The sequence below is a fragment of the candidate division WOR-3 bacterium genome (assembly GCA_016926475.1).
GTDB lineage: Bacteria > SDB-A > SDB-A > SDB-A > SDB-A > JAFGIG01.
The window spans coordinates 1-43,880 of record JAFGON010000082.1 but is presented as its reverse complement, the minus strand read 5'-3'; the positions used below and the strand labels follow the sequence as shown (position 1 = coordinate 43,880).

The following is a 43,880-nucleotide window of genomic DNA, read 5'->3' as shown; positions in this document are numbered from 1 at the left end:
GTCAGGATGAGAACAGCCAACCACAAGCGAAATTCCTTTTTCTGTTTTTACTGCCAGAGACTGTTCTATTCCTCCCAATTCACCTGTCGAAAAGAAATTTTCACTCAACACCATTGGATCTTTTATATGAACTACTTTTTTTGCCCTTCTGACCCCTCTGAAAGAAAAAGGAACCCATACATCTACATTATTGTTTTCATTGAGAAATCCCGACAGACCTCCTATGTGGTCGAAGTGAGGATGTGAAATAAAAACCTCATCTACTGAGAGAGGGTCGACACCCAATATTTTCATGTTTGAAAGCAAAATGGTACCGTCGGCTCCAGTGTCAAAAAGAATAGTTTTCCCGTGAGCCCTTAGAAGGCAAGAAAAACCGTGATCTGATATTAGATCATCCCTGATTGTATAGTTGTCGTAAAGAATTTTAATTTCCATTTTTATATTGACAAATTTGTTAGATTATTATAACATATTTTTTAAAAAAATTAAACATTTTTGGATTTTTTTGCAAGGAATTAATTCGTTGTCTGAATCTTTATCATCGATAGCAGTTCACAATATTAAAAATACAACGCGCAACTTGTATTTTTTCAAAAAACTTTATTCTCAAAACATTAAAGATTTTAAACAATTCTTTATTGCAAAGGTGAAAAAACACATTATCGAAATTGGAGGATAAATGCCATGGGTTGATGAAAAGAGATGTATTGGGTGTGCTATCTGCGTAAATCTTTGTCCGACTAACGCGATGAAAATGAAAAACGCTTACGCAGTTATTGACATGCAGAATTGCATCAGATGCGGTAAATGCCACGAATTTTGTCCCCAAGACGCAGTAAGACACGACAGTGAGAAAATACCTATGGAGATTCAAGAAAACATTCAAAAAACGAAAGATATGATGAAATATTTTAAAACTCTTGAAGAAAAAAGGGCTTTTCTCGAAAGAACTATCAAGCATTTTAACAAAGAAAAGACAGTCGCTGAAAAAACAATGGATGAAATAAAAAAAATCGAGGTGTAAATGGTCAGAATCATTGCAGAAAGATGTATTGGATGCGCTATCTGCGCCAATATTTGCCCAGCAGGCATAGAGATGGAAAACAATGTGGCAAAAATAAAAAATGTCACCGCCACTTGTCTAAAGGAAGCAGCCCTTTCCTGTCCGAAAAAAGCGATAGAAATTGAAGATGAAAACACCAAAATCGGAGAAAATGCGAACAAATCTTATAATACTCCTCTAGATGGATACGGAGCATTACAATCTTTTGGCTTATTAACGGGCAGAGGAATGGGAAAAGGTCAAGGAATGGGGATGGGAAAAGGTATGGGAATGGGGCCCAGAGACGGCAGAGGCAGAGGAAGAGGCAAAGGAAGGGGAAGGTTTTAAGGGATTGCTTTCAAAGCCACCGAATCCTGTTTGACAGCTCAGAAAGTATCATAAATTCAAAGTCAAAAAAATTAGGATTGATAACTTAAAGATTACAGAAATTGTCCAGAGCGAACCTGTATGCCTTGGGGGTGTCTATATCGATCCAGGTTTCTTTGTTTTCCATGAAGACAGCTTCCATCAACTTTTTTTCTATGAGCTTTTTTACACCTAAACTTATTGATTCCTCCCCCACTTTAATTTGCTCATTCATAGCTCTCATGAAACTGGATTTAAGCTTGAAAATTCCACAGTCTATACAGTTGAATTTCGTTATGCTCTTCCCGATATCTACAATTTTTCTTTCAACTGCCAGTACCTTAGTCGCGTCGTCGATATCAAAATTTTCATCAACTCTTCTGTCGACCAGAAGATAATTCTTTTCTCCTTGTTTTTCGACAACTCTCCTTATCGCCGACGGGCTGACAATGTGATCAGACATGCTGAGTATGAAATCATCATCCCCCACCAGGTCATAGGCCTTTAAAACCGAAGTTCCATTGCCTCTTTTAAAATCACTGTTCAGAACTGTACTTATTTTAAAATCAAGCAAATCGTTCTTTCTCAGATACTCAATTATCATCTGGGATTTAAAACCCAAAACAATTATGAAATCATCTACACCAGCGTTTGAAAGATTTTTAATCACACACGAAAGAATTGTGTCTTGCTTAAACGGCAAAAGGGATTTTGGAGTTCTGTTCGTCTCGGGCCACAGGCGGCTTCCGTCTCCAGCGGCAATAATCACGCCTTTCAATTTACGAGAGCCTCATTCGGATTGTTTTCGTGACCGCCCTCTTTTAAAAGTTCTTCCATTTTCTGAACGAACCTTTTTGAAGCGTTCCCGTCGAGCTTATAAAAGAGGGTTTGCCTGTATTCATCAGCTTTCCGAACCATATCCGGTGTCGGATTAAGAGCTCTTTCAACAGCAATGCTTAAATCTTTTCCGCTTTTTACGTGGACAAAAGCACCTTTTAAAAATTCTCGGTTGTCAATCTCGAGAAGTGGCTCTCCGTCGGAATGGTTCAGCTTATCGCAGGGTAAATCGTAGACGATTCCGAATTTGCCGAGAGCGAGAAAGTCGAAAACCGTGCTCGAAGCTTCGCCAATCAATGTATCCGCTACTGAGTAATAGGGCACTATGCTGTATGATTCGAAAGGCAACAGTACCGCGTGAGAATATTTTTTCATTTTTCTTTCATATATTCTGTGTTGATTGTGAGGAGCGTATTTCCCCATCCAGCTGTAGGGATGGAGTTTGATTATCAGGTTATAGTCCTTCGTCTGTTCAAATATGTCGTCTTTTAGGTCGTATAATGATGTTGGCTTATACGTCGGCGCGTAGACCACGGTTTTCTTTGACGGATCAAGACCGAGATCGCTTAAAATCCCTGTTCTATCGCTGAACATTCCCTGGAAATAATAATCTAGTTTAGGGAGCCCCACGATGTGAACTTCATTTTTCCCCAGCCTACCGGATTTTTGAAGAGATTCAACCCTGTGAGGTCCCTCGACAAAAATCTGATACCTATGATCGGGAACTTTTGCCAGCTCCCTGTAGAGTATATTCTTTATGCCTGTTCCGTGATTTAAAAAGCACAGCATTGTCTTTCCGTAATCAGCGGCGTTTTTAAGAGTGTCCCCCGTTATGACTACATCAAAACCTCTGGTGTTCTTCGTAAACCTGTAACCCTTTTTTTCCCATTCATCGATTATCGGCTGTTGATATGGCACGTCGAATAGAAAAAACTTTCTGATTCTTTCCATGTCGAGGGTGAAAAAGACATCATATTTGTCGTCATCCACCATGAGGTCTATGACAGGATCAAAAGCCGCTTTGTGATAGGCGTAGCCAATCTTGAAAAGAATTTTTGTCATTTTTCAGTTAATATTCCGTTAAAACTTTATGAACTATTATTATCAAAAATTATTCGAAAATGCTAAAAATATTTTCATACTGAAAATTTTTTATCATAAATTTTCTTTCCGCAAAAATATTTTCTGCTTTTCTGACACAAAAAACCGACGTACTGGGATCTTTAAAGTTTTTTTTGACAAATCCTTTAGAGGCTTTTCAAAGAACTTCAGACGAGCCGATGTTCTCGAAAGACCATTTTCCTGGAAAATAACTTTTCACTATGAAGGGAGGTGAATTCAAGCGTAAAATAAATGTTACGGGGTTGATCTATGTTTTTATATTATCCGGATTCAAAGGTTGAAATCGAAGGTTTTACAGCTCGACACTACGACCTGCTTTTAAACTTGTCTTCCCTGGGATTCTATTTCTACATGATACGCAAAGCGATAAGCCTGATGAAAATTAAACCCGCGGACAGAATTCTCGACCTGGGCGCCGGAACCGGCAGAAATGCGCATCTGATATCCAAACGTTTATCCCCTAAAGGACATTTCACGGGACTTGATATTTCCGAAGATATGATAAGTCAATTCCAGAGGAAGTTCGTAGATTCTAAAAACATAGAAATCTTCAACCGGAGAATTGACATACCTCAGGGATTTTCAGACGAATTCGACAAAGTTTTAATATCCTTTGTATTGCACGGTTTCCCGCAAGATGCGCGTATTCGAATCATACAAAACGCATACAATTCTCTGAAAACCGGTGGCGAATTTTTCATTCTCGACTTCAACGAATTCAACCTCAAAGACATGCCTTTTTTTCTAAAAATACCTTTCATGAAAATTGAATGTCCATACGCTTTCGATTTTATAGAAAAAAACTGGAAATCCATTTTGTATCAAAATGGATTTGGAAGTTTTGAATCTCATTATTTTTTCGCAGGTTATATCAGGTTGTTAAAAGGGAGTAAAATCTGAAAAAACTGCTTCTGTAAACAGGACAGGGGAATATATTTTCAACTTTGGGGGTATATGATAAAGATGAAAATCAACAACAATTTACGCTGCGGTTTCCCATGCAAGGATTTCTTTCCAAAGTTGATTTTCCCCAAAATTTCTTTGGATTCTGGGAAAATTCAAGCGGTCTCATAGGGTGGAATTCATTTTAAAAGAAAGGGAATATAGAATGAAATTTTTATGGCTCAACTTTTTTTTCTTTCTTGCCACCGCAAATTGCTTTTCAGGCGGTGTTTTTACTTATCCAGTTCTTGAAAGCTGCGGGGGGTGCGTTGAAGATCTCGTTCCTGATGGATGGGTCGTTCTCGATTCAACTCAAGGCGAACTTAACGGTGATACCCTTGCCGACATCGCAGTGGTCTTTGAGTTCGAAGACAGCGTCCAGTCCATATCAAACGACGAATACCACCCCGACACTTTTTTTTACAGACCGAGAATTCTGGCGATTTATTTCATGGACAGCACAGACAAAAGCTACTCTTTTGCCGAGAGAAGCAATTCATTTATAATCAGCAGCACACACAAAAATATGCTCGAACCATACGAAGGTATGGAAATCGAAAATGGAGCTTTGACACTTGATTTTATATCCATGTGGTCAATGGGGTCCTGGTGGATGTCAAGAGCCGAATACACTTTCAAGTATCAAGACGGCCATTTCCTTTTCTTAGCGTGCGAATACGTGAATATCCACAGGGCATCCCTTGAATCAACTCTCTACAGCATTGATTTCATCAAGGAAGAATACAGCATCACCAGGGTCACGCCTACCGAGGACGATTTCATTGAAACAATTGAATGGAAAAATATAACTTATCCAGAAATACGGCCTCTTCGTGATTTAAACAGACCGTTTGAATGGGAATTCGTGGAGGGGATAATAATATGAAAGTTTTATTTTCGCTGGCGACAGCAGCTATTTCAGCTCTTTCTTTGAATTCTTCAATGATTGAATTCAAATCCATTGAAATAGATTTTACCGACAGCACCGACGTTCTTGAAAAAGCCCAGTGGTACCCCCAGGGCACCCTGAACATAACAGAAGAAGGGCTCGGATGGGACGGCGAAAGCGCCTCTTCGAGGGACTGTAGGATAATTACAGAACCTCTCGCCCTCGGTCTTTCATGGCGTCCGCCTTCTTCCATATCAGTAAAAGTCACCATTCAACCTGAACCCGAGTCTTTTGTCCTAAACAGCGGAGACACTTCAACACCATACTATGGCGATGTCTATGTCCGGTATTCTCCTGACCTTTTGAACTGGTCTTCCTGGCAGGTTCTTCAGGTTTCAGAGAGGGAGAATCCGGGCAGATTTTTCTGCGGGATTGTCAGGGTCCCAAACTTGGAAAGAGAGACCTATTCGGCTCTGATAAGCGAATACGGGAAATTCGATGTCGCGTGGCGATGCGACGAGGATGCGGCAGTGCGCTGGCTTTTGAGCATTGACGAGCACTTCTTTGAAAGATACATCCCCTTTATCGGTTATGTGGAATTTCTGTTCGAAAGTTCTGTTTTCGGCGGACAGAGGATTTCGTCGTTTGAGGCCGAAATAATTTATTCGATAAGCGGTCTTCATACGCTCCCCAAGGACATGAGTTCATACGAAGAGAGAAATTCTACCCCATGGTCTTTCAGGGCTGAACAAAGTTTACGGTGAAAGATACATGAAAGAGGATGAACTTATTGTTGAAGCCCAAAAATCTTTGGGTGAATTCAGGCTGTCGGAGGATTTTCTCTCCGCTGGATCGGTTGCCGCAGATTTGGAGACCAAAAACGGGAACATCTACACAGGCATCTGCTTGGATCTGTCATGCGGCATCGGTTTTTGCGCGGAGCATTCGGCAATAGCCGAAATGCTGAAAAAAAGGGAGACACAAATAGAAACGATAGTCGCCGTCAATAAAAACGGAGTTATTCCGCCTTGCGGAAGATGCCGAGAATTAATCTTTCAAATAGACAAAAATAACCTCAAGACCAGGGTTTTACTCGCAAAAGACAAATGTGTTTTTCTCGAAGACCTTCTTCCGGACAGGTGGATTTGAAGCCTTTTAACGGCAGATTATTCATAAACGGCGTTACTTTTAACCTTCTTTTCTCGACTGAAAAGCTCGACAAAATAGCCTGTTTCAGGATTAACACGTTTATTGGATTTATACTTGTGGTTTCGGGAATAATGTTAAAACTCATCAGAATCCCAGTAATTTCAGAAGGGCTTGACAGAATTTGGACAACTCAGATCATTCTCGGAATCCCGCTTTTCGCTGGAGTATTGGGGCTATTTCTAAAAAACGGAGCGCGGAATGTCCTTCTTCCGATTCAAGGCTCGGTATTTATTCTCGCGGTCATGTCATATACTTTTTTCTATGGCCGCTTTCTCTTAGAAAATGAATTCAGTGGTGATTTTATGATTGGACACGCCCCCGGAATTCTCGCCGCCGGTATGGCATACGGCGTCAAGCAAATCATCGATTTTTCAGGCAATAGAATAAACCTCAAAGCGGCACGGATAGTAACCGCGTCTTTTTTTTCCGCCGGAGCTATCTGCGATATGTTTTTTGTCGTGTTGATACTAAGATTTTTTTCAACCCGCGCATGACGATGCTTTAGCTTTGCAGCTTAACAGTCCGGAGATATCTTTCCAACAATAGTATAAGTGCTTTATGTTTTGAAATTCCGTTTAAGAGTATAAAATAAATTTAACATACAAAAGGGAGAAACCCCAATTTCTCCCTGACAAAACAACCTGTGTTGAAATTGTCCAGGGAGTTCAAGCCGAAAATAGCCAATGGATGTCAACATTTCAGTTTTAGGTATTTATTTATTGGTGTATGAATTCAAGCCGGGCGATTTCATAAAATAAGTGACAATAACTGTTTTCAGATTATACGCGAAAATGTATACTGCATAACGAAATATTCTCACCAGCAACAAGTGCAAGGAGGAAAACATAAAACCTGCCGGGAAATTTTTAAAACTTTTTTTTTCCGCGGCATCATTCCTTCAATGCCTGTCCCTTTCCGGCCAGATCCATCAGGGTTCAACAGCTTCAGAATTCAACTCCAATCAACGACCGAGCGTCATAATGCGATTTCCCGTTTGCGATTTTCCGTTCAACACCGAGAACGGCTTTTCATTCTCAAGCATGAACCAGTCAATTGCGTTGACAAGCGGATTAACACAGGGTGTTCATCAATCATTGAAACTACTGTGGTCTCCCGACCTTTCAGACAAAAAATTTGTTTCTCTTTTTTCTAACAGGAGGTTTGCCGGGTTATGCATATCCATAACCCTGTTCGACATCTTTTCACCTTTCAAAGGCTGGACTCATGAAGAAGGTCACAGAGCAGTGCTTTCCATGAGGGGAATATCCAGCCAAAACGATATTTACCTCAATCCTTTCGCAGAAATGGTCAGTGTCAGCCATGTTCGTGACGAGGACCTTATTCGGCTTAAGGACGAATTTCCAGAGGACATGGTCAGGCTCGCCGAAGCCGGGGGCGAAGTTCAAATTGAATTGTCAATGCAAATGAGAAAACAAAATTTTTTTGGTGGCAGGTCAACAATTTACGATGTTACGGATATCTGGATCAACCTTGGAAACCTTGCATGGTATGTCTGGTTGTGCGGCAGTGATATGGCAAACAGAATAATCGAAGAAGAGACGCTGAAAGAAGACACGGATATCATGAAAAGGGACATCATCGGTGGTGATTACCTTTCATGGGTGTATGATCTTTTTCGTCCGGATGAACCGTACCTTTCTGGCCTGAGAGGCAGACCCCACCCCTCCGGGAAAGGAATAGACCGTTACATCATGCCTTCGGAGCTTTCAGACGAAGAACTGGGGTATCTAAGACTTCAAAACCGGTTGATATTGCTGAATTTCATTTCACCCCAGATCTTCGGCATAGACAGATTTGCAGGAACAAGCCCTTTCAACAAAAATAAATTTTATTGGAACTTAGCGGTTACCCACCACCTGACGTCATTCGGAACCGCGACAGGGCTGCATTTTTTCTACCAGCAAGGAAAATTTGACATTGTCCTTTCATTGTTGGGCTACGCATCAAAGAGAACATTCTGCCCGGGCTTTTCTTTGGAACTGTACAGGTACCCTGTTATTTTAAGAGGGATGAATTTTTCATTCTCATCAACTGCTTCCTTATGGCTTCAACCCACTGATCAGAGGTTTTTATCAGAAAGTGCGCAGGCAGGCGGATCCGTAATGCTCGGAGTTGTTTGCCATGTCAGAGACTGGTTTGAGGTTTTCACTGAATGCGATATAAAAACTGAGGGCTGGCTTGCAGGAAACGTCTATCTGGAACCTGCTCTTCAGACAAGGGCAGGGTTTTCGGTCACGGTAAAATGATCAATCGTGATATCAAGATAAATCTGGTCTCGATCATCTCCTTACTCATTTGCTCGTTGTGCAACTTCGGTTGTTTCATAAGAGAAACCGTCAATTCGAAAAATGACGCCAGGACGATTGTGGGGATATACGCAGGAGATGGAGCAGCCCAGGGTTGTGTTATACCCGCCGAAAATATGTTCCGCTGGATGGGTTATGAAACAAAAAGGATATACGCAGACGACATTAACAGATCGTTGGTGTCCGACATAGACCTTTTTTATTTTCCCGGAGGTTCCTCATCGCCTTATCTAAAGGATATTGACAATAAAGGGAAAGAAATTCTGAAAAAATCAGTTTATGGAGGGTGCGGCTACATAGGTACATGCGCCGGAGCGCTTTTTGCATGTGAAATACAGGTCTGGGAAGGCAGGGAAATTAAAACAGGACAGCTCGGACTATTCAAGGGGACTGGATACGGGCCCAACCCGGAAATATTCGCTTATCCCGAGATAGGGATGTGCAGGATAGACATGGACATTTCTCATCCGATAACCTCTTCGTGTGAGGATACTGCATGGATGATGTTCTACAACGGTCCATACTTTGCACCTGACACTTCGTCCGGTCAAAATACTTTTATTGCTGGAAAATATTCGCTGATAAACAGACCGGCTATTATCGTCTGTGAATACGGAAAAGGAAGAGTATTCCTGACAGGTCCTCATCCAGAATGGGAGGAAGACAGCGACAGGGACGGTATAGACGCCTTCAAGGAATTCGACGACAGAGGTTCGGACTGGGACATGATGAAACATGCCGTCGATTGGTGTCTCAGAAAATAGTTTTTCCTTCAGACTTTTTTTAATACTTTTTATAACTTTTCAGTTATACAATCTTTATGAGTTCTTGACAGATTTTTAAAAGGGAGGTCTAAATGAAGACTAGTCTTCTTCAAAAGTCTGCGTTTTTTATGATTGCATCTCTTGCAGTCACAGGCTTTTCCTGCTCAAGTTCCTCCAGCACAGGTCCCTCGGGAGGAGGTGGAACGACAACCCCTGAAGAGAACTACTTCGGGGTCACTCCCTCCGGAGATATGGTTACCTTGAATATTGACTTGGACGCCAAAGAATACACATTCTTCAACATCACCACAAACGACACGACAAAAGGGACATTCACGGTTTCTAGCGACCCTAACTATACCGGCGCATACATAACCTCAAACAATCATTACATTATCGAAGCCCCTGGTGAATTTTTTATAACTTCTGTACCTCTGGGTAATAAACAGTTCGGAATTACCTTCGGCATAACTTCAAAAAATAACCTAAACAATTACTCTTTCGAAGGAAACTATGTTTTTCTTGTATTCACAGCGGAAGGATTCGCTGACTGGGGCGGATTTACAATCAACTCAAACGGAACATACACCTATGGAATCGCCCCTGAGCCTTCTCTGATAACATCTCCATTCAACTATTTCCAAGGATCGGGAGCCGGTACATGGCAGGTATCTTCCGCCGACTCAAGCCGTGTTGTGCTGACGGAGGGCTCGACTGTTCGTTACGGAACCGTCAACCCCGGGAAAACCATGATTATTCAGGGAAATGATGAATACATCATCGGAGTAAAATATCCTTCCTCTCCCGCCTCTTTCTCTCAGATCGCCGGCCGATATACAGCAGTCGATCACGACATTGACGACGGACAGGGCATTGGAAATTTTCAAGTCCCATCCTCAAGCGCTCCGGTCAATTTTTATTTTAAATATCAAAACGGCAACACAGCTTCCGGAACGACGTCAGACTTGCTTAGTCACCAATATGTTAACAACATGTTCTATACTTATTTGGACCAGCAATTTATAGGGTCCCTTTTATTGCCGGGGTATATCATGATGTACTGGCGGTTTGAAAACGACTCGTTGGTAGGTTCAGGTATAGGGGCAAAGCTTTGATCAAGCGTACATTATAGCCACAAAATTTGATATTGACCGAACAGGGCTGGATTTGACTCGAAGAATTCAAAATTATTGCGACGAAAATGTCCTTTCATTCACCTGACCCGTTGAGTTTGTACCTCAAATCTCTTATTTCACCTGTTGAAAACGCCTTTTCGAGAACGCAGGCGCTCCACTGACTCATGAATTCCCTGCCCCTGACGAGGCTCAGGTTGAACCAATACGCCGGAAGATCATTTTGTATGAGAGAGTCGGAGAGCGTCTCTTTCTCGATGAGATGAACTATATAATAACCGCCGGAACCTTTTATCGGACCGTAATAACCGGGTTCCTGAGCCGTCAATCCCGTCATTTGGACTACCCCTCCTGCTGGAGAATTTTCAAGGTCATCGTAAAACACATGGGTCAAAGGAGAGTAATAATCCCCACCAGAAGATGAAACAGACGAAGATAAATCTTTGCCCTCTCTTATCAACTCAGAGCACCTAAGGGCGTTCTGAAGACAAATCTCATTGCCGGTTTCTCTGAGAAGAGAATCTGTAAGCCAGCCCCTTAACTCCTCGAAAGGAATTTCACTGGGCGGCAGTTTTTTAACGGTTTGGATCACGGTAATGTTGTCGGATCCGATGTAAGGACCTCCGATTTCTCCAGAGTCCGCAGAAAAGGCGAAGTTCACCGCGCTCTGGATAAAACTGAATTCGGGTGGGTATTTCCCCCACCTGTCAAAAGGTTTAGATTCTTTTAATTCCAGCGAGAACAATACAGCTATCGAATCGAGGCTTAAAAACTTAGAGTCCTCCATAATTCTTGTCATCAAATCTAAAGATCTCTGATCTCTCTCAGGATCTCCTTTTACCTGGAGGAGGATATGAGAGACTTCGACAGAATCTTCCGTCCTGTTAGAGACTTGAATTACGTGCCAGCCCCAAACAGTTCTTACAGGGCCCACAACACTACCTGAATCAACAGCAAAAGCACTGTCAATGAAGCTTTTGTCAATATTCGAGTTTTTTCCAATCCACCCCAGGTATCCGCCGGAAGAAGCTGTGTTGTAATCCTCGGAATACTGCTGGGCGAGATTAGAAAAAACAGTTTTCAGCGAGTCACCCTGTAATCCCTGGAACCTCTGCATCAGGTTGACGGTCTTTCTTTCAGTTCTCAGCCAGTCGTCTTCCTGAGGCCCATAGGCTATCTCTATGTATTTTACGACAGCTCTTGAAGGAAGAACTGTATATCCCTTCGCTCTAAGGGATTCAAAAGAAGACAAGAGAGTTGAATCGTCTATTGTCCTGTCGGGCTGAATATCCCGTGTCTTGAAGAAAGCGTATTCGGAAGTATATTTGTCGGTCTGAATCCTCATTCTTAAAATTGCCTGAACAGGAGATATCCATGCCGAAAGCCCCATGAATGCTTTTAACTGTTTCGCGGTCTCTCTTGTCTCTATCATCGACAGAAAATCTTTCTCGGATATCATTCTCTGTTGAGCGTGAAATCTGTCGTAAAAACTGAGTGTATCCGAAATCAAACGCAAGTAGTTTTCACTCAAGGAAAAACCCGCAGTCGCCGCCCTGTTTCGCAGCACTTCGTCAAGCGCCATAGAGAGAAAAACTCTTTCGGCTATGGCGTCTCTTTCTTTTTCGCCAATATATTGGCCCCTGTTCTGAATACTCGCGGCTTCACGGGCGACTTCGAGTTCGTAAAAAACATAGGGCGTCTCTTTTCCCCTCACAACAAAAGCTGTATCCTTAAGGACTTCATCAACATTTTGAGTTCTTTCCCTTCCGATTATGCTGGCAAGGCTGTCCCACAACTGCGACCATCCGAACATTACAACAAAAGCGATCGCAACAATCCAGAATATTATCGCCATATGTTTTCTAAAACGCTCCAACACCATATTTTGACTTCTCCTTTCCGCCTGATGACGAAAACAACTTATTTTTATTCGATTATTGTCTGATTTCCAAAGATTATGAGTATAAACCAAATCCTTCCAAATAAACAATAAAAAAGTTTGATATGTCGGCTTTTTTTTATTAAGATTATGGAAAAACATTTTCTACCATATAATCGAAAATTCGTCACAGGAAAAGACCATGATAGCTCTGGTGCAAAGAGTAAAAAAAGCGAGTGTTGTCTCGGAAAGAGGCCACAAATCTTCCATCGAAAGGGGGCTTCTCGTCTATTTGGGAATCCAAAAAGGGGATACGGAGAACAGAGCTTCCGCACTTGCGTCAAAATTGTTGAATGCCAGGCTTTTCGATTTCAAAGACAAACCTTTTGAAAAAAGCGTTTCTGCGACAGCCCTAAATATAATGTTGATCTCTCAATTCACTTTATGCGCCAGTACGGATAAGGGAAGAAGGCCAAATTTTGAGAAAGCTATGGCTGCAGAAAGCGCAGAAAAGATTTTTGATTTCTTTTTCAAAAAAATTCTGGAAAAAATACCCCGCGCTCAAAAGGGCGATTTCGGGGCTCACATGGAAGTAGATTCCGTCAACGACGGTCCTGTTTCCCTAATATACGAGGAGGGTTAATTGCCAAACAGCATGACAGGTTTTGCGCATACGGAAAATGAACTCAAAGATGGCTCTACGATCTCCGTTGCCATCAAATCTCTCAACCACAGGTATCTCGACGTCAACCTTAACGCAATGCAAGAAATCTCAAACATGGAACCTCAAATTACCAAACTCGTGCAAAAGTATATGAAAAGAGGGAAAATATACGTTTCAATAAGTTTGAAAAGCCAATTTTACCAAAATGGACCTTTCTCCTTCGATGAAGAAGTCGCGAAATCTTCGATGGAGAAACTTGAAGAACTCCGAAAAATCCTCAAAATACAAGAACCCGTTCACCTAGAACACATTTTAAAGCTTAACTTGGCTCCTCCTAGGGAAGAGCAAATCCTAAACGAAGACATATGGAATTCCGTCAGGGAAACTTTAGATAAAACTCTCGAGGACTTGTCCTTGAAGAGGAGACAAGAAGGTGAAATACTGTCGCTTGCGATTCTGAACTTCCTCGGCGGCATTAGAGATTCATTGAAGAGGATTGAAAATAAAGCCCCTACAGTAAAAGAGGAAAAGGAAAAAAAACTCAAAGAGATACTCGAAAACCTATTGGAAGATTTCTTTGCATCCAAGACGTATCTCTCCGAAGAGGACAAAAAATGGTTCAGAAATTTAATAGAAGCGAGAACACTGTCTGAAATTGCAATTTTCACAGACAGAATAACAATCAAAGAAGAAACGGAAAGACTCAACATACATTTGGACAATTTCAGAGAGACAATTAAAAAAGTGTCGCCGGTTGGGAAATCTTTGGATTTTTTAGTCCAGGAAATGCAAAGAGAAGCCAACACAATATCTTCAAAAGCCCAAAGCGCCGACATATCCATGGAAGTTGTACGTATAAAAGAAAACCTTGAAAACATCAGGGAACAGGTTCAAAATATAGAATGAGAAAAAAACTGATGATAACAGTTTCAGGCCCTTCTGGAGCAGGTAAAACCACAATATGCAGAGAGTTAAAAAACAGAACCTCTGGTATTGATTACATTGTTTCAGCGACATCCCGGCCGAAACGAGACGGTGAAACCGAGGGCCAAGACTATTTTTTCGTGACGGAAAATCAGTTCAAAGATAAAATCAAGAAAGATGAATTTCTTGAATGGGCTGTAGTTCACGGTTTTTATTACGGCACGCCTTTAGATCAGGTTGAAAATACTCTGAAAAATGATAATATATGCCTTCTCGATTTGGACGTACAAGGAGCGGCAAAACTTTTAGCTAAGTACCCGCTGGCCATTACGATTTTTGTCCTTCCGCCTTCTCCCGAATCACTGGAGTTAAGACTCAAAAGGAGGGGAACGGAATCTTCGGCAGAATACGAAAAGAGAATCGAGAACGCAGGGGATGAATTGAAAAATATAGGTTTATACAAATACGCTGTCAGGAACGATGACATCGAAGAAGCTCTTCGCCAGATTCAAAGTATCATAACAGCGGAAAAATGTCTTGTAGACGCTGAATTAATAAAGGAGGTAGAAAGTTGGATAATAAAAATTTTAGAATAGCCAAAGATGAACTTCTTGAAAACGAATCAAATTTATACGAAATCACGATAGCAGCCGCGAGAGAGGCAAAGAGGATAAACATAATAGCAAAAAACAGAGCCGTCCAGCTCGAGGAAAAGCCTCTAGTGACAGCTTTTAAAAAATTAAAAAAAGGCGAATTGAACTTTTTCTACCTTGAAGAAGAAGAAACCGAGGAAAAACAAGAAAAGACCGAAAAGAAAAATTGATGGGTAAAATTCTCATCGGGTTGACGGGCAGTGTTTCACTTTACAAAATGCCGTCTGTCATCAGAAGACTTAGGGAAAACGGGCACTCTACAAAAGCCGTTATGACTTTATCTGCCCGTAAGATGATGGGAGAATCCATTTTTGCTGCTGTGACAGGGTCTCGTGTCTACACAGACACTTTCGAGTCTTACGACGGATTCACGATCCCACACATTGACCTGGGCAAGTGGGCTGATGTAATTTTGATATCCCCAGCCAGCGCCGACTTCATATCCAAACTCGCTCAAGGATTCGGAGACGACTTGCTTTCTGCGACGGTTTTGGCTCGAGGAAACAAACTTGCAGCTATAGCTCCGGCGATGAACGTCAACATGTGGACGAATGCGATAATCCAAAAAAACGCTGAAAGCTTGAGAAATTGCGAATTTCATTTTATCGGCCCAGATTCTGGATCTCTCGCCTGCAACGACACCGGTAAAGGGAGACTCGCTGACGAATCGGCTATTATCGCAGAATGCGAGAGAATAATGTCAAAAGGAATCTTGAAAGGAAAAAGTATTCTTGTAACGGCGGGACCGACGTTCGAGAATATCGATCCTGTCAGGGCTATAACAAACTTATCCAGCGGAAAAACCGGCACGGCAATTGCTCAAGAAGCCTTCAAGCAAAAAGCTGAATGCATCCATTTCGTCAGCCCTCCACAGATAGCGGCTCCCCATGGTTGCCTGCACCACCCCTCTTTGTCCTCAAAAGATTTTCTCGAATCAGTATCGGAGCTACTCCCTAAATGCGATATTTTGGTCATGTCAGCCGCTATTAGCGACTACAGGCCTTCTTATTACTCGAAAGACAAATTGAAGAGAAAACAAGAAAAACTTATCCTTCAACTCGAACCCACCGAAGATATACTCTTAAAAACGGCTGAATTCCGGAAGAATGTTTTCACTGTCGGATTCGCGCTTGAGACCGGTGACATTATTCAAAATGCCCAAAAGAAAATTCAATCAAAAAAAATCGATTTGATCATCGCCAACTCTGAGAATACCATCGGATCAATGTTCTCGGACGCGACCTTTATTGACAGGGATGGATCTGTGATTGAGTCTTTTGAAAAAATTTCAAAAGAACATTTAGCTGAAAAAATTATACTGTATGCCTCAAAAGCCGCCAATTGAAAAAGACAAACTGATAGCGCTCCTCGAAGAACTCCAAGAAGAGGGCGTAGAAACAATCCCGGATTTTCAAGAAACCTCAACCCTGAATGTTTCGTTTAACAAAGAAACTGAACTGAGCCTGATAAACGAAAAAATTAAATGTTGCGATAAATGCCCTCTCTCAAAAACAAGGACGAATCCAGTTTTCGGGGAAGGCAGTTTCGACTCTGAAATAGTATTCGTCGGAGAAGCGCCGGGTCAAGAAGAAGACCTCACGGGCAAGCCTTTCGTTGGCCGGGCTGGAAAGCTTCTGACAGACATAATTGAAAAAGGTATGAAAATGAGCAGAAAAGATGTTTTTATCTGCAACGTGCTCAAATGCCGCCCTCCCGGAAACAGAGACCCCAAACCTGAAGAAGTGGAGCAATGCATTGGCTATCTTATAGATCAGATTCACACCATAGATCCGAAAGTTATATGCGCCCTTGGCAGGCACGCCGCATCTGTTCTTTTGAACAAAGGACAAAAACTCTCTGATTACAGGGGTACGACACACCGGTTCGAATCTTACCCTGTCATAGTGACTTATCATCCCAGCGCATTGTTGAGAAATCCAAACCTTAAAAAGCCTACCTGGGAAGACATCAAGATTCTCATCAGAATCGCCGAAGGCGAAGACCCTGACGAGATTGGAGCATGGTGATGGCCGCAGAAAAAAGGGGGTCTCTCCCCTCTTCTCCCGAAGCCGAGGCTGCCGTTTTGGCGTCCTGCATGTTGAGCGCCGACGCCTGTTCTCTCGCCGCTGAAAGGCTTACTTCCGAAGATTTTTACATTCCGGCTCACAGAATAATCTTCCAGGCAATTATGAAGATTTTCAACGAGATCTCAAACCCTGTCGTGGATCTCGTGACTGTAGGCGACGAGATACGAAGAATGAAGAAAATCGATGAAATTGGAGGTATTTCTTATCTGGCAGAACTCGAAGGCAGCTTGCTCGGAACAGCTTCGTCAAATACAACCGAGTACATTAAGCGCGTAAAAGATTCTTCAATTCTGAGAAAGCTTATTGACGTTTGCCAGGGAATCATATCGATCGCCTCGACATCCGACATGGATTCTGAAGAACAGCTGGACAACGCAGAAAGCCTGATTTTCAGGATCAGACAGGAAAGAAAATCCTCCGATTTCGACGAGATATCGGACATCGTTCACGAAGCCATAAAAGAAGTCGACAACCTCTACCAAAACAAAGGCAAAATATCAGGGATTGAGACTCATTACTTCAAACTCGATCAGATCACAAGAGGGCTTCAAAGACAGGAATTCATAGTTCTCGCAGCCAGACCAGGGATGGGAAAGACGGCTTTCGCGATCAATATTGCCACTGAAACAGCAATAAAAAATCAAGTTCCAATTCTGATTTTCAGCCTTGAAATGAACAGCCTGAGAATAGTCAGCAGAATGATAGCGAGTCTAGCGAGGGTTGACAGCCAGAGGATAAACACCGGCTTTATATCACACGCGGATTTCGACCAGTTGACAAGCGCGGCTTCGAAAATCGCTACCACTGACATTTACATAGACGATTCTTCGGCGATGTCGATTTTGGAACTCAAGGCAAAAGCAAGGCGTAAAGCGGAAGACTTGAGCAAAAGAGGCAAAAAGCTCGGTCTGATAATAATTGACTACCTTCAGCTTATCAGATACACGGAAACTCGAGTTGAAAACAGACAACAGGAAGTAGCCAATATTTCAATGGCCCTCAAGGCTCTAGCCAAAGAAATCGACGTTCCGGTTCTCGCTCTTTCGCAACTGAGCAGAGCTTCCGAAATGAGAACCGAGAGAAAACCCCAGCTTTCCGATCTTCGTGAATCCGGAGCGATTGAACAAGACTCAGACGTCGTGATGTTTTTACACAGGGACTACTACTACACGAAAGATGAAGAGGAAAAAAATAAAGCAGAACTGATAATAGCAAAAAACCGAAACGGCCCCACAGATATCATTAAATTGTATTGGACACCGGAGTATTTGAGATTCGACTCAATAGACATCTCGGATGAAGACTAAAATCATCAGAAATTCAATCGACGGAGCGTATTTCCTTTTCAGGGACTGGCTTAAAAATCTTCTCGTTCTTATCAATTCGATTTTTCTGTTCATTGTTGAAATGCTCAAATCCTTTGAAAAACCGGGAATTCTACTGAAATTGACCGTCGAACAGATGTACTTCACCGGCAACAAGTCTTTGCCGATAATCATAGTTTCTTCTGCAGCTATTGGTCTTGTGACCACTTTCCAGGCCAAGTTTCAAGGCAGGGGTATTATACCGGACATATACATATCTACGGCTCTTGTCAAAGCCACACTCGAAGAACTGGGTCCACTCCTCACAGGCTTGATGCTCTCAGGAAGAGTCGGCGCGGCTATGGCAGCTGAACTCGGAACAATGAAAGTGACCGAACAGATAGACGCCCTTTCCGCGATGGCGATAAATCCATTCAGATTCCTCGTCTTGCCGAGATTTTTAGCGGTAATTTTAATGACTCCAGTGCTGACAATCATATCAGAAATATCCGCCGTCACAGCGGGTTATCTTCTGGCAACCCTTTCTATGGGAATACTCCACGACACTTTCATGTCCGGGATGAAATTCAGCTTTATGCCGGTCGAACTTTTCGGCGGACTTGTCAAAGCTTTTATCTTCGGAATGATAATTTCCATAGCGGGGACTTACACCGGTTTTCACGCCGACGGAGGGGCAAAAGGAGTTGGTCAGGCGACGACGAAAGCGGTTGTTTCGGCGTCTGTTCTCATATTAATAGCTGATTACCTTGTCGCGAGAATATTTTTCAGATGATCTCCATAAAAAACATTAAAAAAAAATTCGACTCAAAAATCATATACGAAAACCTCTCTCTCGACATCGATGAAGGTGAGAAACTGGTCATCATAGGGCAATCCGGCGTCGGGAAAAGCGTCCTTTTGAAGCACATGGTGGGATTGATAAAGCCGGATTCAGGACAAATTTCAGTCGACGGAGAAAACCTCGAAGAGGTAAAAGTACAGGAATTATTCAGAATCCGGAAAAAATTCGGTTTCGTCTTTCAGGGAGGAGCTTTGTTCGACTCAATGTCAGTTTTTGAAAACGTTGCCCTTCCCCTTGTTGAACATTCGAAAATGAATCAAACTGAAATCAAAAGCAGAGTATCCGAAAAACTTGAGATGGTAGGCTTGAAAGGGACAGAGGATTTGGAGACAGCCGAACTTTCAGGTGGAATGAGAAAAAGAGTCGCCATTGCCAGGGCGATTATTATGGAGCCCGAATATATTTTATACGATGAACCGACAACTGGCTTGGATCCAATTCTCGCTGAGCACATAAATGAACTGATAGTAGATTTGAATTCAAGGTTGAATATAACGAGTATAGTGGTAACCCATGATATCGCTTCGGCATATTCAATTGCTTCGAGAATAGCGATGCTATACAAAGGCAGAATAATACACTCAGGGACTACAGAAGAGACGAAAAAATCCAAAAACCCGTACCTTGAGCAGTTTCTTCTAGGGAAAATTGATGGTCCCATCGAATTGAACTGACAGGAGCCCAGTGAATTTGCCATGAACTCCGGTTTGAAATATAATTAAAAACTGTAATTAATACGTTTTTTTTATGGTATAAATACGCTTATGAAACACATAGAGAAAAGCTATTCATGGAAGGTGACAGTTCTCGCAGTGATAAGTATTGTTATACTTGTAACGGGCTATATTTTCCTTTCAAACATTACGTTTTCGAAAAAAGGATACAGAATCAGGGCTGTTTTCAACAATGTCAGCGGCCTTTTTGAAGGGGCGGATGTTCAAATTCACGGCGTCACGAGAGGGAGGGTTTCAAACATAACCATCCATGATAAAGCCGTTGAAGTTGAAATGCTCATAGATAACGATGTAAAACTAAACGCAGATGCTAGGGCTGGGATATACCAAACTTCTCTGATATCAAACGTTAAATACATTAACATAACCCCCGGCACCCTTGCCGTAGCTTTTGACACTTCGAAGTTCATGCCGACCGAACCTGTTATGATATTTGACATGGGACAGTTTTCAAAAGCCGTAAAAGACGTTGAGGTGCTCGTTTCAGACATTAGGAGCAATTTCGACACCTCGGCGGGTGAACTCATAAAGGAGACGACCGTTTTGGCTGTTGACGCGCAAACGACAGTTCACAATTTGACTTACCTCCTTGCGGAGCTTCGACAGGCAACAATTCAAGCAAAGTCTAGTTTATCAGCGATTTCAGCGGAGATGTCGGAAAAAAGCGCAAAGATTGACAAGACAATCGAGCTTATGGACACAACCCTTATAAAAATGGACACGGCCTTGACCCTGCTGATTGAAATTGAAAGATCCATCGCCCGAGGAGAAGGAACTTTGGGCAAGCTGATCAAAGAAGATTCTCTCTACTACGATTTGAGAAGAGCCGTGAATTCATACGAATACCTCGCTAATGACATAAGAACAAATCCGAGGAAGTACATAAACCTCGAAGTCTTTTAGGTATGAAAAAAAACACAAGAGCTAAATTCGTCTGTTCAAACTGCGGAGAGACTCTGACAAGATGGCAGGGAACTTGCCCTCATTGCGGATCCTGGGACACTGTCGTCGAAATTCAGGAATCTTCTTCCACGAAAGTTAACGCCGGGATAAAAGATATAACTGCTTTCGATGAAAACTCGGAAAAGATGCTCTCCGGGATGGGTGAATTCGACAGAGTCCTCGGAGGCGGTTTGATACCGGGATCGGTGATACTAATAAGCGGAGAACCTGGCATAGGAAAATCTACCTTTGTCCTGCAGACGGCTACCAGCACTGCTGAAAATTCAAAAAACATACTCTATATGACAGCCGAAGAGAGCATGCAGCAGCTTTTAATGCGAGCAAGGAGAATCGGGGCTTCTTCCGAAAAACTCAAGTTTATAGCCGAGAACGATTCGAACGAAATTCTAAAAACTCTTGCTCTCGGAAAATTCGACGTAGTTATTCTCGATTCGGTTCAGACTGTTTTCAATCCAGCCATAGAGAGCATTACAGGCAGCGTGAATCAAGTCCGCAGTGTCTCCGAACTGATGTGCAACTTTGCCCGAAAAACCGGAGCCATTGTTTTTTTGATCGGGCAAGTAACAAAGTCCGGTGATTTAGCAGGCCCAAGATCGCTCGAACACCTGGTCGACGTTTTCCTCTCGATAGAAGGAGACCGCAGGCAGGATTTTCGCATTCTCAGGTCTTACAAAAACCGCTACGGATCAACCGAGGAGATAGGAATTTTCAGGATGACCGAAAGCGGTTTTGAAGAGGTAAAAGACGCGACCGAAATACTGCTTGACAAAGAAAAAAGCATTTTACCACCGGGGACAATCAGAGGGTCGGTTATCGAGGGAAACCGTTCATTTATCGTTGAAGTAGAAGCTCTCACTGTTCCTTCAAAATTTGGAGTGCCGGCAAGGGTCGTCAACGGATTCAACCAAAAAAGGCTCTCCATGCTTCTTGCCGTTCTCGACAAGTGGCTTAACGCAGACACCTGGAGTTATGACATCTATTGCAACGTCGCGGGAGGTCTTCATGTATCTGACACCGCCCTTGACCTCTCGGTCGTTCTCGCCGTCGTATCCTGTTATTCCGGAATAAGCGTCCCCGCGAGAGCCATCGCTTTCGGCGAAATAAGTCTTTCCGGCGATGTCAGGCCGGTAAAAAGACAAGAATTGAGGCTGAAGGAATGTAAAAGGCTCGGATACGAATCTGTAATTTCTCCCCATTTAAAAAAAACAGGAGGTTTCCAGGTCAAAAACATACCCGAAGCTGTAAAAGTTTTGAAGGAACTGTCCGCGAACAAGCGTAAAGACCAATGAATTTGAAACAATACATTAATCGGTTTTTTGAGAGTAAGTCCAAGTTGATACCCACTTCTCTCGCATTCTGCGACATGAGACTCACGCCTTTTCTGGAAAACTTTCCATTCGATTGCGAACTCCTGATGCTTTCTTCATGGGTTGATTTTTTCTATGAATTGTCGAATTCTTCGTCAAGCAACAAAAAAGACGGAAAAATTGCAGTCTCCAACATTGAAAAAATCGGAAAAATCGAAAACATCAGACTTTTAAAAGTTGATTCGTGCAGCAGCTATTCTGATCTTCTAAAGAAAAACAAAGACCATTCAAAGACTTTCATAATTTCTTCTGAAAACGAAGCTGACCATCTTGTGATGCTTTATTCTTTGAAAAATATGAATTTTGACAAATTCGAAAGTTTTTTACTGGACAAATACTGGGTAGGAAAATTCCTAAGGGTTAAACCGCTTGAAAAAAGCGAAACCGGCTTTAAAGGCAAATTGCCGGACGGCACTGTTTACTTTATCAAAAGTGAAGATCACATCCTGGAAAAAGAAGTGACTTGCCGGGTTTCAAGTTACGTCAAATCATCAGAAGGTACCACACTTTTTCTCAAAAGAGAAAAACAATCCAAAAGAAAATTTCTATGGGATTTAGTGCAGTAATAGTGGCGGGAGGCTCGGGACGCAGATTCTCGGGTCCCATCCCGAAACAAGCCCTAATGCTCTTCGGGCTTAAAATGTGGGAATGGAGCGTCAGAGCTTTCGATTCTGCGGATGAATGCGAAGAAATCATTGTAGTCACCCCAAAAGACGCTGATCCCAAGGACGGCATGTTTCACACCAGACAAAGATTCAAACATCCTGTCATATTCACTGTGGGCGGAAAAGAAAGACGCGACTCAGTCTTCAACGGCGTTGAAATTTCAAAATCTAAATTTGTCGCAATACACGACGCGGCAAGACCTTTTATAGGCAAAGACCTCATAGAAAGGCTCTGGCAGGTATGCCGCAAAGGAGTCCCCGTTATCCCTGTAGCCGAGATTTTTGACACCATAAAGGAAGTCGACCACGGTTTTGTAAAAAAGACAGTTGACCGTAAGTACCTCCGCAGGGCGCAGACCCCTCAATTTTTTCCTAAAAGCCTTATAGGCGAAGCTCTGGGATCCTGCCAGGAGACTTTGACCGACGATTCATCATACGCGGAAAAACTCGACTTGCAAGTTATGACAATTCCCGGGGATGAAAACAATTTCAAAATAACCACTGCAGATGATTTTCAAAGGGCGAAAATTATCATCTCTTCCTATTCAAGGGTTGGCTTCGGGCTGGACTTTCACAGACTGTCCGAGAACAGAGACCTCATAATCGGAGGCGTGAAGATACCCTTTGAACTCGGTCTGCTTGGACATTCCGATGCTGACGTACTTTTGCACGCGATTACCGACGCGCTTCTGGGAGCCTGCGGAATGAGGGATATAGGATTTTATTTTCCCGACAACGACCAAAAATACCTGGGTGTCTCGAGTTCATATCTTCTCGAAAAGGCCTACGAAAAATCCGGTTTTCCTCATATCCTCAACGTAGACTCTGTAGTGGTGGCACAATCCCCTGCTCTCAGCCCGTATATTCCAGTGATGATAAAAAACATATCGAGGATTTTAAGCTGCAACGAGTCGTCTGTCTCCGTCAAAGCGACGACAAGCGAAGGAATGGGTCCTGAAGGCGCTAAAGAAGGCATCTCGGCGAGGGCTGTAGTCAACTTGCTGAAAATATGAGACTTTTCTTTACTGTCACATTGGTCTCCGTTGCGGTAATGATTTTCTACGCGTCAATTTTTCCCTCCTCAACCGATTCGAGTTTTGTAGGGGGCGAAATGTCTCTTAAAGAAAAATTCACAGAGAACCTGAAAAACAGGGGAATACCTCCCGACTTGATAGTCATCCTCATTTCAATGCTGCCGATATTCGAATTGAGAGGAGGAATACCGGTCGGATTGCTGACTCTGGATTTGCCCTATTGGCGAGTTTACTTAGATGCTATACTGGGAAACATGATCCCTGTTCTTCCTGTTTTGATTTTCACAGGAGTTATCTCAAGGTTTCTTTCCAAAAACAAAAAAATGGAAAATCTTATCAGCTGGTGGTTTTCAAAAACCAAGAAAAAATCACATTCAGTAGAAAAATACAAGTCTCTGGGGTTGATGCTCTTCGTCGCTATTCCGCTCCCCGTGACAGGCGCCTGGACAGGTGCTTTTGCCGCTTACCTCGCAGGGTTGGACGTTCGAAAATCTTTTCTTGCCATTCTTTTCGGGGTGGCGGCCGCCGGAATCATCGTCACCGTGGTCACTCTTCTTTTATCAAGAATAGGCTGGATAGGCGCAGTAATACTCTCTCTGGTAGTTTTGTCAGCCATGGGTTCTTCTTTTTACAGCCTAATAATAAAAAATGAGAATAGAACTCGCCCCTCTCGACGGAATAACTGATTTTCCTTTCAGGTGCATCTGCAAAAAATGCGGTGCTTCCCATCTGACTACGGAGATGATACCGGTGCAAGGGATTTTATCAAACCCCGAGAGATACCTGAAAAAAGCGCATTTCACCGAAGCAGAAAGACCTATCACTGTACAAATAGTAGGGTCCGACCCTGTCAAAATCAGAAAAGCGGTCTCTTCGGTGAACGGTTTGGAACCAGATTTCATAGAGTTGAATGCTGGATGCCCGGCGCGGAAAATAATTAAATCCGAAAACGGCGCCGCTCTCTTGAAAGATTTGTCCCGTTTAAAAATCTGCGCGGAAGCGGTTTTGGAAGAATCAAAAAAACCCGTGACTATCAAAATCCGAACTGGCTTCGACAGGGAAAACCTTCTAGAGATAATATGTTCTCTGGAAACCATGGGTGTAGAAGCGATAAAAATTCACGGGAGAACAGCTTCGCAAAATTACGCTGTAAAAGCCGACTGGGATCTTTTGATCAGCGCCGCGAAAAAGACAAAGACACCCGTTGTAGGCAACGGCGACATTGATTCTTATGAAAAAGCGGTTTCTCTGCTTTCCCATAAAGTTTTTTTAGGTGTTATGATCGGAAGGGCGTCGAGAGGAAATCCCTGGATATTTTCCGGTAAAATACCATCCTGCGAAGAAAAAAAAGAAATCATTGGACAACATTGCCGCATGGCTGTCGAATTTTACGGCGAAATCCACGGAATGAGAATAATGAGAAAACATTTGTTGTGGTACTTAAAAGGCGTTAAAAACTCCAAAGACTTGAAAATCTCGGCTTCAATAATCAATTCGTTATCCGAATCATATAAAATTATAGGCAAAATAGATTGTTCAGACAATCCCTGGGTCGAAGCACAAAACTGAAAACCAGTTACTGCACCTAACTCTTGTCGAAGACCAAATTCAATTCTTCGGTACCTTTTACCGTGAATTCTCCGTCTTTTATTATATACTCTTCCGAATTCGAGCTGACAGCTTTTATGAAAGCAATTTCGTCATAAGGCAACGATATGTCGGTATGAATGAAAAAATAGGCTTTATTCACGTCCTCATTTCTCAGAAGCGTTCTCTCGTTATCCCTGGCCACCATCTCCTTGCCGTCAAAGTCGTTGTAGATCTTCATGTCTTCCTGAAAAGCAAAACACGTGTCTCCTACTGCGAAATGAGGCCCCATTTTTTCGATAATCAGCACTGGCAGCAGGTGAGTTATCCCCCATTTTTTGGCCGAAACATAAGCGAGTGTGTTGGTTCCAATGGCAAATTCCCCCATTGGCAGCGTTTCGTGAGGAAACAGTAGATTCTCTTTAATGTATTTTTTGTTTTCTTCAGGCTCTTCAAAATTCGAGCAGTTATAAGAGACCACGAATCCATTTTCAAAGACCAGTTCAAGATCCACAAATTTTAAACTGTTCAAAAACACTTCTTTTACGTGAAGAATTCCTTGGGTTCCGTTTAATACCGGAGAGGTGAAAACTTCACCAAGCGGTATATTCAAATCAGCCAGGCAATTGACGAATTTTGTCTGCTTCTCCGGATTCTCAATGCTTTTGAGGGCTACTTTTATGTCTGTCCTGTTTTCTCCCTTGCCCTTTACTTGGACGTAATCTCCTCGGTCGAGGACATCTATTATTCTTTTCTGAATCAATCCGTATTTTTCATTGTCGAGAAGGTTTATTTCGATTGTGTCTGAGAATATACCTTCAAAATTGTCGCCGATTTCTGGCGATGGAAAAGCAATTATGGTGAAGCTTATCGCAGACATGGGCAAATACTTTTCCCTGATCTGCATAGTCTCTGATTTTAGCCTCTTGTCGAGATTTTTTTGGGTGTCGGAGGGCTGGTACCTCACCGACTTGATTTCCGGTACAAAAGGAACTTCTCCGAATTTAGCGACGTTTATGAGACCGGACACTTTAGACAGTGTGTCCTTGAATTCTTCCATAATCATCCCCGTAGATTCGATAATCGAATTGGTGTATTCTTCATCCAAATAAAGACTGTCGCTGAATTTAAAATCGTAGTTTGTCTGCTCGTTGATCGTCGTCGAAGACATGCCCATATACAAGACTTCGAAGTTTTCAGCGATCAGTCTCTTCTGAAGATAACGCAGAATCGCTTCTTGTCCTATTGAACCCAGCAACAACACGTATGGTTTGCCCTCCCAGGTCTTGCCTGAAATCTTGAATCCCCTAATATAGGCGTCATAAATTTTATCTCCGAGTTCTTTGAGTTTGTCATCTGGGTAACTTGAAAGGAATTTTGCCATTCTTTTTTCATTGTCTGAAACGTACCTCCCGTAAGAAAATATATATTTAGGGTCCGACAGATCGCTATTTCCAATTACCTCTTTAAATAAAGAAAATTCAGGATCGAATTGCTCTTTGAAAATTTGCCTGACTTCATCTGTCTGTAGATTTTTCATATCAGACAAAATGATTTCTCTTAATTTCTCGGTTGAATCCTCTCCGGTTCTCGCGGCTTCCCAAATTTTGATGATTTTTTCCAGATAACGGACCATGAAGAATCTTCTGTTGCTGAAACAGAATCGGAGGTTTTTGTAGACCTGGTTGCAGAAAAATGAGAGAAGCTTGCCTTTTTCTTCTCCAAACTTTTCGGCGCAGTGCTCAAGGTCTTCAAACCCACCGCGATACTCTGAAGCCAGCCTGTGAAAATACACCTTTCGATTGTCTTCCTCGAGAACCTGAAAAGTATTTTTTTCAAAATAACCCGGTTTCACTCTAGATTCGATTTCCGCAATTTCCAAGACTTTTTTTGTCAAAGAATAAACATATTCTTCGATTTCAAGTCTGTCGGGTTTCTCCAACGCTTTTTTGATCTTTTCTAATTCGGCTATCTTCTCTCTGTAGACTTTATCGGTTTTAGAATTTTCTTCCTTGAAATACTTTTCTGTATCGAACATCCGTCCTCCTATAATTGTTTTTTTATTGATTAGACGGTTTTTTCAATATAAAGTTCTCATCAATTTAACCAATTCGAAAAATATATACCGTCCATAGGATTATATAATTTTAATCGGGGAAAACATAATTAAATCAAAGCAACTCATGAGGTTTTCCTTACGCTCCTTTTTTGACTTTGTTTTTTTCGACATAATATCGAAAACTCGGGATGTCCGGAACTTTGGGTTTAATACCTGAAAAACAACCTTTGGCTGTTTATTGAAGGGGTTTTTGAACGTCGAGAAGAAGGCTGCTGTATTCAAGGGCTTTCCAGTAGCCGTCGTCTTGTTTCGAAAGCGTTATCGGCCTTGGGGTGGATGCACCGGAGCATTTTACGAACAGCTTAAATCTGCAGTCTCCCATCGCTTCACTGTATTTATTGCTTGAAAATTCGAATTCTATTGGCATTTTTTCAATTTTATAACCGTTTTTTGGGTCGGTTCCGACCGCGTATGAATTGAACATGTACTCTTTGCCGGTTGACTGCATCGATATGAACCTCAGATCTGACTGAAATAGTTCGGGAATCGCTCCTTGTTTCTTTACCGTCCTCGAAGGATCTACTACTGAAGCCAGCATTTTGAGTCCTTCATCTTTGTTTTTGGAAAAAAACATCAGGGCGACAATCAGACAGGCGGAAGCTCCCTGAGGGGTCGTCCCCATAGCCGCGTAAACTTTCAGGAACTCTTCATGATTTTTCGGGAAACCACCCAATTTCTTTTTCCATACACCGATTTTGTTCAAGCTTCTCCCGTCTTTTTTAAATAAAATACTCTAAATTTCCATTCAGGTCAAATTCACGAATTGAAGAGTTCGTGGCTGTCATAAAGGTTGCGATAGAGCCCGTTTTCCATGTAAAGCTCATCATGAGATCCGCTCTCAACAACCCTTCCGTCTTCTATCACGAGAATTTTACCCACATTTTTCACTGTTGTCAGTCTGTGGGCTACAATTACGGCTGTTCTGCCCTCCAGAAGAGTGTTTATTGAATCCTGCACCTTTCTTTCGGATTCGTTGTCGAGAGAACTCGTCGCTTCATCGAAAAGCAGTATTTTGGGGTTTTGAAGTACAGCTCTCGCTATTGCTATTCTCTGCCTTTGTCCTCCGGATATGTGAGTCCCTCTCTCTCCTACAATTGTCTTGTATCCCTGGTGTAGATCTTTGATGAATTCATCTGCGTTGGCTATTTTAGCGGCTTTTTGTATCTCTTCCGATATGGCACCTTCTTTGGCGTAAGCGATGTTGTTCTCAATCGTGTCGTAGAAAAGAAGAACCTCTTGACTAACTGAACCTATCAATTTCCTCAGTGAAGATATTTTTATCTTGCGGACATCTGTTCCGTCTATGTAAATTGAGCCCGACGACGGATCATAAAACCTCATGAGAAGTTCGAGAATCGTCGTCTTTCCTACACCGCTCCTGCCGACAATGGCGATGGTTTCGCCTTTTGCGATTCTGAAAGAAAGGTTTTTAAGGACTTCCTTCCCTTTCACGTAAGAAAAACAAACTTTGTCGAAAACTATATCGCTCTTGAAATCATTCTTTTCTAAAGCTTCCGGAGATTCTCCAATACTTGCTTTGACATCAAGTATGGAATATATTCTATCCAAGCCCACGAGAGCTCCCTGAAGCTCATTCCATTTTTGAACAATTACCTTTACCGGATGCATCAGAGATAGAATCGCCCCGAGGTAAACAAAAAAAGCGGCCGAAGAAAAACCGGAGGTATTTTCGATTATCATTTTACCTCCAACCCATATTAAAAAGAGGACTATCCCCATATTCACGAAATCGCTGAGGGGCCGGGTCAGCGAGTCCACGGCGATTCTTTTAAAATTGTTTTTTTTCAGCTTTGAAGTTAGTTCTCTGAAGTGTTTTTTTTCTCTGTCAAAAGTTGAAAAAGACAGCACGACTTTTATGTTCGTCCCGATTTCCTGAATTTTCGAGTTGACCAACGCCCAAGTGTCCTGAGTCCTGTTTATGTATTTTCTTATTTTTTTTGTCATCCATCTTGAAAGAAGGGTCATCACGGGGATAAAAACCAGGGCAACAAGTGTGAGCGGAAGATTTATGACAAGGGCGATGATCAAGTAAAAGAAGACCAGGGAAGTATTTCTAATTATTTCAATCAAAGCACCCATCGCCGTGAAGCCTACGAGGCTTACGTCCGAAGTGATTCTCGAAGTCAACTCTCCTATCCTGTACTTTTGAAAAAAATCCATGGACATTTTTGAATAATGGTCGAAAATCATTTCCTGATAGTGTTTGATGACGCTCTGCTCTACGTCGGCAAATATCAACCTGTGCAGATAATCTACCACCGACTTGAGCAAAAAAATTATAAATGAAAGCAAGATCACCGCTTTTAAAACCCTCATGGGTGAATTTTCCCTTAAAAATTCATCGAGAGATGTTTTAAACGAAGAAAAAAAACCCTCGAAATCCCTTTTCCCGAGAAATTGGAAAGATTCACCTAAAGCTTCTTTTGCCTGAGACGCCATCGGTCTGTCGGGATATTCCGTGTTCTGCTGTGATACCAAAATTTTCTGCGCGATAGGGTAAAGCATGCCTATAGAAACACCTGACAAAAAAACAAAAAACGTCATGAAAACGAGTCCTAAAATTATTTTGTGCCAGTATTTAAGGGAAGTTTTGAGGAACCTCAGGTATGGAGCTTTTAAATTCATGACAAAATCGACCCAACGAATTTTTCGGCGTCAAACCTCGTAAAATCCTCTTCATTTTCACCGACGCCTATATACTTAACCGGAATATTGAGTTTTTCGACTATAGGAAAGACGCACCCGCCTTTTGCCGTGCCGTCGTATTTGGTGAGTACTATGCCTGTAAGGGGCACAAACTCAGAAAATGTTCTTGCCTGAGAAATGGAATTCTGACCTGTCGTCGAGTCCATCACTATCAGGTTTTCACAGGGGTAGGCAGGATCGATTTTTTTTAAAACTTTGAATATTTTCGACAATTCGTTCATTAGGTTGACTTTGGTGTGAAGCCTGCCGGCGGTATCAATTATCAGGATATCTTTTTTTCTCGATAAAGCGGATTCCAAAGCGTCGTGAACCACCGCCGCAGAATCACCCCCTTCCTGCCCTCCAACACAGTCAATGCCGAGTTTTTGCGCCCAGATCTGCAGTTGAAGAACTCCAGCAGCTCTGTAAGTGTCCGCCGCTGCAAAAATGACTTTCTTGCCTTCCATAGCGTAAAGTCTACCGAGTTTGGCGGCGCTCGTAGTCTTCCCAGTTCCATTGACCCCGATCATCATAATCACTTGCAAACCGCAACTGTCTGTCTTTTTATACGGGATGTCGATTATTTGGATAAGTTCTCGTCGAACTCTGTTTACTATTTCTCCTTCAGGGGCAGACCTTGCTATCTGTATCAGCCTTTCGGCGAGTTCGGGTCCCATGTCCGAAAGAATCAGCAATTCCTCAAGCTCGGTTAACTTCTTGCCGTCAATTTTCCCCTCTGAGCCCACGAGTTTTTTCAAGCCCAAAGTCAGAGAAGCGCTTTTTTGGGAAACCGACTTAGTTATCTTCTCCCAAAAATTCATCTATTTTCTCGAGGTTCACGGATACAATGGAACTAACACCCTTTTCTTCCATGGTAATTCCGTAAAGAGCTTGGCAAAATTCCATAGTTCTCCTGTTGTGGGTTACGAGTATCACTTGAGATTCCAGAGCTATAGTTTTGAGGAATCTGATGAATATTTCAACGTTTGAATCGTCAAGAGGCGCGTCTACTTCGTCCAAGACTACAAGCGGAGACAGCCTCATTTGATGGAGGGCGTAGAGAAGGCTCAGTGCGGTAAATGACTGTTCTCCAGTTGATAGAAGGCGGGTAGTGCTGAGTTTTTTTCCAGGTGGAACAGCAATAACCCTGATGTCGGATTCAAGAGGATCCTTGTCTTCTTCGAGTTCAAGATCAGCCAGAAAATTATCGTTGTTTTCTTCAGAAGAGGATTTGAAAAGAATCGAAAATATGTTCTTGAAATTTATTCTGACCGCTTCAAACGTCTCGAGAAATTTTTCCCTCGCGACTTTGTCAATGGAGTTTATGGTCTCTTTAAGCCCTTTTTTGGTGCTCTCCAAATCATCTCTCTGGGTTCTGAGGAAATTAAACCTTTCCAGTATTTCGCTGTATTCTTGTTCCGCGTTTTCGTTTACCGACCCCATTGCCAAAAGGCGGGATTTAATTCTGATAATGTCTTCCTGTGTGACCTCTTCATCATTGGGTTCAACTTCATCGAGTTTTTCAAGTCCGAAGCCGAAAGCTGTTTCAAGTTCTTTCGCAATGTTGTTCAATTCTCCTCTCAAATCAGCCATTTTGACTCTTAACTCCTGAGAGACGTCCATCAGTTCGGTTTTACTTTTTTCAAGGATTCTGCTCTCTTCTTCGGTTTTTCTGTTTTTTTGCCTTATCTCTTCTATGGAGGATTGAATAAACTCAATCTCTCTTTTGGAATTCTCCAATATAGCCGCGTATTCGCTCTTCTTTTCTTCCATTGAAACAGTTTCGAACTGAAGTTTTTTTACCATTTCCCTTTCCTGAGCGGTCATTTTGCCGAGTTGTTCGGCTCTGTCAAGAGCTTTTTCTACCTGGAGTTTTTTTTCAGATAGTCTTTCTGAAATTGTTTTTTTTCTCTCCGACAAAACAGCCGTCTGTTTCTCAATTTCAGAAATTTGAGCAAGAGACGGTTCTATCTTCTTCCGGGCTTCCTGAAGTTCGGAATTCAAAGAATCTATGGAAGAAAGAATGTTTTCTCTCTCTATTGCGATTTTGGCGCTTTGCCTGTTTTTTTCGCCTAGACTGGCCTCGATTTCTCCGAGTTCACGCTCCAGTTCTTTGAATTCTTCAGTTTCTTCTCTGTCGGTTTCTTCAACGAGTCCGATTTTATAGTTCAAGTTTTGAATTTCCGTCTGAAGGGTACCCTTTTTGTCTACTATCATTTTCAGTGTTTGAGTTTTATCACCCAATTCTTGAATGACATCGTCGAGGTTCCTGTCGTTGACCAATTTTTCTTCTTCTGCAGAACCAATTTTTTCTTTGAGCGTTTCTTTAACCGCTTTCAATTCTTCTATTCTCTCTTTTCTTCCGATTATTTTGAGGCTCTGTGCCCCCATGGAATAAAGAGCCCCCTTGATTGTGAAACGCCCATCTTTGTCCACCGCGCATAAAGACGGATGTTTTTTCGAAATTTCCAACATATCTTCCCCGTCCCGGACCACAAACCAGTCGTCAAGTATCCTCTTTACAATGAGATTCAGCGATTCATCCCTGACTTTCACATGGGACGAAAGCGGATCCAGACCTTGAGGAAAGACGATCTCTCCTTCTTGTTCATTTTCGACTTTAACAAGAAACCAGGCTTTCCCCTTTTCCTCGATTTTTATTTCTTCCGCCATTTTCTTGAGTTGATTCTCCTGGACAATGACTGCGCCGAGCGCCGAACCCAAAACTATTTCAACAGCCAATTCATGCCCTTTCTCAACTTCTACAAGATCGCCGAGAGTTCTGTAACCGTATTTTTTTAGAAGATACTTTGTCGCTTCGTCATACCCTTCAAGGTCTCTCTGCTGGTTGGTGAGAAGAGAAAGTTCTGAATCGCATGAAGCGAGATCTTTTTCAAGCGAAGACATAAGGGTTTGAAGGGATTCCCTTTTCGAATTCAACAAGGAGCTTTTTTCTCTGAGGTCAGACAAGGTTCCTTCGATGGCATTTTGCTCATAATATAGTTTTTTGACCGATTCTTCGATTGTCATGAGTTTCTCTGTGTATTCGTCTTTCTCGATCTTTCTGTTCACTTGAGTTTCCTTTAAACTTCTCAGTAAATCAGTTTTGAGCGTTCTCTTTTCGGAAAGAGCCGTTATCTCGTTTTGTAGGTTGATGTCTTGTCTGTCTTTATCGTCCCTGTTTTTGTATTCCATAGAAATTTTGTCGGTCAAACTATCGATGACCGCTCTTTCCTTTTCAAGCGAACCGATTAGGTTCGACCGTTCTTTTTGTTTCAGGTTTTCATCGGTTAAAAAACCTCCAAAATCTCTCTCCATCTGAGCGCTCTCATTTTCCAGGGAAGGAATCGAAATTTCTATGCCTTTTAATTCCTCTTCATGCTCAAGAATTTTTTCATCTAAATATTTTATCCGCTGCCTCGTTTCCGCTATTTCAGCGCTTATTTTTGAAAACACGGAAAGATGTTCATCGAGCTTTTCTTGCTTTTCGGACAAATCCTTACCCAAATTCTGCTCTTGAGACCAAAGAGAGTCTATTTCAACGCTAAAATTTTTGGCTTCCTCTTCCATTTGAGTTCTTCTGATCTGGTTCTTTTGTATGTCCTCTGTCAATCGAGATTCCACCCCAATTATCTCGTCACGTTTTTTCTTCGAAAAGCACAGCAGTCTGGCTTCATATTTGGTTTTCAAATTTTTGTACTGGTTGGTCTTCCTGAGGTCTTTTTTAAGCATATCCAGGTTTGTATTGACCTCTTCTATCTTGTCTTGAAGCCGCATAATGTCGGCTTCGGTATCCCTGAGCCTTGAAATGGTGACGTTTTTTTGAGCTTGATATTTTGCTATGCCTGATACTTCTGCGAACATATCCCGTCTGACCTGGCTGTCGTCGTCGAGAATTCTTTTAATCGCGTCGAGTGAAAACAGCGAATAACTCCTGCTCGTTATGCCGATATTTCTCAGAGTGTCAATGACATCTCTGAGCAAGCAAGGGGTTTGGTTTATGAAGTATTCACTTACACCGTCTCTTTTTACCCTTCTTCGAAAAGTTATCTCGTGAAAACCCAGAGGCGAAGAAGACTCACCCTTTGATTCGAAAGTCAGGTCAATTTCCGTGAAACCGAGAGGCGGTCTTTCAGTGGTACCGTTGAAAATCACTTCTTCCATTTTCACCGCTCTGATCAGTCTGCTGTTTTGTTCTCCGAGAGCCCACCTGATCGCCTCGATCAGGTTTGACTTGCCGCATCCGTTCGGTCCGACTATTCCGGTAATTCCATCGTCGAAATCCATAGAAACCCTGTCGGCGAAAGATTTGAATCCAAAAATATCAATCCTCTTGAGCCTCATATCCTCCTACACCTTCATAAGTATTGCATCGCATTTGCAGGTTTTTTACCTTATCCTCGACCCCTGCGGAATGTCTCTGTCAAGACAGAGAAGAGAGACAGTTTTGCCGTCATCAGCGGCGAGTATCATACCGTTGGAATCTTCCCCTCTTATTTTAGCAGGTTGAAGATTCGAAACGACGATCACTTTTTTCCCCAAAATCTCTTCCTCATTATAATAAGGCACCAATCCGGCGACGATCTGCCGTTCTTCATCGCCCAGATCGACGACTATTTTATACAATTTATCCGATTTTTCAACCCTTTGAATGGATTTTACAAGCCCTACTTTCAAACCGGCTTTCTCCAGATCCGCTATGCCGATATTCTCTGTTAGTGTCTCTTTCACGTCTTTTCTCTCCTTGCCGAGTAAACTCCTCTGCGCCTCGATTTTTTTATCTTCAATTTTTGTGAAAAGAATTTCGGGTTTTCCTATCTCATGGTTCTTTTTTATCCTGAATTCAGAGGCTTGATTCCAGTTTCTCTTATCGAGCCTGAGAATTTTCAATATTTTTTCGGAAGTAAAAGGCATGAAAGGCTCTATCAATACAGCGAGAGTGTCTATTAGAGCTACACAAAAAGCCAGCGTCGATTCACATTTTTTGGGGTCTTTTTTTACCAGGACCCATGGTTCGCTTGACTGAAAAAGTCTGTTGCCGGTTCTGGCTAATTTCATGAATTCAAACGCCGCTTTTTTTGCTTCAAATTTTTCCAAAAACCCCCCGATTTTACCAGGATACGTTTTTATCTCCTCCAAAACTTCTTCGTCAATTAAAGACAAATCAAGCGCCGGAACCTTTCCTTCGTAGTATTTAAGTATAAACGTAAGCGTCCTGTTAACGAAATTGCCCAGTACATCAGCGAGTTCGTCGTTTACGCGCCTTTGAAATTCGGACCATGTGAAATCTACGTCGGAATTTTCCGGAGCTGTAGATATCAGAACATACCTCAACGTGTCCGGAGGGAATGCTTCCATAGCCTGGTCCACCCAGACAGCCCAATTTCTGCTCGTTGAAACTTTTTCACCCTCGATGTTCAAAAATTCATTCGCGGGTATCTGGTCAGGGAGGACGAAATCACCGTGAGCCATAAGCATGCCCGGCCAAACCATAGCGTGGAAAACAATGTTGTCCTTGCCAATGAAATGCACTACCCTCGTGTCCTTTTCAAGCCAGTATTTCTCCCAGAGATCAGGTTTTTTCTTTACATCTCTCGCCCACTCTACGGTTGAAGAAATATACCCTATAGGTGCGTCAAACCAGACGTACAATACTTTTCCCTTTGAATTTTCCAAAGGCACGGGCACACCCCAGTCGATGTCTCTTGTTATCGCCCTCGGGTTAAGACCTTCCTCAAACCAGGTTTTGCAGAACTTTCTGACATTGTCTTTCCATTCCGGATGGGTGACATGCCAGTCCATCAGGTTCTGCGCCAGAGCGTCGAGTTTCAAAAACCAATGTGTCGTCTTCTTGAAGACTGGTTGTGTTTGACAGATTTTGCACTTGGGATTTATGAGAAGAGCCGGTTCAAGCCACCTTCCGCAAGCTTCGCACTGATCACCTCTCGCGTTTTTTGAATGGCAGTAAGGGCATTCCCCTTCAACGAACCTGTCGGGAAGAAACCGCCTGCATTTTTCGCAGTACAGTTGGGTGATCTCTTTTTCTTCAAGAAATCCGTTGTCGAGAAGTTTCAGAAAAAATTTCTGCGTCAAATCATAATGTATTTTTTTCGTAGTCCTTGAAAAATTGTCGTATTCTATCCCGATGTCTTTAAGCGCCTTTTTTATCATTTCATGGTACCGATCGACGAGTTTTTTCGGAGTCGTGTTTTCCTGCTCGGCTTTCAACGTTATCTGAACGCCATGTTCATCGGTGCCGCATATATAGACCACTTCTTCTCCCTTGGACCTGAGATATCTGACGAACACATCAGCAGGCAGGTAACATCCGGCGAGGTGCCCGATGTGAAGAGGTCCGTTCGCGTAAGGTAAAGCGCTTGTGACGAGAGTTCTTTTATATTTCATTGGTCTTCTCCAGATGAGCTATTTGTTGAAAGGTGGAATTTTCATGTTTATGTCTTGTAAATTCAACGTTTTCATGACGCCTGTTTCAGTCTTCACCGTAACGCAATTCTGATATATATGCGTGCTGACTACTTCGACTTCGTCCCCTTCGGTTGTCTTCACTTTAGATCCGATAGACGGATAGTATTGAGAAGCCTCTTTATACATTTCCCATTCATACATCAGACAACACATAAGTCTTCCGCAAAGACCAGACAATTTTTGGGTGTTTAAATTCAGGTTCTGTTCTCTCGCTATTTGAAGGGTTATAGGTTTAAAATCTTGAAGAAAGGTCGAACAGCAAGTCTCCCTGCCGCAAGCTCCTATTCCCCCCAATCTTGTCGCGTAGTCCCTCACTCCTATCTGCCTTAAATCTACACGGCAATGAAGATGTTTAGCCAGGTCCCTTACGAGTTCCCTGAAGTCGATTCTCTCCTCAGAGACAAAAAACAACCTTATTTTAGATTCCTCGCTGTCGTATTCGACGGCCACTACCTTCATCGGAAGGCCAAAGTGAACAACCCTCTGTTTTGCAAGCTGAAGAGAAAAGATTTCTCTTTCCCTGATTTCCTGCCATCTAATCTTGTCCTGAACCGTAGCGTATCTAACTACTTTACCCTTTGGTTCGAGTCTGTTTAAATGCTTACCAATTTCTATTATCCTGCCGACCTCTTCACCTATTCTTCTTATGGCGACAACAAAATCACCTTCTTCAGGAGGGACGAGAAGATCGCATTCACATATAGACGCCTGGTGACCTTCAAAATCAACTTTTATGTTCATAAAACCTCTTCTATCAAGTAATCCTTAATCAGTCCGTTATCGATGTTCAATTCAAGGGCTTTTTCGGCTTTCATGCAAGCCGCTTCACATTTATAAAAATACCTGCTGTCTTTGTCGCGAGCAAACTGTTGAATTTTATCAGCAAATTCAGGATTTCTCAATTTATTCCGCAAGCTGTATCTGACAAAAGCGAAATCCGCGCACAGTGAATGAAGCGTTTCGATCAAAGCGAAGACGATTTCCCTATCGGTAATTCTCGAAGGCCAGACGCCGATGAGTTTTTTCCTGTCTTTTGAAAGAAAAGCCGACAAAAACATTTTTTTCGCCGTTTTTTTTTCTTCGTCGAAGACAATTTCCAGCGCTTTGCTCAGGCTCCCGTCCGAAAGAGAAGCAGTTTCTCGGGCTTCGTTTTCCCTGACGCCATATCTTTCTGCTAAAATCTTTGAAATGATATCTTTTTCAAGCCCTCTGAAACCCAGGAGAAATCCTCTGGACACAACGGTGGGCAAAAGCGTAGAAAGGTGCGATGTAGTCATGATTATGCAAGTGTCTATGGGCGGCTCTTCAAGGGTTTTTAAAAAAGCGTTTGCCGCCTCTGTTCTCATCCTGTGAGAATCTACTACTATGACAAACCTTTTTTTCGCCGAGAAAGGCCTGAATTGGAGTTTTTTCTGGACCGATCTTATCTGGTCTATTTTTATAGTAGAATTTGGGGATTCGGAAACTCTCCATTTGCCTTCTTTTAAATTTTCGTCAATATTTTCGTCTATTTCATCCCCGTCCGTCATGTCTGTTGGGGCCACCACAATCAAGTCTGGATGAACGAGGGATTTGAACACTCCTGGGTTGAAAGAAAACGCGTATTGAAAAGCCGAAATCGTTTTGCCGACTCCTCTCGGACCATGAAATATCATCAGAGAGGGAGTCTTGTTTTCTCTTTTTGTCCTTTCGAGATAGTCAAGAGCTCTCTCCTGCCCTTTGACAACAACGGAAATCATTTCCCCCCGGAGAGATAGTCCAGCGGATTAACTAAAGCGCCTCCTATCCTTATTTGAAACTGAGTTCTGGATTCCCCTTGGACGTTTTCGGCGACGCTTCCTATTACTTGACCCGCCCTGACAACCTGCCCTGTGACTACGTTGAGAGGAGAGGACAGATTATCGTAGTAAGTGCTGTAACCGTCTCCATGGTGGATTATCACCACGTTGTTTTTCAGCCCAAATCTTTCGCTTAAGTAAACGGTTCCATTCGCAACGCACTTGATTTCTGTTCCAACAGGCGCGAAAATTTCAAGTGTCCCACTCTCACCGACGCTGTGAGTTAAAGAGCCTCCTCCCTCGACCGGCCAAATTATCGATCCCTTGCTTTTTTCAAAAAAATTATCGGGATTTATCTCTATTTCGCTGTTCTGTGGAAGTCTCACCGTTGTGAAATCCACGCTTCCGGAATTGCTGTTCGTCTGAGGGTTGAAAGACGCCCCACCTATCGAAGCTGTAAGGCTCCTTGACCTTTCCTGGGCTCTGACCTGCCTGTCTATTTCACTCGCCGCCTGCGTCAACTCTTCCTTCAGGAGCTGTTGGGCTTCTATGGAAGAATCCAACCGAACCGCGAGCGCGGTCATGTCGAGTGAATCAATCTCTATCTGTCCGTTTATTATTTCAATCTGCTGTTGAAAAAAGCTCATCCTCTCTATCATCGCGTTCATCGAATCGACCTTCTGCTGAAGGCTCATTTTCGACAGCCTCATCGATTTTACTATACGAGCCATCTCTTCGGCTGTCCTGGTCAAATATTCCATCCTGCCTACAAAGTCGGAAAAGCTCTCTTCTGAGAGGAAAACTTCCAAAGCCGAAGGATCACCCCTCTTGTAGAGCTCTCTTATTTTCTGAGCGAGCATTTCGTCGTAGATCAGTGTTTTTGAATTCACCCTTTCAAAAGCGCCTGAAATACGCAGTGAGTCTCTTTTGATGATTTCCAATCTCGATTCGAATGAATCTCTTAACGCCCTCGCCAACTGTCTATGCTCTACCAAAAGATCGAGCTTGACAACCAAATCGTTGGCCTGGTCGCTCATAGAAAGAGTTGTTTGCTCTATCTCCGCCATTTTCTGTCTCATTGCAGTCAAAAAAACCTCGTCTGGAACCTGTGAAACCGCTATTAAAACCGCTATTAAAAAGTATTTCATAAATCTTCTCCTTTTTACTATTGGATGCCTTATGAAAGACATTATATTGTCTTTCGGAGAAAAGTAAAACCAAAGAGTTCTGGTTTGGTCAAAATCGAGAAAATATAAAATAATACAAAACAAAAGCGGATGTCAGGGCTACAACAGGTCCGGTGAGATACTTGTAGATTTCTTTCCAAGACGAACGGAAGTATTCCTTGGAGAGCAGAATGCAGGCGTGGAAAGGAGACAGCATCATTCCGGCGTATCCGAAACCGAAAGCGAGCACGAGTATCGCTGTCTTTGAATACTGAGGGAAATCTTCGAGCAAGTCAATTATCAGCGGGAAACTCGCGCCTATAAAACCTATCGCTATTCCAGTTATAAGACCGGATATAAAAGGCAAAAAAGTGAACACGACCATCACAGGAAAATTCATGTTCCCGATATCCTGGGCAATGGATTGAGCGATGCCGGCCTTTTCTATAACTTCCTTGTAGCCCATTATGGTCATTATCATTATAGCCAGAGGTATGACTCTGCTAAGGTTCAGCGATTTTTTCAAGCTCAACCCTTTTTTCCAGCTCCTGAAACATACGAGAATGCCGCAGAGGACCGCGGGTATAATCACAATTTCTGACTGTAATTCAATACCGAAAAAAGACAAAACCGTTTTGTAGCCCAAAGCGAAAACTATGACCGTGGTCAGCGGGGCGAAACCCGTCAGCATGTCTTTAGATATCTTGAAACCGGAAGATTTCTTTTTTGAAGTTTGGACTTTTCTGTATATGAAAACCCAGCCTACAAAAAATGACAGAAAGGAAAAAACTATTGTCTTGCCTATCCATTGGAACATATTCAATTTGGTTACAGCCAATAGGGTTATCACTGCGGGATAAAGAGGCCACCAAAACTCCCATACATGTCTGAACCAGTAATTGAGAACGGTGAGAAGCCCGGGTGGGTTTTTGCCGTCAATACTCGAGTTTACAAGCGGAGCGCTGAACAGAGCCCCCCCCGGCATGGGTAAAAGACCTACGAGGGAAGCCATAAAAACCCCTGCGGCTCTTCCCGATGAAAAAACGCTGACCGAAGCTTTTTTGCATTTCTCGAGGATTCCCGTCTCTTCCATTATTCCGCTGAAGACGCTTATCAGGGCGACGAGAAGGGACAGAAAAACCGAGTTGAGTGATACCGAACCGAAAAGAAAAGTCTCAAGTGTTCCCAGCAGACCTTTTCCGAAAAATATTCCGCTGGTCAAAGCTCCTGCAAATATGGCTACAGCTATCCATTTCTTGAATATTTTCGACACGGCAAATATAGCCAGAAAAACTGCAAAGATCTTTAAAAGGGACATATAAGCTGGAAAATATCAGATTGATATCATAAAATCAATATTTAACTTCCAAAACCCGGATTTATCAATATTATTGTATCAGAAGATCCATTTTTCCCAGCGCCGATTATAGTGTAAGTCGAAGGTGAAAAACCATTGTGATCGTAGCTGACACAACCAGCTTCTGAGGGTGCGTTCGGAGACCATGCTGCGCCGGAGGGGTTAAAAGGGTTTTTAAGGCTTTGTAACATGGATAAAGAATCCATGTTTGCTTCGTCTATATAGAATCCGTCAGAAGAAGTTGAATATTCTTCCGCTGAAAGGTGTAATGTGTGGGCGTTTGCCTTTACTTCGGCTTCTTTGGCTCTGTCGCGCAGTCTTACAAAATTCGGTATAGCTACAGCGGCAAGAATACCTATGATCACGACAACAACCATCAGTTCTATGAGAGAAAAACCTTTATTTTTCATTTTAACCTCCATTGAATAATCCCCACTTTTTGATTCAGCAATTTTTATACCAAAAAAAGCATTGCTGTATATATCGATATAGTGGAGGTTAAATTATTGACACCGAAAAAAAGTTTTGCATAATGCAAAAAAACTAATAAATCGCGAAAAATAGTCTATTTTTGCAGAAAATTTTCGAAGTATAGTGCTGAATCAGTTCCGCCGGTTTCCCAGTAAATATTTCTCAGGCATCTAATAGCTTGTTCGTCGTTGGGTTTTCTTTCCAAAATTCTGTAATAACAAGTTTTCGCTTTTTTGAAATCCTTCAGCATGAAGTATGTGTTTGCTAAATTCAAGTTTATCTGGGGATCGGCACTGTCAACCTCAATCCCTTCAACAAAATAATTTAAAGCCGTGCTGTAATCTTTTCTGTTGAAGTATATCAGTCCAGTATTGTTGAGAGCCGTCAGGTTTTCGGGGTTTATATAAAGGGCTTTTCCATAATACAATAGAGCGCTGTCGGTCATGCCCATGTTTTCCATAATAATAGCATAATTAGTGGTCAATGTAGAATTACTGGGGTTGAGTGAATAAGCTCTCTTGATCTGGTTGTATGCAAAGTCTATCCTTCCAATTCTCAAATATTCAAGCGCGAGGTTGTGAGTTGTAACCCAAGAGTTCGGAGACGATCTCACGGCGAATATTTGGTGTGAAAAGGGATCTCTGAAAACCTTGGAATAGACGTAAGTGACCGACGAAAAAACGATGAAAAAAAACAACAAGAATACATACTTGTATCTTGTCAACACTTTCCCAGTATCAATCTCAGCGACCATCAGAAGAACTCCCGGAAGCGCTGGATACGCTCTCGTCTCAATGAAACTCGCCGTCGTGAAACCTCTTAAGAACGTAGGACCGATAATTGAAAAGAACCATAAAGCGCCGAACAGAAACATTTTCATATTTTTTACTCTTTTAAACGTCACCAATAAAGCGACAATGGACAACACAAGAATTCCGTAAAAAATATTCACGTTTTCAGGCACCGGATACGGTGAAAGGTCGAACGGAAACACAAGCTTTCCCCAATAACTCAAAAAACCAAGGATAATATTTTTGCCCGAGTAAAAACCCCTGCACCCTAAATTTATGACCATACTTCTGAGAGTAAACCATGCCGCAGATATCAGCAACCAACCCGAAGACAAAACCGCGATTTTTTTAGATGAAAATTGTTCTTTTTCAAAAAAAATCAAATACGCCAGATACACGACCGGAAAGACCAGGGCTGATTCTTTCGTAAGAAGTGACGCCAAGAAAGCCAGAAAATGCAGTGTAAGTGAAAGCCACGAAAATTTTCGTCCCAACTTTTCCAAAGAAATCAGCGATAAAAGGAAAAATATCGAGAGAAGAGAGTCATTTCTGCCCTGGATCCACGCCACGGACTGGACTGTCAGGGGGTGGACAGAAAACATCAGGGAAAGGAAAAAACAGTTCTTTTCCTGTAATTTCAAATGCTTGAGAAAAACAAAAACCAACAGAGTTGAAATTATGTGAAGAATGACGTTGGAAAAGTGATAAAACCGCGGATTTCCTCCCGCCCACTGGTATTCTACGACATACGAAACGAGCATCAAAGGCCTGTAGAACATTTTATTGTCATCATTTCCAGAAAGGGATAAATCTTTTGAAAATGAAGCGATTATATTTGAAGGTTTTTCAAAGAAAGGCGCGTTATCTACTAGAAGATGGGAGTCATCCCAGTTGACATACCCAAACCTTAATGTCTGATAATAAAGAATTGCCGGAACCGTAATCAAAACGGATAAAAATAATAATTTTTTTTTCACCGGATAATTATACAACAAAAAAAGGGGAGATAAAATCTCCCCTTTTTTGAGCAAAAGATTCTGTTTATTCAATAATTGCAAAACTTTTAACGAAGCGATCATTCTCAGTGATTATTTCTACAAAATAAACTCCAGCCCTGACAACATTTCCATAATCATCTTTTCTGTCCCAATAAACCATAAAACTGTTATTTATTGATGTATTGTTGAAAATTTCTTTTGTTTTTTGACCTAATATATTATAAATATTGACAGTTGTGACTGGATCAATTAATCCATTTAATTCAAAATAGTAAATTCCGTTTTTTCCGTATACATTTAAAGTATTTAATCCTGTGTTTTCGTCAGTAATTAATAACTCCATTTTATCTGATGAAAAAGAACCTAATGAGAAAATATTTGTTCTTGCAGTTGTGTAATAACTGTAACCACTATCCCAAGTATTACCAGCTGTATAAAGATTATTAACATTTTGATACATAGCAACTAAACTATGTGGTCCAGATGCTGAAAGACTGGAAAATGGACAAAAAGAGTCTATTATGTTGCCAAAAGTATTAGTATAGTAAACGTAACCATTATCACTAGTGGTAGTGTAAATTCTTCTGTGTAAATGAGGCAAAAAGTGTTAAATGACTTTTTGCCTTATTTAATACGAACAGGAGGATGAAATGG

General features: G+C 42.1%; 42 protein-coding genes. 25 read left to right on the top strand and 17 right to left on the bottom strand.

All coding sequences use genetic code 11. The annotated features are described in order from the left end of the window. A partial coding sequence (locus JXA84_08365; GenBank protein MBN1151214.1) for an MBL fold metallo-hydrolase occupies nt 1-435 on the bottom strand: 435 nt, incomplete at its 3' end. Nucleotides 436-679: 244 nt separating this feature from the next. Here JXA84_08365 and JXA84_08360 point away from each other — a divergent pair. Continuing rightward, on the top strand, nt 680-1,024 hold the full coding sequence (locus tag JXA84_08360) for a 4Fe-4S binding protein (protein MBN1151213.1): 345 nt from the start codon (nt 680-682) through the stop codon (nt 1,022-1,024). Further along, on the top strand, nt 1,025-1,390 hold the full coding sequence (locus JXA84_08355) for a 4Fe-4S binding protein (protein ID MBN1151212.1): 366 nt from the start codon (nt 1,025-1,027) through the stop codon (nt 1,388-1,390). A gap of 85 nt (nt 1,391-1,475) precedes the next feature. Here JXA84_08355 and JXA84_08350 read toward each other — a convergent pair whose 3' ends face one another. Next, nucleotides 1,476-2,186, bottom strand: a complete 711-nt coding sequence (locus JXA84_08350) for an NTP transferase domain-containing protein (GenBank protein ID MBN1151211.1) — start codon at nt 2,184-2,186, stop codon at nt 1,476-1,478. Then, a complete protein-coding gene (locus tag JXA84_08345; GenBank protein ID MBN1151210.1) occupies nt 2,183-3,307 on the bottom strand; it encodes a CDP-glycerol glycerophosphotransferase family protein in 1,125 nt (374 codons plus the stop codon). The genes JXA84_08350 and JXA84_08345 overlap by 4 nt, the downstream gene beginning before the upstream one ends. A gap of 309 nt (nt 3,308-3,616) precedes the next feature. Here JXA84_08345 and JXA84_08340 point away from each other — a divergent pair, with 309 nt between their 5' ends. From JXA84_08340 to JXA84_08305, 8 genes are all read left to right on the top strand, one after another. Next, on the top strand, nt 3,617-4,267 hold the full coding sequence (locus JXA84_08340; protein MBN1151209.1) for a class I SAM-dependent methyltransferase: 651 nt from the start codon (nt 3,617-3,619) through the stop codon (nt 4,265-4,267). Between the two features lie 208 nt (nt 4,268-4,475). After that, nucleotides 4,476-5,195: a hypothetical protein gene (locus tag JXA84_08335; GenBank protein MBN1151208.1), complete on the top strand. Its 720-nt coding sequence runs from the start codon at nt 4,476-4,478 to the stop codon at nt 5,193-5,195. Next, nucleotides 5,192-5,962 carry a hypothetical protein gene (locus tag JXA84_08330; protein MBN1151207.1) on the top strand — a complete coding sequence of 257 codons (771 nt, stop codon included), beginning with the start codon at nt 5,192-5,194 and terminating at the stop codon, nt 5,960-5,962. The genes JXA84_08335 and JXA84_08330 overlap by 4 nt, the downstream gene beginning before the upstream one ends. Nucleotides 5,963-5,969: 7 nt before the next feature. Continuing rightward, nucleotides 5,970-6,347: a cytidine deaminase gene (locus JXA84_08325; protein ID MBN1151206.1), complete on the top strand. Its 378-nt coding sequence runs from the start codon at nt 5,970-5,972 to the stop codon at nt 6,345-6,347. Continuing rightward, on the top strand, nt 6,338-6,901 hold the full coding sequence (locus JXA84_08320) for a hypothetical protein (protein MBN1151205.1): 564 nt from the start codon (nt 6,338-6,340) through the stop codon (nt 6,899-6,901). The genes JXA84_08325 and JXA84_08320 overlap by 10 nt, the downstream gene beginning before the upstream one ends. A gap of 486 nt (nt 6,902-7,387) precedes the next feature. After that, nucleotides 7,388-8,674: a hypothetical protein gene (locus tag JXA84_08315; GenBank protein ID MBN1151204.1), complete on the top strand. Its 1,287-nt coding sequence runs from the start codon at nt 7,388-7,390 to the stop codon at nt 8,672-8,674. Further along, complete coding sequence (locus tag JXA84_08310) at nt 8,671-9,498, top strand: hypothetical protein (GenBank protein MBN1151203.1); 828 nt, start codon at nt 8,671-8,673, stop codon at nt 9,496-9,498. Before JXA84_08315 ends, JXA84_08310 begins: the two co-directional genes overlap by 4 nt. 92 nt (nt 9,499-9,590) lie before the next feature. After that, entirely contained in the window at nt 9,591-10,613 is a 1,023-nt protein-coding gene (locus JXA84_08305; protein MBN1151202.1) for a hypothetical protein, read from the top strand. A gap of 94 nt (nt 10,614-10,707) precedes the next feature. On the opposite strand, the gene JXA84_08300 is transcribed toward JXA84_08305, so the two are convergent. Then, nucleotides 10,708-12,513: a peptidylprolyl isomerase gene (locus tag JXA84_08300; GenBank protein ID MBN1151201.1), complete on the bottom strand. Its 1,806-nt coding sequence runs from the start codon at nt 12,511-12,513 to the stop codon at nt 10,708-10,710. A gap of 199 nt (nt 12,514-12,712) precedes the next feature. Between JXA84_08300 and JXA84_08295 the strand changes: the two genes are divergently transcribed. The 15 genes from JXA84_08295 to JXA84_08225 all read left to right on the top strand — a co-directional run bounded on the left by JXA84_08295 (nt 12,713) and on the right by JXA84_08225 (nt 25,336). Beyond that, nucleotides 12,713-13,153 carry a D-tyrosyl-tRNA(Tyr) deacylase gene (locus JXA84_08295; GenBank protein MBN1151200.1) on the top strand — a complete coding sequence of 147 codons (441 nt, stop codon included), beginning with the start codon at nt 12,713-12,715 and terminating at the stop codon, nt 13,151-13,153. After that, nucleotides 13,154-14,080, top strand: coding sequence for a YicC family protein (locus JXA84_08290; protein MBN1151199.1), 927 nt, complete (start codon nt 13,154-13,156; stop codon nt 14,078-14,080). Next, nucleotides 14,077-14,694: a guanylate kinase gene (gene gmk / locus JXA84_08285; protein ID MBN1151198.1), complete on the top strand. Its 618-nt coding sequence runs from the start codon at nt 14,077-14,079 to the stop codon at nt 14,692-14,694. Before JXA84_08290 ends, gmk begins: the two co-directional genes overlap by 4 nt. Next, nucleotides 14,670-14,921, top strand: coding sequence for a DNA-directed RNA polymerase subunit omega (locus tag JXA84_08280; GenBank protein MBN1151197.1), 252 nt, complete (start codon nt 14,670-14,672; stop codon nt 14,919-14,921). The genes gmk and JXA84_08280 overlap by 25 nt, the downstream gene beginning before the upstream one ends. After that, the gene (gene coaBC / locus JXA84_08275; GenBank protein MBN1151196.1) at nt 14,921-16,096 is read left to right on the top strand and encodes a bifunctional phosphopantothenoylcysteine decarboxylase/phosphopantothenate--cysteine ligase CoaBC; all 1,176 of its coding nucleotides are present in this window, start codon (nt 14,921-14,923) and stop codon (nt 16,094-16,096) included. Before JXA84_08280 ends, coaBC begins: the two co-directional genes overlap by 1 nt. Next, the gene (locus JXA84_08270) at nt 16,074-16,778 is read left to right on the top strand and encodes a uracil-DNA glycosylase (GenBank protein ID MBN1151195.1); all 705 of its coding nucleotides are present in this window, start codon (nt 16,074-16,076) and stop codon (nt 16,776-16,778) included. The genes coaBC and JXA84_08270 overlap by 23 nt, the downstream gene beginning before the upstream one ends. Beyond that, a complete protein-coding gene (gene dnaB / locus JXA84_08265; protein MBN1151194.1) occupies nt 16,772-18,145 on the top strand; it encodes a replicative DNA helicase in 1,374 nt (457 codons plus the stop codon). Before JXA84_08270 ends, dnaB begins: the two co-directional genes overlap by 7 nt. After that, a complete protein-coding gene (locus tag JXA84_08260) occupies nt 18,135-18,935 on the top strand; it encodes an ABC transporter permease (GenBank protein ID MBN1151193.1) in 801 nt (266 codons plus the stop codon). Before dnaB ends, JXA84_08260 begins: the two co-directional genes overlap by 11 nt. Beyond that, entirely contained in the window at nt 18,932-19,678 is a 747-nt protein-coding gene (locus JXA84_08255) for an ABC transporter ATP-binding protein (GenBank protein MBN1151192.1), read from the top strand. The genes JXA84_08260 and JXA84_08255 overlap by 4 nt, the downstream gene beginning before the upstream one ends. Before the next feature lie 90 nt (nt 19,679-19,768). Further along, complete coding sequence (locus JXA84_08250; GenBank protein ID MBN1151191.1) at nt 19,769-20,641, top strand: MCE family protein; 873 nt, start codon at nt 19,769-19,771, stop codon at nt 20,639-20,641. Between the two features lie 2 nt (nt 20,642-20,643). Next, nucleotides 20,644-21,990 (top strand): DNA repair protein RadA, encoded by a 1,347-nt coding sequence (gene radA / locus JXA84_08245; GenBank protein ID MBN1151190.1) that lies wholly within the window; start codon nt 20,644-20,646, stop codon nt 21,988-21,990. Next, nucleotides 21,987-22,634 carry a hypothetical protein gene (locus JXA84_08240; GenBank protein MBN1151189.1) on the top strand — a complete coding sequence of 216 codons (648 nt, stop codon included), beginning with the start codon at nt 21,987-21,989 and terminating at the stop codon, nt 22,632-22,634. Before radA ends, JXA84_08240 begins: the two co-directional genes overlap by 4 nt. Beyond that, the gene (locus JXA84_08235) at nt 22,616-23,746 is read left to right on the top strand and encodes a 2-C-methyl-D-erythritol 2,4-cyclodiphosphate synthase (protein ID MBN1151188.1); all 1,131 of its coding nucleotides are present in this window, start codon (nt 22,616-22,618) and stop codon (nt 23,744-23,746) included. The genes JXA84_08240 and JXA84_08235 overlap by 19 nt, the downstream gene beginning before the upstream one ends. Before the next feature lie 98 nt (nt 23,747-23,844). Continuing rightward, on the top strand, nt 23,845-24,453 hold the full coding sequence (locus JXA84_08230) for a small multi-drug export protein (protein MBN1151187.1): 609 nt from the start codon (nt 23,845-23,847) through the stop codon (nt 24,451-24,453). After that, entirely contained in the window at nt 24,416-25,336 is a 921-nt protein-coding gene (locus tag JXA84_08225; GenBank protein MBN1151186.1) for a tRNA-dihydrouridine synthase, read from the top strand. Before JXA84_08230 ends, JXA84_08225 begins: the two co-directional genes overlap by 38 nt. A gap of 16 nt (nt 25,337-25,352) precedes the next feature. Here JXA84_08225 and JXA84_08220 read toward each other — a convergent pair whose 3' ends face one another. From JXA84_08220 to JXA84_08160, 13 genes are all read right to left on the bottom strand, one after another. After that, on the bottom strand, nt 25,353-27,392 hold the full coding sequence (locus tag JXA84_08220; GenBank protein MBN1151185.1) for an aminopeptidase: 2,040 nt from the start codon (nt 27,390-27,392) through the stop codon (nt 25,353-25,355). Nucleotides 27,393-27,648: 256 nt separating this feature from the next. Further along, on the bottom strand, nt 27,649-28,176 hold the full coding sequence (locus JXA84_08215; protein MBN1151184.1) for a hypothetical protein: 528 nt from the start codon (nt 28,174-28,176) through the stop codon (nt 27,649-27,651). Nucleotides 28,177-28,229: 53 nt separating this feature from the next. Beyond that, nucleotides 28,230-30,119 (bottom strand): ABC transporter ATP-binding protein, encoded by a 1,890-nt coding sequence (locus JXA84_08210; protein MBN1151183.1) that lies wholly within the window; start codon nt 30,117-30,119, stop codon nt 28,230-28,232. Further along, complete coding sequence (ftsY, locus tag JXA84_08205) at nt 30,116-31,000, bottom strand: signal recognition particle-docking protein FtsY (GenBank protein MBN1151182.1); 885 nt, start codon at nt 30,998-31,000, stop codon at nt 30,116-30,118. The genes JXA84_08210 and ftsY overlap by 4 nt, the downstream gene beginning before the upstream one ends. Further along, the gene (gene smc, locus JXA84_08200; protein MBN1151181.1) at nt 30,975-34,523 is read right to left on the bottom strand and encodes a chromosome segregation protein SMC; all 3,549 of its coding nucleotides are present in this window, start codon (nt 34,521-34,523) and stop codon (nt 30,975-30,977) included. The genes ftsY and smc overlap by 26 nt, the downstream gene beginning before the upstream one ends. A 45-nt stretch (nt 34,524-34,568) precedes the next feature. Continuing rightward, nucleotides 34,569-36,584, bottom strand: a complete 2,016-nt coding sequence (gene metG, locus JXA84_08195; GenBank protein ID MBN1151180.1) for a methionine--tRNA ligase — start codon at nt 36,582-36,584, stop codon at nt 34,569-34,571. A gap of 18 nt (nt 36,585-36,602) precedes the next feature. Further along, nucleotides 36,603-37,406: a stage 0 sporulation protein gene (locus JXA84_08190; protein MBN1151179.1), complete on the bottom strand. Its 804-nt coding sequence runs from the start codon at nt 37,404-37,406 to the stop codon at nt 36,603-36,605. Then, complete coding sequence (locus JXA84_08185) at nt 37,403-38,404, bottom strand: hypothetical protein (protein ID MBN1151178.1); 1,002 nt, start codon at nt 38,402-38,404, stop codon at nt 37,403-37,405. Before JXA84_08185 ends, JXA84_08190 begins: the two co-directional genes overlap by 4 nt. Further along, nucleotides 38,401-39,591: a peptidoglycan DD-metalloendopeptidase family protein gene (locus JXA84_08180; GenBank protein MBN1151177.1), complete on the bottom strand. Its 1,191-nt coding sequence runs from the start codon at nt 39,589-39,591 to the stop codon at nt 38,401-38,403. The genes JXA84_08185 and JXA84_08180 overlap by 4 nt, the downstream gene beginning before the upstream one ends. An 88-nt stretch (nt 39,592-39,679) precedes the next feature. Next, a complete protein-coding gene (locus JXA84_08175) occupies nt 39,680-40,927 on the bottom strand; it encodes a DUF401 family protein (GenBank protein MBN1151176.1) in 1,248 nt (415 codons plus the stop codon). Nucleotides 40,928-40,968: 41 nt separating this feature from the next. Beyond that, nucleotides 40,969-41,376 carry a type II secretion system protein gene (locus JXA84_08170; GenBank protein MBN1151175.1) on the bottom strand — a complete coding sequence of 136 codons (408 nt, stop codon included), beginning with the start codon at nt 41,374-41,376 and terminating at the stop codon, nt 40,969-40,971. Between the two features lie 155 nt (nt 41,377-41,531). Continuing rightward, nucleotides 41,532-43,205 carry a tetratricopeptide repeat protein gene (locus JXA84_08165; protein ID MBN1151174.1) on the bottom strand — a complete coding sequence of 558 codons (1,674 nt, stop codon included), beginning with the start codon at nt 43,203-43,205 and terminating at the stop codon, nt 41,532-41,534. Nucleotides 43,206-43,269: 64 nt separating this feature from the next. Next, on the bottom strand, nt 43,270-43,827 hold the full coding sequence (locus JXA84_08160) for a T9SS type A sorting domain-containing protein (protein MBN1151173.1): 558 nt from the start codon (nt 43,825-43,827) through the stop codon (nt 43,270-43,272). Nucleotides 43,828-43,880: the final 53 nt, after the last annotated feature.

Excerpts from the sequence above, each read along its gene's own strand:
- JXA84_08360 (MBN1151213.1), top strand. The coding sequence starts at position 680 with ATGCCATGGGTTGATGAAAAGAGATGTATTGGGTGTGCTATCTGCGTA.
- JXA84_08355 (MBN1151212.1), top strand. The coding sequence starts at position 1,025 with ATGGTCAGAATCATTGCAGAAAGATGTATTGGATGCGCTATCTGCGCC.
- JXA84_08345 (MBN1151210.1), bottom strand. The coding sequence starts at position 3,307 with ATGACAAAAATTCTTTTCAAGATTGGCTACGCCTATCACAAAGCGGCT.
- JXA84_08340 (MBN1151209.1), top strand. The coding sequence starts at position 3,617 with ATGTTTTTATATTATCCGGATTCAAAGGTTGAAATCGAAGGTTTTACA.
- JXA84_08335 (MBN1151208.1), top strand. The coding sequence starts at position 4,476 with ATGAAATTTTTATGGCTCAACTTTTTTTTCTTTCTTGCCACCGCAAAT.
- JXA84_08330 (MBN1151207.1), top strand. The coding sequence starts at position 5,192 with ATGAAAGTTTTATTTTCGCTGGCGACAGCAGCTATTTCAGCTCTTTCT.
- JXA84_08325 (MBN1151206.1), top strand. The coding sequence starts at position 5,970 with ATGAAAGAGGATGAACTTATTGTTGAAGCCCAAAAATCTTTGGGTGAA.
- JXA84_08315 (MBN1151204.1), top strand. The coding sequence starts at position 7,388 with ATGCGATTTCCCGTTTGCGATTTTCCGTTCAACACCGAGAACGGCTTT.
- JXA84_08310 (MBN1151203.1), top strand. The coding sequence starts at position 8,671 with ATGATCAATCGTGATATCAAGATAAATCTGGTCTCGATCATCTCCTTA.
- JXA84_08305 (MBN1151202.1), top strand. The coding sequence starts at position 9,591 with ATGAAGACTAGTCTTCTTCAAAAGTCTGCGTTTTTTATGATTGCATCT.
- JXA84_08300 (MBN1151201.1), bottom strand. The coding sequence starts at position 12,513 with ATGGTGTTGGAGCGTTTTAGAAAACATATGGCGATAATATTCTGGATT.
- JXA84_08295 (MBN1151200.1), top strand. The coding sequence starts at position 12,713 with ATGATAGCTCTGGTGCAAAGAGTAAAAAAAGCGAGTGTTGTCTCGGAA.
- gmk (MBN1151198.1), top strand. The coding sequence starts at position 14,077 with ATGAGAAAAAAACTGATGATAACAGTTTCAGGCCCTTCTGGAGCAGGT.
- coaBC (MBN1151196.1), top strand. The coding sequence starts at position 14,921 with ATGGGTAAAATTCTCATCGGGTTGACGGGCAGTGTTTCACTTTACAAA.
- JXA84_08270 (MBN1151195.1), top strand. The coding sequence starts at position 16,074 with ATGCCTCAAAAGCCGCCAATTGAAAAAGACAAACTGATAGCGCTCCTC.
- dnaB (MBN1151194.1), top strand. The coding sequence starts at position 16,772 with ATGGTGATGGCCGCAGAAAAAAGGGGGTCTCTCCCCTCTTCTCCCGAA.
- JXA84_08260 (MBN1151193.1), top strand. The coding sequence starts at position 18,135 with ATGAAGACTAAAATCATCAGAAATTCAATCGACGGAGCGTATTTCCTT.
- JXA84_08255 (MBN1151192.1), top strand. The coding sequence starts at position 18,932 with ATGATCTCCATAAAAAACATTAAAAAAAAATTCGACTCAAAAATCATA.
- JXA84_08250 (MBN1151191.1), top strand. The coding sequence starts at position 19,769 with ATGAAACACATAGAGAAAAGCTATTCATGGAAGGTGACAGTTCTCGCA.
- radA (MBN1151190.1), top strand. The coding sequence starts at position 20,644 with ATGAAAAAAAACACAAGAGCTAAATTCGTCTGTTCAAACTGCGGAGAG.
- JXA84_08240 (MBN1151189.1), top strand. The coding sequence starts at position 21,987 with ATGAATTTGAAACAATACATTAATCGGTTTTTTGAGAGTAAGTCCAAG.
- JXA84_08235 (MBN1151188.1), top strand. The coding sequence starts at position 22,616 with ATGGGATTTAGTGCAGTAATAGTGGCGGGAGGCTCGGGACGCAGATTC.
- JXA84_08230 (MBN1151187.1), top strand. The coding sequence starts at position 23,845 with ATGTCTCTTAAAGAAAAATTCACAGAGAACCTGAAAAACAGGGGAATA.
- JXA84_08225 (MBN1151186.1), top strand. The coding sequence starts at position 24,416 with ATGAGAATAGAACTCGCCCCTCTCGACGGAATAACTGATTTTCCTTTC.
- JXA84_08220 (MBN1151185.1), bottom strand. The coding sequence starts at position 27,392 with ATGTTCGATACAGAAAAGTATTTCAAGGAAGAAAATTCTAAAACCGAT.
- JXA84_08210 (MBN1151183.1), bottom strand. The coding sequence starts at position 30,119 with ATGAATTTAAAAGCTCCATACCTGAGGTTCCTCAAAACTTCCCTTAAA.
- ftsY (MBN1151182.1), bottom strand. The coding sequence starts at position 31,000 with ATGAATTTTTGGGAGAAGATAACTAAGTCGGTTTCCCAAAAAAGCGCT.
- smc (MBN1151181.1), bottom strand. The coding sequence starts at position 34,523 with ATGAGGCTCAAGAGGATTGATATTTTTGGATTCAAATCTTTCGCCGAC.
- metG (MBN1151180.1), bottom strand. The coding sequence starts at position 36,584 with ATGAAATATAAAAGAACTCTCGTCACAAGCGCTTTACCTTACGCGAAC.
- JXA84_08190 (MBN1151179.1), bottom strand. The coding sequence starts at position 37,406 with ATGAACATAAAAGTTGATTTTGAAGGTCACCAGGCGTCTATATGTGAA.
- JXA84_08185 (MBN1151178.1), bottom strand. The coding sequence starts at position 38,404 with ATGATTTCCGTTGTTGTCAAAGGGCAGGAGAGAGCTCTTGACTATCTC.
- JXA84_08180 (MBN1151177.1), bottom strand. The coding sequence starts at position 39,591 with ATGAAATACTTTTTAATAGCGGTTTTAATAGCGGTTTCACAGGTTCCA.
- JXA84_08175 (MBN1151176.1), bottom strand. The coding sequence starts at position 40,927 with ATGTCCCTTTTAAAGATCTTTGCAGTTTTTCTGGCTATATTTGCCGTG.
- JXA84_08170 (MBN1151175.1), bottom strand. The coding sequence starts at position 41,376 with ATGAAAAATAAAGGTTTTTCTCTCATAGAACTGATGGTTGTTGTCGTG.